Source organism: Pseudomonas fontis, from assembly GCF_028656955.1.
GTDB lineage: Bacteria > Pseudomonadota > Gammaproteobacteria > Pseudomonadales > Pseudomonadaceae > Aquipseudomonas > Aquipseudomonas fontis.
Genome location: NZ_JAMDGY010000006.1, coordinates 1 through 56,347, shown reverse-complemented (window position 1 = coordinate 56,347; position 56,347 = coordinate 1). Strand labels below are relative to the sequence as shown.

Sequence of the window (56,347 nt, the reverse complement as noted above, 5' to 3'; positions counted from 1 at the left end):
GTTCAAGAATGTCCTGATGGCAGAGCTCGAACATCAGGTCGCGAAGCTTTGCAGAATCCAAATCAGGACGTCGGGCGAGTAATTCGCCCAGGCGAATACCGGGAGACTGTTCGATAGTGCTCACGAGTAGCAGCGCCTGCGGGTCAAGAGTGATCCTGGTACCGTTGGCGATCAGGTAGTTTTGCGCAATCGAGAGGGTGCAGTTGGCCGAAAGCTGCAAGCCGACATGATCTGGCAACTGCTTGACGCTGGCATTGCCGAGAAGGTCGATGGCCAACGGCGTCTCTACGCGTTGGGCCGCGTCAAATGCATCCATGAAACGCTCGTAGTGAGCAGGGTCTGTGATCAGTTCCGCGAATTGGGTAACCAACTGCGAGAGAGTTTCCCGATCATGCTCGAACGTACGCATGGCTTTTCGCGCCGCGGCCAAGGTTGGCAGTTGCTGTTGCACTGACCACTGCAAATAATCCAAGGCATGAGCAGGGAATGTGCCGATGGAAAGATGAAAGGTTTCCTCCTCGAATGGCAAGGGGTTGTGCCACCAGCCCCTGGGCAAATAGAGCACATCGCCAGGTGCAAGGATAAAGTCCATGTAGGCCTCGGCAGGGCACGGATAGTCCTGCTCAAGATCTTTACTCTGCTGCATGTACAGCGGATCGTTGAAGCTCGGCTCGTAAACAATCCAGCGCTTGCGTCCAAGGAGCTGGATGGAAAATATATCCCGGGTGTCCCAATGTGTTTGGAAGGACGCCTGACGGCCAAATGCAGCGTAGGCACTGCTGACGGTTTGCCGTCCTGTAAACTGGGCGACTTGCCGCGCGAACGCATGGACCTTGGGTTCATTGACGATTTTATTGGCAATCAGGGTCGCGCCGTTTTTCATACGCTCATAGACCGCCGATTTGATCAGACGATGCCTGACCATCCCCACGTCGTAGTAGGCCTCGACATATTCGTGCTTGGGCACCAAGCCATTGTGGAGAATCTTGAAATCATCGGAGTCGACGCTACTGCGTTCGATGATTTGGTTGGCGTCAGCCCAAGAAAAGGCCTGCGAGACGTCAAAGGCATTCTTGATCAACAGTGGCTTCTTGCCCTGGTACTGGTCAATGAAATGTGCTTTTGAAATGTTGAAATCAATGACCACGCGACACCCACGAAAACACTAGGCCTGAGCAGCATTGCTCAAGACGAAGTTTGTTTGGAAAATAGAGGTTAACTAAAAAGTAACGGCCAAGCCCAAAGCAAAACTCAACCAGGCCCGTTGGCATAAATGAGTGCGGTGATAATGGCGGGAGCCCCTGCGATGAGGATGAGTTCTATCGTTTTCGGTATCGTCCGGCCCGACAGTACCAAGGTGCCCTTGATGGCCAGTGCACACAATAGCTGTATGCCCAAGTACAAAAAGAAATCCGCTGTATCCATGTTGCTCCTGCTTTACCCGTTGGGTGCCCAAGGCAATGTTTATGAAGCGCGTGCGCTCTATTTATTGACTGTCCTGTATCATCCCTGGCGGAACTATTATTACAAGTCTCGTAAAATTGTTGGCGCCAAGGCTGATCATAAATTAATTAACGATTGTAGTTTGTGCCCGCCGCATCCCAAGCGTTCAAGCCAAATCCGGCAATCATCCCAGCGTAAAAACTTGTACTTCCGCCCGCGATGACCCCGGCGGCGACGGCTGTTCCCCCTGACGGTCCGGAAACGAAGCCAGCAATGGCACCGCCGGTCACCGCGGCTGCAAAGCCACCCATTGACCCCCCGCCGACCGTGGCTTCGAAGCCTACATAACCTGCACCTGCGCTAACTGCGCCGGCGATGGCCCCTGGAATCCCAATACCACCAGCGACCACTTCCAGGTCTTTAATTGCTATGTCTTTCACTGCGTGCCTCGTCATCAGACTGTTGATAGGTGATGGCAGAACCTATTCACTACTTAGTGAGACCTGCAGCACCGGTATAGTGGGTCGGCTGTCACGTGGGCAGCCGAGCCCAGCGCCCGGGCAAGCCAGATCGCCAGAGGTAAGGAATAGTGCCGCGGCCTATTCTAAAGACCCGCTGCGCCGTAGACGACCCTACACATGTAGGGGAAGAACTTGGCCCGTTGATCGATGGTCTAGAGGGTATTGGTACTATGGTCCGAATGCTACAGCGCCCCTCCGTAATATTAAATGCTAACCGGAAACAAAGGGGCTTTCAGCGTTTTATTTGCTGAGCCATTAATTCCATGCGACTGCCTGCCTCACGTTTGCGCAGCAGTGAAGACACATGATCACGAACCGTGTAGTCGCTGATGTGCAGATCAAGTGCAATTTGTTTATTTGTTTTGCCAGCCAACAGCAACTGCAAAACATCCGACTCTCTTTTGGTCAGGCTCATGAGCGCTCAATTATTTTTCTTGATAGACGTTCTAAATGTTAGAGCAGACGTCACGTATCTAGCTTAGTCGCGTAGTTTTCCAGTGACGGAATAGAGTGGCTCCAACGCCCACTCATATAACCTTCTTCGGTCCTGAAGGACATCGGCTTCCAATAACATGCCCGCTTGCAGCGGCTGGGTCTTTCCATAGAGCGCTATGTTGGGGGAGTCGAGGGCCACGGAGACCTGGTAGAACAGCTCGGTCGCCGGCCCTTGTCCCTGCAACGCCGTAGCGATATGGGGTTGTAGCTCTTGCGTCGCGTAGGGGCTCTTTGCCACTGCAATGACACGACCGCGCGCCATGCCGAATTTCTGATAGGGATAGGCCGCATAGCGCATCAGTACGCGTTGCCCCGGCTCGATAAAACCTGCCTGGCGTGGCGTGGCGTAGAGGTGGGCAGACAATGTCGCCCCCTCGGCTATCAGACTTGCCAGCAATGAGCCTGCGCTCACCTGCTGACCGATCTGTGCTCTCAGCCCTGTCAGTGTCCCTGCATAAGGGGCAACGCTGACCAACTCACTGCGTACTGTGTTCTCGGCTTGCTCCTGCTTGACCAGGGCCGCCGCACTGTCGGCTTCGCTGATTTCACTACGGTGGCGCAGTTCGGCTTCTTGGCGTTGAGCCAATAGCCCGGTGCGTTCGCGTACGAGGCTTGCCCTTGCACGATGGTTGGTCTGCTGCTGGCCTTGCAGGATCAACCACTCACTTTCGGCTTGTTGCAATTGTGCAACAGAAATAAACCCTGCATTGACCAACTCTTGTTGGCGCGCCAGGTGGGCACGTGCCAACTCCTCGCGCCGTTCTAATAGACGAACCTCTTCTGTGAATTGCTCAAGTTCCCCGGCGATCGTTGCTATACGACTATCCAGCATCCGTAGTTGCCCAGACAGGCGTTCGTCCGCCAGCACCCTGTTACGTAGCATCAGGTTCAAGCGTTGGTCCAACTGCTCGGCTATCAAGGCTTGCGTTGCGCCAGCGTTGGACAGTCGCTCACCAGAAATGGCGAACAAGACATCGCCCTTATTGACCTGTTGGCCCTCAGCGACGTGCACGTGAGTCAGTATGCCCGCCCCTGGCGCAACCAGGCGCAGCATCCCCTGGTCGGGCGTCAACAAGCCCCTTACGGTGGCTTTACGTGTATAGGTACCGAAGTAGGCAAACGCGAGTATCAGAAGGACCAGTGCTCCCGCTACAAGAGCCGCCATGCTGTATCCCCATGGTTGGTGGATCAGGACGGTGCCGAAACGTTGCTCATGCGCTGTTGCAAGCGCTTCTTCGCGGAAAAGGGGGGAAGCGGGGGGCATCATGCAAACCTGCTGAAATTCTTATGGGCGCTTCTTGCGCGGCGCGCATGATAGGCGATTGCATTACGATTAAATATTCATTAAATGAACGTAAAGCGACGAATATATTGCTAATCGTTTCCTCTTCATTGAGCGCTGTTCTTCGTATCTTTTGTGGGAGTTACCAACGACTTGAGCGGTACTTAGCCACCTTTTACGTACGTCGCACCTCATCTGTGGATATCTTCCCCGCTTTTACAGGGGAATATTGGCATTTGGTTTCCCTGCGTCTACGCACTCGCTATATAGTTTTGTATATTTCGTAGTTCAATACCGCTGCACGACACGTTCCGGTACCCCGCCGAACAAGGAAAACCCGATGTACATCATGCCGTTCGACCCGCACTACCCGGTGCCGTGTCGTGATACGCCGCCAGCCCCGCCTGACGATTCGCTCAGGGGCATGATCCTGCAGGCCGCCGGTGATGCCTTTGCCAGCGAAGGCTACAGCGCCACCACGATCCAGAGCATCGCGGCGCGGGCCGGGCTGCCCAAGTCCAATGTGCTGTATCACTTCAAGTCGAAAGAGAGCATCTATGCCCAGGTGCTGGAAGGCATCGCGGTGCCCTATCTGGACGCCTGTACCCCCTTCCACGCCGATGAAGAGCCGCTGGATGCCATGGTGCGCAAGGTCAAGGCGATGATCCGCCTGTTCCAGCAACGGCCCTCGGCCTCGAAGGTGCTGATGGTCGAGCTGGCCAATGAAGCGCCGCGCTTGCCCACGGCCTATTTCGAGCGCTGGACCGCGCAAGCGCAGCAAAGCGTGGCCTGCCTGGGCAAATGGATGGAGCGCGGGCTACTGGCGCCGGTCGACCCGCACTACCTGCTGCTGACCCTGGGTGCCATCGCGCAATCGTGCATCAGCCTGGGCTGGCAGCTACCCGGCATCAGCAACAGTGCCGGGCCGCTGGATGTCGACTTTGACGCTGCGGCCACTACCGCAACGCGCTTGCTGCTGCGCGGGATCATCCCGGATGGGGCGTAACCTGTAACAAATGTGCAGACGGTTTTTGATATTTTTTTCACGTTCGAGCCGGTAGAGTCGCAAGCCTTCGTTGGGGAGTAGCCTGTTACCGAAGCTTTTTCGGTAGCGTTCGTATCAACATTCTCGGCAACCTGCCGTGGTACGAACACCTTCTGGTTGGTGAGACCGACGACCTATCCACGCCTAAGGTCGGGCGTGTGGACAGGTCGTTGTTCTCAGTGCCCGGCCCGGTGTCACCCATGAATCCGATTTCCCTCATCTTCCTTGCCCTGGCCATGTCCACGGACGCCTTCGCGGCGGCCATCGGCAAAGGCTCCAGCCTGCACAAACCGCGTTTCATCGAAGCCCTGCGCATGGGCCTGATCTTTGGTGTGATCGAAGCCATCACGCCCATCGTCGGCTGGGCCATCGGCCATGCCGCCAGCCGCTACGTCGAAACTTGGGACCACTGGATCGCCTTTGCCCTGTTGCTCGGGTTGGGCCTGCACATGGTCTACAACGGGGTGAAAGAAGACGTCGAGGTAGAGGAAAAGCCCGGCAAGCATTCCTTCCTGATGCTCGCCGTCACCGCGTTCGCCACCAGCATTGATGCCATGGCGGTGGGTATCGGCCTGGCGTTCGTCGATGTGAACATCCTCGTGGCTGCCGGGGCAATCGGCCTGGCCACCATGGTCATGGTGACCATCGGCGTGATGCTGGGCCGTGTGCTCGGTACCCTGGTGGGCAAACGGGCGGAGATCCTTGGCGGCATCGTGCTGATGCTGGTCGGCGCGACCATCCTCTATGAACACCTGTCGGTCTGAGCTCATCGGATGTGCTGGTGTGCCTGCACGTGTCGGGGCACGTGCTACCCGGCGACCATCCCAAGGATCAGCCGTAGGCGCTATTGATAGCCTCTCATCGTTTAGAGAGCTGTCCTACGTTGTATGTTTGGCCTGGATCAATTCGTTGCAGCGCAGATCGCATAGTGTTCGAAGTCCTGTTGGTACTTCATGGATGAAACACGATGCACAACCTCGATCGATCACTCGATATCCAACCGCTGCCACATGCGGACATGACCATCCTGCTCAACGGCCAACCGGTCGCTGCCGCTGCCGGGGAAACCGTGCTCAGCGTGTTGCAGGCCGTAGGCCAGCGGCAGATTGGCCGTAACGACCATGGGCAGGTCAGCGGCGCTTTCTGCGGCATGGGCGTGTGCCAATGCTGCCTGGTCGCCATCAATGGCCGGCACAAGCGCCGTGCCTGCCAGACCGTGGTCCAGCCGGACATGCAGGTCGATACCCTGGTCAACCGCGTTGTCGCGCAGGAGGCACCATGAGCCTGCGTCCGGTAATTGTCGGTGGCGGTTCGGCCGGCATGGCCGCCGCCTGTGAACTGGCCCGTTTTGGCGTCGACAGCCTGCTGATCGATGAAGCGTCCCGCCTCGGTGGCGTGGTGTTTCGCGGGCCGCTGCGCAGCGGGGTCGACCTGGGTTACCTCGGCGCGCGCTACAACGCAGCGCTGAACAAGCTGCACAAGGAATTCGAAGCCAATGCCGCGCGCATCGACGTGCGCCTCAACACTCGCGTGGTGGGCGGTGAAAGCGGCCAGCGTTTGGTCGTGCTGGATGGTGAAGAGCAATTGTCCGAAATCGACTACAGCCACCTGTTGCTGTCTGCCGGCTGCCACGAACGCAATGTACCGTTCCCCGGCTGGACCCTGCCCGGGGTGATCCTCCTCGGTGGGCTGCAATTGCAGATCAAGAGCGGCGTGGTCAAACCCCTGGGCACCACGGTGATCGCCGGCACTGGCCCATTGCTGCCGTTGATCGCCTGCCAGCTGCATGGCGCCGGGGTGAAAGTGGAGGGGGTGTATGAGGCTTGCGCCCTGGGCAAGATCGCCCGCGAAAGCCTCGCGCTGCTGAACAAGCCGCAGCTGTTCCTCGATGGCCTGAGCATGTTGGGCTACCTCAAGCTCAATGGCATCCCGATGCACTACGGCTGGGGCGTGGTCGGCGCCGTTGGCGAGGACGAAGTGAGCGAAGTACGCCTGGCCCCCTATGGCGATGACTGGCAGCCGGACATGACCCGCGTGCAACGGGTGAAGGCGCAAACCCTGGCCGTAGGCTACGGGTTTATTCCGCGCACCCAGCTCAGCCAGCAGATGGGCCTGAGCCATGGTTTCAGCGAAGACGGCTACCTGCGCGCCGAAAGCGATGTGTGGCAGCGCAGCAGCGAGGCGCACGTGCACCTGGCGGGCGACCTCTGCGGGATTCGCGGTGGCGAGGCGGCCATGCTCACCGGGCGCATTGCCGCCGTGTCGATGCTGATGCAGGCCGGGCTGATCAGCGATGCCGAAGCCCTCGGCCTGCGTGACCGCTACCTGAGCAAACTGGGGGCGATCAAGCGTTTTCGCGCCGGGGTTGACCGCTACACCTTGCGCGGCAACCAGCAGATAAACCTGCCAACCGAAGACACCCTGATCTGCCGCTGCGAGAACGTCAAACGCAGCGAAATCGACCGCGCGCTGGCGCAAGGCGTCGAAGACATGGCCGGCTTGAAGATGCGCACCCGGGTGAGCATGGGCGATTGCCAAGGGCGGATGTGTGTCGGCTACTGCAGCGACCGCCTGCGCCAGGCCACCGGCCGCAACGATGTCGGCTGGCTGCGCCCGCGCTTCCCGATCGACCCGATTCCTTTCTCCGCCTTTCAGTCACTTGGCACGGAAGCCTGAACCATGAGCAGAACCTATGATGTCGTGATTGCTGGCGGCGGCGTGATTGGCGCCTCCTGCGCCTATCAGCTGTCCAAACGTACTGGCTTGAAGATCGCCCTGATCGACGCCAAGCGCCCCGGCAATGCCACCCGCGCTTCGGCCGGTGGGCTGTGGGCCATTGGCGAATCCGTGGGGCTGGGCTGCGGAGTCATCTTCTTTCGCATGATGTCGGCCCAGCAGAAACGCGAAGCCAATGGCTCGGCGGTGGTCGTCGACTCGAGCACCCCGCATATCCTGCCGCAGTCATTCTTCGATTTTGCGCTGCAATCCAACGCACTTTATCCACAGCTGCACCAGGAGCTGATGGAGCGCCACGGGATGGACTTCAAGTTCGAGCGCACGGGCCTGAAGTACGTGATCTACGACGATGAAGACCGCCTGTATGCCGAGCACATCGTCGCGCAGATCCCGCACCTGGCCGACCAGGTGCGCTGGCTGGATCGCGATGCCCTGCGCCAGGCCGAACCTGCCGTCAGCCACCAGGCGCGGGGCGCGCTGGAGTTCCTCTGCGATCACCAGGTCAGTCCGTTCCGCCTGGCGGACGCCTACACCGAAGGCGCGCGGCAGAATGGCGTCGACCTGTACTTCAACACCAATGTCACCGGGGTGCTGCATCAGGGCGCGCGGGTCAGCGGGGTGAAGACTGCCGAGGAAGGCATCTTCCACTGCAATACCCTGATCAATGCTGCGGGCGCCTGGGCGGCCGACTTGAGCGAGCAGGCTAGCGGCCTGCGCATTCCGGTCACGCCGGTGAAGGGGCAGATTCTGCTCACCGAGCGTATGCCCAAGCTGCTGCAAGGCTGCTTGACCACCAGTGACTGCTACATGGCGCAGAAGGACAACGGCGAGATCCTGATCGGCAGCACCACCGAAGACAAAGGCTTCGACGTCACCACCACCTACCCGGAGATCAACGGGCTGGTAAAGGGTGCGATTCGCTGCATTCCGGCGCTGGCGCAGGCCAACCTCAAGCGCACCTGGGCCGGCTTGCGCCCAGGGTCGCCGGATGAATTGCCGATTCTCGGCCCGGTGGCCGGCGTTGAAGGCTACCTGAATGCCTGTGGACATTTCCGCACCGGCATTCTCACCTCGGCCATCACCGGCGTGCTGATCGACAAGGTGGTGCATCAAGAAGCCCTGCCGCTAGACCTCACGCCGTTCCTGGCGGACCGCTTCGTCGCGGCAAAACAGGCGGCCATCGCCTGATCGGCGCCAGGCCGGCCCTCAGCCCTGAGGGTCGGCCTGCATCTGGCGGATCAGCGCCAGGCACTGTTCCAGTTGCGCAGAGTTATCCCCAGCTCGGCGGCTGAGAATGATCGGCGATACCGCCGAGGTATCGACCAGAGGTGCATAGACGATGTCAGCGCGATGCTGGCTCTGCACGGCTGAAGGCACCAAAGTTATCCCCAGGCCCGCCGACACCAGGCCGAGTGCCGTCTGCAATTCGTTGGTCCACTGCGCCACGCGGATGCCCATGCCGTGGTTGGCGAACAGCGCGACGATATGGTCGGCATAGCTGGGCCGGGGGCTCGCGGGGTAGAGCACGAACGGTTCGGCAGCCAGCCGTTCGAGGGTCAGTGGCTGGCCGAGCAATGCATGCCCGCGGGGCAGGGCGGCGACCAGTGGGTCTTCGCGCAACACCTGCTGCTCGATGGCCGGATCGTTGATGCGGATGCGCCCAAAACCGATATCGATCCTCCCGGCCTTAAGTGCTTCAACTTGTTGCAGGGTGATCATTTCCTGCAAGCCCAGTTCCAGCTCCTCGTTGCGGCGCAGGCGGCGGATCAGCTCCGGCAGCAGGTCATACAGCGTTGATGGCGCAAAGCCGATGCGCAGCCACTGGCGTTCACTGTTGGCAATGCGCCGGGTACCTTCGGCGACCTGTTCGAGCTGGTCGAGCAGGGCGGCGGTCTGCTCGAAGAAGTAGCGGCCCGCTTCGGTCAGGCGCAGCGGCCGGGTGCGCTCCAGCAGTTCGACGCCGAGGCTGTCTTCGAGCTGGTGGATCTGCCGGCTCAACGGCGGCTGGGCCATGTGCAGTTGTTCGGCGGCGCGGGTGAAGTTCAGGGTCTGCGCCAGCACCCGGAAGTAGCGCAAGTGACGCAGTTCCATGATACCTCCAGGGTATGGTTGCCTACCCAAGCGATATTGGACTGGCGCGCTGGGCTGACGCAAGCTGGGCCCTGTGGATAACCATCGCCTGTGGATATCCACCCCTATAAGAATAATGAGAGGCCTGACCATGGGCAGCCAATTGCTGAGCGAGCGCAGCCGCGTGTTCGAGCGCGCCGACCCGTATGCCGTGTCTGACTACGTCAACCAGCATGTCGGCAGCCATTGCCTGCGCCTGCCGCGCACCGGCGACCTGGCCGCGAGCATCAATCACCGCAAGTTCGCCAGCCTCGACCTGTGCCGGCTGAGTTATGGCGGCAAGGCGCGGATCACCTCGCCGGCACTCGGCACGCTGTTCCATCTGCAGATCCTGCTCAAGGGCCATTGCCGTTCCAGCTACCGGGGCGCCGAGCATCACTATGTGCCCGGCGAGCTGATGCTGATTCACCCGGACGACCCGGTCGACCTGACCTATTCGGCCGACTGCGAGAAATTCATCCTCAAGCTGCCCGCCAGCCTGCTTGAACAGGCGTGTTTGGAACAGCGCTGGCAAGTGCCGGACGGCGGCATTCGCTTTCGCTCGGCGCGCCATGCCACGCGTCCGCTTGAAGGTTTTATCGGTCTGCTCGGGTTGATCTGCGAGGAAGCGGAATCCAGCCAGTCGCTGATGCAGGTGCAGGAGCATTACGGGCGCATCGTCGCCAGCAAGCTGCTGAGCCTGCTGGACAACAATATCCAGCGCTGCGAGCCGGCGGCCCAGGCCACTTCGTTCGAACAGCTGGCGGCCTATATCGACGCCAACCTAACCCAGGACATCGCCCTCGAACAGTTGATGGCGGTGGCGCGGGTCAGCGAGCGCAGCCTGTATTCGTTGTTCGAGCGCCATGCGGGGATGTCGCCCAAGGGCTATTTGCGCCAGCGCAAGCTGGAGCGTATCCATGGCGCCTTGCTCGACCCGGCGAGCAACGTGCGCAATGTCACCGAGATCGCCCTGGACTACGGCTTCCTGCACCTGGGCCGTTTTGCCGAGAGCTACCGGCAACGCTTTGGCGAGCTGCCGTCGGTGACCTTCAAGCGCCATCGGTCACTGCCTGCGCAATCTGGATAGCGATTCGCAGTAAACGGCTATTGCCTCTTTTGTGCTGCTCCTAACCTGAGGCCGTGAACCTCGGGTTTCGATAACAACAACAAAAGAGACGCGCACCATGCGAGCAATCGATATCAATGCCCTGGTCGACCAGGCGAAATTCAATCCGTTTCACTGGCGCGTGCTGTTCTGGTGTGCGCTGATCATCATCTTCGACGGCTATGACCTGGTCATCTACGGCGTGGTATTGCCGGCGCTGATGCAGGAGTGGGGCATGACCCCTCTGCAGGCCGGGGCCCTGGGCAGTTATGCGCTGTTTGGCATGATGTTCGGTGCACTGATCTTCGGGCCGTTGTCCGACCGTATCGGGCGCAAGAAGGCCATCACCCTCTGCGTGATCCTGTTCAGCGGCTTTACCGTGCTCAACGGTTTCGCCCGCAACCCCACGGAGTTCGGTATCTGCCGCTTTATCGCCGGGTTGGGGATCGGCGGGGTGATGCCCAACGTGGTGGCGCTGATGAACGAGTACGCGCCGAAGAAGATGCGCAGCACCCTGGTGGCGATCATGTTCAGCGGCTATTCGGTCGGCGGCATGCTCTCGGCCGGGCTGGGCATCGTCTTGTTGCCGGCGTTCGGCTGGCAGTCGGTGTTCTATGTGGCGGTGATTCCGCTGCTGATGTTGCCGCTGATCCTGCGTTACCTGCCGGAATCGCTGGGCTTCCTGGTGCGCCAGGGCCGGGTGGAGCAGGCGCAGGCGTTGTTGCAGCGGGTGGAGCCGAGTTATCAACCGCAGGCGGGTGACCGTCTGGACATCGCGGTCGGCAGCGGCCCTGGTGCGGCGGTGCCACAGCTGTTTCGCGATGGCCGGGCCCTGAGCACGTTGATGCTCTGGGTGGCGTTCTTCTGCTGCCTGTTGATGGTGTATGCGCTCAACTCCTGGTTGCCCAAGCTGATGAGCAACGCCGGCTACGGCCTGGGTTCGAGCCTGGCGTTCCTGCTGGTGCTGAACTTCGGGGCGATCTTCGGTGCGGTGGGCGGTGGCTGGATTGGCGACCGCTTCCGGCTGGACCGGGTGCTGGTGGTGTTCTTTGCCGTGGCGGCGCTGTCGATCAGCCTGCTCGGCTTCAAGAGCCCGACGGCGGTGCTGTACCTGCTGATCGCGATTGCCGGGGCGACCACCATTGGTACGCAGATTCTGGCCTATGCCTGCGTGGCGCAGTTCTACCCGATGGGGATCCGTTCGACCGGGCTGGGTTGGGCCTCGGGGATCGGGCGTAGCGGGGCGATTGTCGGGCCGTTGCTGGGCGGCGCGTTGCTGGGGATTCAGTTGCCGCTGGCGCTGAATTTCCTGGCGTTTGCGGTACCCGGTGCGGTGGCGGCGCTGGCGATGATGGTGTTTGCCAGTCGCGGGCGTAGTGCAGCGGCGTTGAGCCCAGAGACCGCGTAGCCCCATCGCTGGCAAGGCCAGCTCCCACAGGTTTCTCCAGTTGCTTGAGGCCCCCTGTGGGAGCCGGCCTTGCCGGCGATGAGGCCACCGCCATCTACCTTCAAAAACAACAATAAGAGCCACCTCCATGAACAACCTTCGCCTAGCCGGGTTGCTGACCCCGCTCGCCCTGAGTGCCACCGCCCACGCCGCCGAGCCTGATTTTTTCAAGGACGCCAGCGCCACCCTGCAAGCCCGCAACTACTATTTCAGCCGCGACTTCTCCGGCATCGTCGGTGCCAACAAACAGTCCAAGGCCGAAGAATGGGCCCAGGGTTTCATCTTCAACTTCAAGTCCGGCTACACCCCCGGCACGCTCGGCTTCGGAGTCGATACCCTCGCCGTGCTCGGCCTCAAGCTCGACAGCAGCCCCGACCGCACGGGCACCGGCCTGCTGCCGGTGCAGGACTACGGCCGCGCCGCCGACAACTACAGCCGGGCCGGCGCCACCTTCAAGATGCGTTACTCGAAAACCGAGCTGAAGGTCGGCGAGCTGCAAACCAACCTGCCGATCCTGCAATACAACGATTCCCGCCTGCTGCCCCCGACCTACCAGGGGGTGAGCGTGACCTCGGCAGAAATCGACGGGCTGATCGTGCAGGCCGGGCACCTGGGGTCCACCAGCCTGCGCAACGAGGCCGGTGATGAAAAAATGATCGCCATGCTCGGTCATCTGCCCCAGCGCCAGGCCGACAGCGATGGCTTTGATTTCGCGGGTGGCGACTACAGCTTCAATGCCAACCGCAGCACCGTGAGCCTCTGGTATGGCCGCCTGGAAGACATCTATCAACAGGGCTTTGTCGGCTTCAAGCACAGCCAGCCGGTGGGGGACTGGACCTTGCTGGCCAACCTCGGCTATTTCACCGCTCGCGAGCAGGGCGAACAGCGTATCGGCGAGGTGGACAACCGTGCGTTCTACTCGCTGCTCTCGGCCAAACGCAGCGGCCACACGTTTACCGTCGGGTACCAGGGGATCTATGGCGACGATGCCTTCCCCCGGGTGTTCCCGAACATCTCGCCGCTGGGCAACGAGGTGCCGACCTATGAGTTTTCCTACACTGACGAGCGCTCCTGGCAGGTGCGTTATGACTATGACTTTGTCGCCATGGGGGTGCCGGGGCTGACCGCTACCGTGCGCTACCTGAAGGGTGACAACGTCGACACCGGGCTGGGCTTTGAGGGCAAGGAGCACGAGCGTGACCTGGACCTGAGCTACGCGGTGCAGAGCGGGGTGCTCAAGGGCTTGGGCGTTCGCCTGCGCAATGCCATGGCGCGCTCGAACTATCGCTCGGACATCGATGAGAACCGGGTGATCCTCAGTTACACCTGGACCTTGTTGTAGGTACCCAACCCTGTGGGAGCCGGCCTTGCCGGCGATGTTTTGTTGGGGAGGCTGCTGGGCAGCCATCGCCGGCAAGGCCGGCTTCCACAGAGATATTCACAGGGGGTGATGACTGTCTCGTGATCATCGCCACTCATCCCCAGGCTGGGCCACTCGCCGAACAATCGCTTAGACTGGCCGCATAACTACAATGAGTACCCTGGTATGGAGAGTCCCCTGCTCAGTGAGCGCAGCCGGGTTTTCGAGCGTGCCGATCCTTATGCCGTGTCGACCTACGTCAACCAGCATGTGGGCGTGCACCACATCCGCCTGCCGCGTTTCGGCCACCCCGAGGCGTGCCTCGACCACCGCAAGTTCGCCAGCCTCGACCTCTGCCGCATCAGCTACGGCGGCGAAGTGCGGGTCACCTCGCAAGCGCTGGAAAGCGTGTTCCACCTGCAAATCCTCCTGCGCGGCCACTGCGTCTGGCGTCGCGGGCGCGATGAGCGCGTGCTCGGCCCCGGCGAACTGCTGCTGATCAACCCCGATGAGCCAGTCGATCTGGCCTATTCCGCCGACTGCGAAAAATTCATCCTCAAGCTGCCCACCCGCCTGCTCGACAGTGTCTGCGACGAGCAACGCTGGCAACGCCCCAGCGCCGGGGTGCGGTTTATCCACAGCCACTACCAACTGCTGGCGCTGGAAGGTTTCGCCGGGTTGCTGGCGATGGTCTGCCAGGAAGCCGAAAGCAGCGAACCGCTGCTGCGCGTGCAGGAACACTACAGCCAGATCGTCGCCAGCAAACTGCTCACCCTGATGCCCAACAATGTCAGCCGCGAAGCACTGGGCAGCCACGCGGTGTCGTTCGAGCGCCTGCTCGACTACATCGAACGCAACCTGCACCAGGATATCCACAGCGAGGCACTCGCCCGCCAGGCCAGCATGAGCCTGCGCTCACTCTACGGGCTGTTCGAGCGCCACGTCGGCACGACGCCGAAACTCTACATCCGCCAGAAGAAGCTCGAACGCATCCATGCCAGCCTCGCCGACCCGGCCAGCCCGGTGCGCAACATCACCGAACTGGCCCTGGACTACGGCTTCACCCACCTCGGGCGTTTCGCCGACACCTACAAGCAGCTGTTCGGCGAGCTGCCTTCGGACACCCTCAAACGTCGCCACTGACGCATTTGCAGAAAACGGATAGCAGTCTGCACAAAGCGGATATTGCCCCCCGTCCTACCTCCCTAACCTGACATGGCCTGAACAATAACAACGGAGGCCCCGGCCATGTCCCTGGGATTCGATTACCTTAATTCCCTGCTTGAAGAAGATCAGGAGAAGGGCGTCTATCGCTGCAAGCGCGAGATGTTCACCGACCCCCGTCTGTTCGATCTGGAGATGAAGCACATCTTCGAGGGCAACTGGCTGTACCTTGCCCACGAAAGCCAGATCCCGGAAAAGAACGACTTCCTGACCACGACCATGGGGCGCCAGCCGATCTTCATCGCGCGCAACAAGGACGGGGTGCTCAACGCCTTCCTCAACGCCTGCAGCCATCGCGGCGCGATGCTTTGCCGGCACAAGAGTGGCAACCGTTCCTCCTATACCTGCCCGTTCCACGGCTGGACCTTCAACAACTCGGGCAAGCTGCTCAAGGTCAAGGACCCGGTCGACGCCGGCTACCCGGCCAGCTTCAACTGCGAAGGCTCGCATGACCTGACCAAGGTGGCGCGTTTCGAGTCCTACCGTGGCTTTCTGTTCGGCAGCCTGAACCCGGACGTGGTGCCGCTGGTGGAACACCTGGGTGAGTCGGCGAAGATCATCGACATGATCGTCGACCAGTCCGCCGATGGCCTGGAAGTGCTGCGCGGTTCGTCCTCCTACATCTATGAAGGCAACTGGAAGCTGACCGCCGAAAACGGCGCCGACGGCTACCACGTCAGTGCCGTGCACTGGAACTACGCGGCCACCCAGAACCAGCGCAAGCAACGTGAAGCCGGCGAAGAAATGAAGACCATGAGCGCTGGCGGTTGGGCCAAGAGCGGCGGTGGTTTCTACTCCTTCGACAAGGGCCACCTGTTGCTCTGGACCCGCTGGGCCAACCCCGAGGATCGCCCGCTGTTCGAGCGCCGCGACGAGCTGGCCGCCGATTTCGGCCAGGCCCGCGCCAACTGGATGATCGAGAACTCGCGCAACCTGTGCCTGTACCCGAACGTCTACCTGATGGACCAGTTCAGCTCGCAGATCCGTATTGCCCGGCCGATCGCCGTGGACAAGACCGAGATCACCATCTATTGCATCGCACCCAAGGGTGAAAGCGACGAGGCCCGCGCCCAGCGCATTCGCCAGTACGAAGACTTCTTCAACGTCAGCGGCATGGCCACCCCTGATGACCTGGAAGAGTTCCGCTCCTGCCAGATGGGCTACCAGGGCAACCGTGGCTGGAACGACATGTCCCGTGGCGCCGCGCATTGGGTCGAAGGCGCCGATGCCGCCGCGCAGGAAATCGACCTGCACCCACAGCTCAGCGGGGTACGCACCGAGGACGAAGGCCTGTTCGTGCTGCAACACAAGTACTGGCAGGAAACCATGCTCAAGGCCGTCGCCGCCGATCAGCAATTGATCCCCGTGGAGGCCGTGCAATGAGCATTTCCTTTGAAGCGGTGCGCGACTTTCTTTATGCCGAAGCCCGCTACCTGGACGACAGCCAGTGGGACCTCTGGCTGGAATGCTACGCCAGCGACGCGACCTTCTGGATGCCGGCCTGGGACGACAACGACCAGCTCACCGAAGACCCGCAGCGGGAAATCTCGCTGATCTGGTACGGCAACCGTGGCGGCCTGGAAGACCGGGTGTTCCGCATCAAGACCGAACGCTCCAGCGCGACCATGCCCGACACCCGCACCTCGCACAACATCAGCAACCTGGAACTGCTCGAGCAGGGCGACGGGCTGTGCCGGCTGCGCTTCAACTGGCACACCCTGAGCTTTCGCTACAAGACCGTCGACAGCTACTTCGGCACCAGCTTCTACACCCTCGACGTGCGCGGCGAACGCCCGCTGATCAAGGCCAAGAAGGTGGTGCTGAAGAACGACTACGTCCGTCAGGTCATCGACATCTACCACATCTGATTTGCTGCCATCTGCGAGGTGCGCCATGCACAAGATCGCCTTCAATTTCGAAGACGGGGTTACCCGCTTCATCGACGCCACCGCTGACGAAACCGTGGCCGATGCCGCCTACCGCCAGGGCATCAACATCCCGCTGGACTGCCGCGACGGCGCCTGCGGCACCTGCAAGTGCTTCGCCGAAACCGGCCGCTACGACCTGGGCCAGGAATACATCGAAGACGCCCTGAGTGAAGAGGAAGCCGAGCAGGGCTTCGTGCTCACCTGCCAGATGCGCGCCCAGAGCGACTGCGTGGTGCGGGTGCCGGCGTCTTCGCAGCTATGCAAGACCGAGCAGGCCAGCTACCAGGCCAGCATCAGTGCGGTGCGCCAGCTCTCCGACAGCACCATCGCGCTGTCGATCAAGGGCGAGGCGCTCAGCCGCCTGGCGTTCCTGCCGGGGCAGTACGTCAATCTGGGTGTGCCGGGCAGTGCCCAGACCCGCGCCTATTCGTTCAGTTCGTTGCAGAAGGACGGCGAGGTCAGCTTCCTGATCCGCAACGTGCCGGGCGGCTTGATGAGCAGCTTCCTCACCGGGCTGGCCAAGGCCGGCGACGACATGACCCTGGCCGGGCCACTGGGCAGCTTCTACCTGCGCGAGATTCGCCGGCCACTGTTGCTGCTGGCCGGTGGCACGGGGCTGGCGCCGTTCACCGCGATGCTGGAGAAGATCGCCGAGGAGGGCAGTGCACATCCCCTGCACCTGATCTATGGCGTGACCAATGACTTCGACCTGGTCGAACTGGATCGCCTGGAAGACTTCGCTGCGCGCATTGCCAACTTCAGCTTCAGCGCCTGCGTGGCCAACCCGGACAGCCAGCACCCGCTCAAGGGCTATGTCACCCAGCACATCGAGCCACGCCATCTCAACGAAGGTGACGTCGACGTGTACCTGTGTGGTCCACCGCCGATGGTCGAGGCGGTCAGCCAGTACATCCGCGAACAGGGCATCACCCCGGCGAACTTCTATTATGAGAAGTTCGCCGCCGCTGCCTGAATCCGTTTACGGGGCCGTGCGCATCGTGCGGGTACGCGCGGTCCCTTTTTTATTCGAGGTTGTCATGAACCACAGATTCGACAACAAGGTTGCGCTGGTGACCGGCGCGGCGCAGGGCATCGGCCGGCGCGTGTGCGAGCGCCTGCTCGCTGAAGGTGCTCAGGTAGTGGCCGTGGACCGTTCTGAACTGGTCTACGAGCTGGAAGGGCAGAACGTGCTGGCGCTGACCGCCGACCTGGAACAACACGCCGATTGTGCGCAGGTGATGGCGGCGGCGGTCGCCCAGTTCGGGCGGCTCGACATCCTCATCAACAACGTCGGCGGGACCATCTGGGCCAAGCCGTTCGAGCATTACCAGGTCGAGCAGATCGAAGCCGAAGTGCGTCGCTCGCTGTTCCCGACCTTGTGGTGCTGCCATGCCGCGCTGCCCTACATGCTGGCGCAGGGCAGCGGCGCCATCGTCAACGTCTCGTCGATTGCCACCCGCAGCCTCAACCGTGTGCCCTATGGTGCGGCCAAGGGCGGGGTGAATGCGCTGACCGCCTGCCTGGCGTTTGAAACGGCCGGGCGCGGCGTGCGGGTGAATGCCACGGCGCCTGGTGGCACCGAGGCGCCGCCGCGGCGAGTGCCGCGCAACAGCGCCGAGCAGAGCGAAGACGAGAAAGCCTGGTACCAGCAGATCGTCGAGCAGACCTGCGACAGCAGCCTGATGAAACGCTACGGCACGCTCGACGAGCAGGTCGGCGCGATCCTGTTCCTGGCCTCCGACGAGGCTTCCTACATCACTGGCAGCGTGTTGCCGGTTGGCGGCGGCGACCTCGGTTGAGCGCGCCTGGAGAAACCCGATGAGTCATCCCCTGATCGAAAGCATTGCGACGCTGATCGTCGACCTGCCGACCATCCGCCCGCACAAGCTGGCGATGCACACCATGCAGCGCCAGACCCTGGTGGTGATCCGCCTGCGATGCTCGGACGGCATCGAAGGCCTGGGCGAGGCGACCACCATTGGTGGCCTGGCCTATGGCAACGAGAGCCCGGAGAGCATCAAGCAGAACATCGACAGCTACTTCACCCCGCTGCTGGTTGGCCAGGACGCCAGCAACATCAATGGCGCCATGCAGCGTTTGGACAAGGTGATCAAGGGCAACACCTTCGCCAAGTCCGGCATCGAAACTGCCTTGCTCGATGCCCAGGGCAAGCGCCAGGGCCTGGCGGTCAGCGAGCTGCTTGGCGGGCGCGTGCGCGACAGCCTGGAAGTGGCCTGGACCCTGGCCAGCGGCGACACCGCGCGGGACATCGAGGAAGCCGAGCAGATGCTCGACCTGCGCCGCCACCGCATTTTCAAATTGAAGATCGGCGCCAACGCCGTGGCCCACGACCTGCGCCATGTGATCGCGATCAAGCAGGCCCTGGGCGAGCGCGCCAGCGTGCGAGTCGACGTCAACCAGTACTGGGACGAGTCGCAAGCGATCCGCGCCTGCCAGGTGCTGGGCGACAACGGCATCGACCTGATCGAGCAACCCATCTCGCGCATCAACCGCGCCGGCCAGGTGCGCCTGAACCAGCGCAGCCCGGCACCGATCATGGCCGACGAATCGATCGAGAGCGTCGAGGATGCCTTCAGCCTTGCGGCGGACGGTGCAGCCAGCGTGTTCGCCTTGAAGATCGCCAAGAACGGCGGCCCGCGCGCCGTGCTGCGCACCGCGCAGATTGCCGAGGCGGCGGGCATCGCCCTGTACGGCGGGACCATGCTCGAAGGCTCGATCGGCACCCTGGCCTCGGCCCACGCCTTCCTCACCCTGAACCGCCTGACCTGGCACACCGAACTGTTCGGGCCGTTGCTGCTGACTGAAGAGATCGTCGTCGAGGCCCCGGTGTACCGCGATTTTGCCCTGCAGGTGCCGAACACCCCCGGCCTTGGCCTGACCCTGGACGAAGAGCGCCTGGCGTTCTTCCGCCGCCCGTAAACAAGGAGAGACGCCATGTTGTTCCACGTGAAAATGACCGTGAAGTTGCCCCTGGACATGGACCCGGCCCTGGCCACCCGGCTCAAGGCCGACGAGAAGGAACTGGCCCAGCGTCTGCAGCGCGAGGGCAGCTGGCGCCACTTGTGGCGCATCGCCGGGCACTACGCCAACTACAGCGTGTTCGACCTGCCGAGTGTCGAGGCGCTGCACGACACCCTGATGCAGCTGCCGCTGTTCCCCTACATGGACATCGAGGTCGCCGGCCTGTGCCGCCACCCTTCGTCGATCCACAGCGACGACCGTTGAACGCCACGCCTGATCGCACATAACAACAATTCGAGGACACCATCATGACCGTGAAGATCGCTCACACTGCCGAGGTTCAGGACTTCTTCAAGGAGGTCAGCGGCCTGCTCAACGACCAGGGCAACCCGCGCCTCAAGCAACTGGTCAAGCGCATCGTCAACGATGTGGCCAGGCTGATCGAAGACCTGCAGGTCAGCCCGGACGAGTTCTGGACCGCCGTGGACTACATGAACCGCCTGGGCGCGCGCCAGGAAGCCGGGTTGCTGGTGGCGGGGCTTGGCATCGAGCATTACCTGGACCTGCAACTGGATGCCCAGGATGCTGAAGTTGGCCTGGGTGGCGGCACGCCGCGCACCATCGAAGGCCCGCTGTATGTTGCCGGGGCGCCGCTGGCCGAAGGCGAGGTGCGCATGGACGATGGCCGGGATGCCGGGACGGTGATGTTCCTGCAAGGCCGCGTGCTGGATGCCGACGGCCAGCCGGTGGCGGGTGCGGTGGTGGACCTGTGGCATGCCAATACCCAAGGCACCTATTCGTATTTCGACAGCACCCAGTCGGAATTCAACCTGCGCCGGCGGATCATCACCGATGGCGAGGGCCGTTACCGTGCGCGCAGCATCGTGCCGTCGGGCTATGGCTGCCCGGCGGACGGGCCGACGCAGGAGTTGCTCGACCAGCTGGGGCGCCATGGCAACCGCCCGGCGCATATCCACTTCTTCATCTCGGCCACCGGCTACCGTCACCTGACCACGCAGATCAACCTGGCGGGCGATGAATACTTGTGGGACGATTTTGCCTATGCGACCCGTGATGGCCTGATCGGTGAGCTGCGCTTTGTCGAGGACGCGGCGGCGGCGGACAAGCGCGGTGTGCAGGGGCGCTTTGCCGAGATGGACTTCGACTTCCACTTGCAGCCTGCGCCGAAGCCTGCGTGCGAGCAGCGCAGTGGGCGGCCGCGGGCGTTGCAGGACGCTTGATCGCAGGTGAATTCATCGCCGGCAAGGCCGGCTCCACCAGGGTTGGTGCACTGCATGACCCTGTGGGAGCCGGCCTTGCCGGCGATGCTGTTGAAGACACGCCAAATCCAGGAGGTCCCATGAAAGGCTTCTCTCTCAGCGCCCTGGTCGCCGGCTGCATTGCCACGCTGATTTCCTACGCCGGCCCCTTGGTGATCATCTTCCAGGCCGCCCACAGTGGGCAGCTCTCGCAGGCTCAACTGTCCTCGTGGGTCTGGGCGATTTCCATCGGCAGCGGGGTGCTCGGCATCCTCCTCAGCCTGCGCTACAAGGTGCCGCTGGTGATCGCCTGGTCCGCGCCGGGTTCGGCATTGCTGGTGGCGCTGCTCCCCGGCATCGCCTTCGCCGAAGCCATCGGCGCCTACCTGATCGCCAACCTGGTGATCCTGCTGGTCGGCCTGTCCGGCGCCTTCGACCGCATCGTCGGCAAGTTGCCACCGGCCATCTCCGCGGCCATGCTCGCCGGCATCCTGTTCAGCTTCGGCACCGGCCTGTTCGTGCAACTCAAGGCGCAGCCCACGCTGGTGCTGGCGATGTTCGTCACCTACCTGCTGTTCAAGCGCCTGGCGCCGCGCTATGCGGTGCTGGCGGTGTTGATCTGCGGCGTCAGCCTGACCCTGGCCTCGGGCGAGCTGAACCGCGACGCCCTGGTCATCGGCCTCGCCACGCCGGTGTGGACCAGCCCGGTGTTCACCTGGCATGCGATCCTCAGTGTCAGCCTGCCGCTGGTCATGGTCGCGCTGACCGGGCAGTTCGTGCCGGGCATCGCGGTGCTGCGCCAGGATGGCTATGCCACCCCGGCCAGCCCGATCATCGCCAGCAACGCTTTTACCAGCCTGCTGCTGGCGCCGTTCGGTTGCCACGGTTTGAACCTCGCAGCGATCACCGCAGCGATCTGCACCGGGCGCGAAGCGCACGACGATCCAACGCGACGCTATTGGGCGGGGGTAAGTGGCGGGGTGCTGTACCTGGTGTTGGGGGTGTTCGGCGCGACCTTGGTGTCGCTGTTCACCGCGTTCCCGGCAGCCCTGATTGCCGCGTTGGCAGGGTTGGCCCTGTTCGGCGCGATTGGTGGCGCGTTGGCGGGCGCCATGAGTGTGCCGAGTGACCGCGAGGCAGCACTGATCACCTTTCTGGTGACGGCCTCGGGCATGTCCTTCCTGGGCTTGTCGGCAGCTTTCTGGGGGCTGATCTTCGGGCTGTTCGCCCATGGCCTGCTGCACCTGCGGCGACCAGCGCCACAGGTGGGCAGGGCAGGGGTGCAGGCTGACTGAGGGTCAGATCTGCATGGCCATGCCTTCGACGTTCATCGCCGCCTGGCGCAAGGCCTCGGAGCGGGTCGGGTGCGGGTGGCAGGTGAGCGCGATGTCTTCGGCCGAAGCGGAGAACTCCATGGCCACGCAGAACTCGCCGATCATCTCGCTGACGCTCGGGCCGACCAGGTGCACGCCAAGCACTTCATCGGTGGTGGCGTCGGCCAGGACCTTGGCGAAACCTTCGGTCTCGTGGTTGATCTTGGCCCGGCTGTTGGCGGTGAAGGGGAACTTGCCGACCTTGTAGGCGCGGCCTTCGGCCTTGAGCTGCTCTTCGGTCTTGCCGACGCTGGCCAGTTCCGGACGGGTGTAGATCACGCCCGGGATCAGGTTGTAGTTCACCTCGTGCGGGTGGCCCTTGATGCGCTCGATGCAGGCTACTGCTTCGTCCTCGGCCTTGTGCGCGAGCATCGGCCCGGAGGTAACGTCGCCAATCACCCAGATGCCGGGTACGCCGCTGGCGTGGTGCTGGTTGCTGAGCATGCCGCGCTTGTCGGTCTCCAACCCGACCGTCTCCAGGCCCAGGCCTTTGGTGTACGGGCGACGGCCGATGGCGACCAGTACATAGTCGGCTTCGATGGTTTCAGCGCCACCCCCGGCAGCAGGCTCCAGGGTCAGGCTGACGCTGTCGGCCGAAGGCGTGGCTTGCGTCACCTTGCTGCCGAGCTTGAAGGTCATGCCTTGCTTGGCCAGGCAACGTTGCAGGGTCTTGGCGGTTTCTTCGTCGGTGCCTGGGCAGATGCGGTCCAGGTATTCGATCACGGTGACCTGGCTGCCCAGGCGGCGCCACACCGAACCCAGCTCCAGGCCGATCACCCCGGCGCCAATCACCACCAGGTGCTTGGGCACGCCCGGCAGCGCCAGGGCGCCGGTGGAGTCGATGATGCGCTGGTTGTCGATGGTCACGCCCGGCAACGGGGTCGGCTCGGAGCCGGTGGCAATGACGATGTCCTTGGCGGCCAGCTCGGTCACGCTGCCGTCGTCGGCCGTTACCTTGACCTTGCCGACGCCGTCCAGTTGGCCCCAGCCCTTGATCCAGTCGACCTTGTTCTTGCGGAACAGAAACTCGATGCCCTTGGTCAGGCCGGTCACGCTCTCATCCTTTTGCTTCATCATCTGCGCAAGGTTGAGGGTCGGCGTGACCTCGATGCCGAGGTTGGCGAATTCGCTGCCGACGGCTGCTTCATACAGCTCGGAGGCATGCAGCAGGGCTTTGGAGGGCATGCAACCGACATTCAGGCAGGTACCGCCGAGGGTTGCGCGGCCTTCTACACAAGCGACGCTCATGCCCAGCTGGCCGGCGCGGATGGCGGCGTTATAGCCACCAGGGCCACCGCCGATGATGACTACATCATAGGTTTTCATTGTTTTACTCCCGGATGAAGAATCGACAATGGCGCCAAGGTTAGTCTGCTGGGCCATGAATTGTATACAATTTATAGCGTTGGCTTGTGGGCGGTACGCACCGCCGGTGCAGGCGTTATAACCTGCGACTATGGTCGCGATAAGCGGAAAGATCGCGCAGATGAACTACCCTTTTTTCGTGACGTCCGATGAAAAAGGGAGGCTTATTCATGCTTGCGCAACTTCCACCTGCTTTACAAAGCCTGCGCTTGCCGCTGCGGCTGAAGCTCTGGGATGGCCATGAGTTCGATCTTGGCCCAAAACCCCAGGTCACCATCGTGGTGAAGGATCCCCAACTGATCACTCAATTAACGCATCCAAGCCTAGACGAATTAGGCGCGGCGTTTGTCGAGGGCAAGCTGGAGCTGGAAGGCACCATCAGCGAGGTCATCCGTGTCTGCGACGAGTTGAGCGTGGCATTACTCAAGGACCACGAAGATGACCAGCCGGTGCGTCGCGAGCACGACAAGGCCACCGATGCGGCGGCGATTTCCTACCACTACGACCTGTCCAACGCGTTCTACCAGCTGTGGCTGGACCAGGACATGGCGTATTCCTGTGCCTACTTCAAGACCGAGCAAGACAGCCTGGAGCAGGCCCAGCAGAACAAGTTCGAGCACCTGTGCCGCAAGCTGCGCTTGCAGGAGGGCGACTACCTGCTGGATGTCGGCTGTGGCTGGGGTGGGCTGGCGCGCTTCGCCGCGCGGGAATTTGGCGCCAAGGTGTTCGGCATCACCCTGAGCAAGGAGCAGCTCAGGCTCGGTCGCCAGCGGGTCAAGGCCGAGGGCCTGGAAGGGCAGGTGGAGTTGCAGATTCTCGACTACCGCGACCTGCCGCAGGACGGCCGCTTCGACAAGGTGGTGAGTGTCGGCATGTTCGAACACGTCGGCCATGCGAACCTCGCGCTGTACTGCCAGCGCCTGTTCGGGGCGGTGCGTGAAGGTGGGCTGGTGATGAACCATGGCATCACCGCGCGGCACATCGATGGTCGCCCGGTCGGGCGTGGCGCGGGTAACTTCATCGAGCGCTACGTGTTCCCGCATGGCGAGCTGCCGCACCTGTCGATGATCACGGCAAGCATCAGCGAGGTGGGCCTGGAAGTGGTCGATGTCGAAAGCCTGCGCCTGCACTATGCGCGCACGCTGCAGATCTGGAGTGATCGCTTGGAAGGGCAGTTGGACAAGGCGGCGAAGATGGTGCCGGAGAAGGCCCTGCGCATCTGGCGGCTGTACCTGGCCGGCTGCTCCTACGCCTTCGCCAAGGGCTGGATCAACCTGCACCAGATCCTCGCGGTGAAACCCCTGGCCGATGGCAGCCACACCCTGCCGCTGACCCGCGAAGACCTGTACCGCTGAACACCGCCCTTAGAGGATCGGTGAAATCAGCCGGGCGATACGCATCCCCAGCAACTGCAAGCGATGGGTATCGCGGCTGTCTTCGGCAGTGATCTCCCGGGCCAGGTCGAAGTCATTGTTGAGCATGGCTTCGACCTGGTCAGCGAAGGCGCGGTCCACCGTCAGCAACATGATCTCGAAGTTGAGCCGGAACGAGCGGTTGTCCAGGTTGGCGCTGCCGATGGCGCTGACCTCGTTGTCCACCAGCACCACCTTCTGATGCAGGAAGCCCGGTTGATAGCGGAACATGCGTACGCCGGCGCGCACTGCCTCGAAGGCGAACAGGCTGGAGGCGGCATAGACGATGCGGTGGTCGGGACGCGAAGGAATGAGGATGCGCACATCGACGCCGCGCAGCACCGCCAGGCGCAGGGCGGCGAACACGGCTTCATCGGGGATGAAGTACGGGCTGGTAATCCACAGGCGCTCGCGCGCCGCATGAATCGCCTCGACGAAGAACAGCGAGCAGGTCTCCTGCGGATCGGCCGGACCGCTGGCCAGTGCCTGGCACAGCACGCCGTCCTCGGGGTAGGTGTCCGGCAGGATCAGTGGCGGCAGTTGCCGCGCCGCCCAGAACCAGTCTTCGGCGAAGGACTCTTGCAGGCACGCCAGCACCGGGCCGCTGACCTGGACATGAGTGTCACGCCAGGGCGAGAGATTGGGGTTGCCGCCCAGGTACTCGTCGCCGACGTTGTGCCCACCGAGGAAGCCCTGCATGCCGTCGACCACGACAATCTTGCGGTGGTTGCGAAAGTTCACCTGGAAGCGGTTGAACCAGCCGCGCCGGGTGGCGAAGGCGCGAATGTCGACGCCGCCGTCGCGCAGGGTCTGGCTGTAGCGTGAGGGCAGGGCATGGCTGCCGACGCTGTCATACAGCACATAGATGCGCACGCCTTCGGCAGCCTTTCTCAATAACAAGTTCTGAAGCTTACGGCCCAGTTCGTCATCGTGAATGATGAAGAACTGCACCAGCACCGTGTCGCGGGCGCGCTCGATGGCGGCAAAGATCGCATCGAACGTGGCCTTGCCATCGATCAGCAGGCGCACCTCGTTGTTGGCCAGGCAGGGCATCCGGCCGAGCTTGGGCATGGCGCGCAAGGCGGCGTAGGATTCGGAGTTGCGCGCCGCCAACGCTTCCTCGACCCAGGGGCGCCAGTTCAGGTCGGCCATCGCCACGTGCATTTCCTGGTTCGCCTGGCGGCGTGCCTGGATGTAGGCGTCGAAGGTCCGGCTGCCGAAAATCAGGTAGGGGATCAAGGTGAAGTAGGGAATGAACAGCAGTGACAGCGCCCAGGCAATCGCGCCTTGTGCGGTGCGCACAGTGAATACCGCATGCAAGGCAGCGCCTGCGCCGAGCAGGTGAGCCAGGCCGATCAGGTAACCGAAGAAGTACGGGCTGTGGTAATCCATACGCATCCTGCTGTCCAAAGGCACTCCCTGCTAACAGACCATGTTCACGCCTACACTTGCAACCGAAAGCACAAAATCGCGTCTAAGCCAGAGTCCGGCGTGGTGCCGGGGTATCGAGGAGCCATACATGAAGAATCGTCTGCCACTGCTGGCACTGGCCTTGGGTCTGTCGAGCCCGTGGGCGCACGCGCAAATGCTGCAACCAGGTTTGTGGGAACTGACCACCAGCAACATGCAGGTCGATGGCAATCAAATGCCGGACATGGGCTTCATGATCGAGCAACTGAAGAACCTGCCACCCGAGCAGCGGGCGATGATTGAAGGCGGGCTGGCCAAGAACGGCATTACCGTTGCGGGCAAGGGTGTGCGCTCGTGCCTGACGCCGGAGCAAGTGAAGAGCAACGACATCCCCTTGCAGGACCCCCAGTCGGGCTGCACGCAGAAGATTACCGAGCGCACGGGCAATGTCTGGAAATTCCAGTTCAGTTGCCCGAAAGCGCAAGGCAGCGGTCAGGCCACCTTTGTCAGTGACCGGGAGTTCCGCACCCAGGTCAACGGCACCTTCAATGCCTCTGGTGTGCAGCAGAAGGGCAGCATGGACACGCGCGCTGTTTGGTTGGGCAACGACTGCGGCACAGTGAAACCTCGAACCTGAGGCTCACCATTGCCATTGGCTGTGGGCGACTGCGTCATGGGCGTGCAGGCTTTCGGCGTGTTCCACGCGAAGGTTGAAGCCGGCGATCCAGGGCAGTCGTTTCAGGGCAAGGTTCAAACGGCGCGCAGCGTCTTCACAGAACATCAGGTTCTGGCCGTTGGCCAAGGCGAAGGCTTGTTCGTCTGCGCGTTTGACTGCCGTCTGCACGGCGGTACCCAGGGCAGACTCGGCGTGGTCGATCAACGCCCGCACCGGCAATTCATCCACGCCCGCGTGCAAGCGGGTCTGCAAGTACGCCGTACTGCGTTGGCTGTGCGGCGTGGCGAGGATCCCCTGGGCGCTGCCGAGCCAGCTCAGGACAGCTTCGTGGCTCAAGCTGCGATTGCCGAAATCAGTCAGAAATTGCTGTTGAATCAATTGCCTGGCGAGTGCGGCAGAGCATGGGCAGGTGGAGGAGTAGTCCACCTGCGCATTTAGTTCCACGTGGAACACTCCGTCAGTCAGCTCCGCGTTCAGCTCAATCGGATAGGCCTTCCAGCCCGCCAATGCGCTGACCAATGCGCTGCGTTTAAGCATCACATCGAATCGCAGTCGTAGAAATGCACTGGCCGACAAGCCCTGGTGACTGTCGAGGAAGCGTTCCAGTAGACGCCGAAGCAGCGCGGCCGACAGCGGCTCATGTTCGAACGCCTCAAGCGCCAGGTACAGGCGAGACATGTGTATGCCACGGGACTCGCCATCATCCAGGCTAACGCCTGCATCCACGGATGCCCGGATTACCTGTCCATCGAAGTGCAGCGGCGCGGCGATGCCACACATGCCAACCCAATCGAGCGGGAGGGCTTGCTGGCTGAGTTGTGCGGCGATATCGGGAAGTGTCAGGGCGCTCATCGGTAAACCATCGCTAGAGAAAAGTCATTGGCAGCCGCCCAGTCGATTGCAGCGCAGATCGAAGCGCTGGCCGCTGGAGCTGGAAACGCGGTTGAGGGTTGTCCAGCCAACACGGCGGCTGTAACCGACCCAGGTTTCGCCATCGCTGGCGACGCCGGTGTAGAAGGTCAGCGGGCCGTAGCGGCTGCTGGTCTGCGCCCAGAAGCGTTTGCCCTGCGCTTCAAAACCACGCAAATAAATCGTGCTGCCGCGGGTGTGTACGCCGTAGTAATTGCCGTCGCGGTCACTGCACGCCAGCAGATGCGCGCTGCGTGTGCAGTCAGCAGGTTGTGCACGAGGCATGGCGTGTGCCGCAGCAACGGGAAACAGCAGCAACATCAACAGCCAAGGCAGTGGCAATTTCATGAGGATTCTCACGCTCTGGTGCGCCTTCGATCGATAAGCGCAAAACCGGTTGGCTGAACAGTATTGTTATACTATAACATAAAACCACAGCATCGCCCGAATGCCGCCTGATGAGGAACTGTTCATGCCCAACCGTCTTCCCGTAACCGTGCTCTCCGGCTTTTTAGGGGCCGGCAAAAGCACCCTGCTCAATCACGTCCTGCGCAACCGCGACAACCTGAGGGTAGCGGTGATCGTCAACGACATGAGTGAAATCAACATTGATGCCAGCGAGGTGCAGCGCAATGTCAGCCTGAACCGTGCTGAAGAAAAGCTGGTGGAGATGAGCAACGGCTGCATCTGCTGCACCCTGCGTGAAGATCTGTTGGAGGAGGTTGGGCGACTGGCCCGCGAAGGCCGCTTCGATTACCTGCTGATCGAGTCCACCGGCATTTCCGAGCCACTGCCAGTGGCGGAAACCTTCACCTTCCGCGATGAACAAGGGCGTAGCCTGGCTGACCAGGCGCGCCTGGATACCATGGTCACTGTGGTCGATGGCCTGAACTTCCTGCGTGACTATCAGGCCGCGCACAGCCTTGCCGAGCATGGCGAAACGCTGGGTGAGGATGACGAACGTTCGATCAGCGACCTGCTGATCGAGCAGATCGAGTTCGCCGATGTGCTGTTGCTGAGCAAGATCGACCTGATTGCCAGTGACGAGCGTGAGGAGCTCATGGCCATCCTGCGCAGCCTCAACACCCACGCGCGAATCGTGCCGATGGTCATGGGCCAGGTGCCGCTCGAGCAGATCCTCAACACCGGTCTGTTCGACTTCGAGCGTGCTGCCCAGGCGCCGGGCTGGCTGCAGGAACTGCGCGGCGCGCATATCCCGGAAACCGAGGAATATGGCATCGCCGCCACGGCCTGGCAGGCGCGCCGGCCGCTGCATCCGCAACGCTTTTTCGACTTTATCCACAGCCCGTGGAGCAATGGCCGCCTGCTGCGTTCCAAGGGGTTCTTCTGGTTGGCGAGCAAGCCGGAGGAGGCGGGCAGTTGGTCCCAGGCTGGCGGCATGATGCGTCATGGCTTTGCCGGGCGCTGGTGGCGCTTTGTTCCACGTGAGCAATGGCCGCAGGACGCCGCGAGTACCTCCGCGATCCTCGGCAACTGGACGGCGGAATCTGGCGACTGCCGCCAGGAACTGGTGTTTATCGGCCAGCACATTGATTTCGCCCTGCTGGACGCGCAACTGAGCGCCTGCCTGCTGACCGACGCCGAAATGGAGCAAGGCATCGAGGGCTGGCAGTGTCTGCCGGACCCATTCGGCCCCTGGTTTGAAGAAGAGGCGGCTTGACGGCAGGGCCTGGGACTGGAGGATAGTGTCGTCTCCTCCAGGCGAAATGGCCCCCATGCTGCAACATATCCCCACGCATCTGATTGCCGGCCCGCTCGGTGCCGGCAAGACCAGCCTGATCCGCCAGTTGCTCGCCCAGCGCCCTGTGGGTGAGCGTTGGGCGGTGCTGATCAATGAGTTCGGCCAGATCGGCCTGGATGCCGCATTGCTCAGTACCGACGACCAGGGTGTCGCGATGGGCGAGGTGGCGGGTGGCTGCCTGTGTTGCGTGAACGGCGCGCCGTTTCAGGTCGGCCTTGGGCGTCTGTTGCGCAAGGCTCGGCCTGATCGGCTGTTTATCGAGCCCTCTGGCCTGGGGCATCCAGCGCAACTGCTGGCACAGTTGGCCCAGGCGCCGTGGCAGGGGGTGTTGTCGGTGCAGCCCGCAGTGCTGGTGCTGGATGCTCAGGCATTGGCTGCCGGCATCCCCCTGCCTGCGGCGCAAGCGCAAGCCTTGAGCCACGCGGGTTTGCTGGTGTTGAACAAGGCCGACCCTGTGGACAGCGAAAAACGCCTGTGGATAAGCAAACAATTCCCGGATGTGCCGCTGTTCTGGACGGAGCAGGGTTACCTGCCACTGGACCGGTTGCCCGGCAACGGGCAGGGGCCTGTGGAAAAGTCGATTGTGGATAAACTTGTGCTACCGAATAGCGCGGCGCCCAGCCTGGCCCTGTGGACAGATCCATCGCGCCCGCTGTGTGTGCATCAACAATTGGCTGACGCCTGGAGCATCGGCTGGCAATGGCATCCCGCCCAGCCACTGGACCGGGCACGCTTGCAGGCATTTCTTGAAGGCCTTGAGTGGCGGCGGGCAAAGATGGTTATCCACAGCGCGAAGGGGTGGTTTTCGGCGAATGCTGTCGAAGGGCAGGGGCTGGAATGGCGGTCTAGCGAATGGCGCAAGGATTCGCGCATCGAGCTGATTTTTGCACAGGCGCAGGAAGTGGCTGTGCTGGAAGCGGGCATGCTTGGCTGCAGGGTGTAGCCGCTGCCGTCAGGCTGCGCTGGAGCCCATGAGGGCTCCCAAAGGCGGCGCCTGCTCTGCAGGCGAGCGCAGCCTATCGGTAGCGGCGACAAGCTTGCCGGGCTGTGGATAACTCAGTTGCGCCAGCGGTTGTGCTGCTCGCGCCACTGGTTCATCTCGATCACGTTGTCCCCAGGCGGCGGTGGCTTGATCTCGAACGGGTAGGGCGCCAGCTCGATCTGCATGGTGTGTGGGCCGAACTGGGTAACTGTGCCGGGATGGCGTTGCTCACCGGTCACCGTGAACTCAAAGTTATACACACGGGCCAGACGCTTGCGGCCATTGGCATCGCGTACAAAGCCGATGCGCTTGAGCGCCACGTTGCCGTCCAGCAGCTCCAGGTCGAGCTTCGCGCAATGCTGCTTGACCCGCTCCAGGGCCTTTTCCCGCAGCCCGTGGTTATGCCACAGCCAGGCGCCCGCCGTGGCCAGCAGCATCAGCACCAGAATATTTTCGAGGGTTAACATCTACTAGTTGCTCCAACGAGATAGGCCCAGCTTAACTGCCGTTTCGGTCTGTCGTACAGATGCTATTTGGCGCCATACTGCGCGCCTGGTTTTTACATTCGTCCGCTTTGGAAGTCCTGCATGAAACGTACACCGCATCTGCTTGCTATCCAGTCCCATGTGGTTTTTGGCCACGCCGGCAACAGTGCCGCGGTGTTCCCCATGCAGCGGGTCGGGGTCAATGTCTGGCCGCTGAATACCGTTCAGTTCTCCAACCACACTCAGTATGGCCAGTGGACAGGGGAAGTGCTTGCGCCAGAGCAAATTCCGGCACTGGTCGACGGGATTGCGACGATCGGTGAGCTGGGCAATTGCGATGCGGTGTTGTCCGGCTACCTGGGCAGTGCGGCCCAGGGGCGGGCGATTCTCAGTGGTGTGGCACGCATCAAGGCAGTAAACCCCAAGGCGTTGTACCTGTGCGACCCGGTCATGGGGCACCCGGAAAAGGGCTGCATCGTGCCAGCCGAAGTCAGTGACTTCCTGTTGCAGGAAGCCGCTGCGGTCGCCGACGTGCTGTGCCCGAATCAACTGGAGCTGGACAGTTTCTCGGGCCGTCGCGCCGACTCGCTGGAAGACTGTGTCGGCATGGCCCGCGCCCTGCTGGAGCGCGGCCCGAAGGCGGTGCTGGTCAAGCACCTGGCCTACCCTGGGCGCAAACCCGAAGACTTCGAGATGCTGCTGGTGACGGCCGAAGGCAGCTGGCACCTGCGCCGGCCGCTGTTGGCCTTCCCGCGCCAGCCGGTGGGGGTGGGCGACCTGACTGCCGGGCTGTTCCTGGCCCGGCTGCTATTGGGAGACGACTGGGTTGCAGCGTTCGAGTTCACCGCCTCGGCGGTACACGAAGTGTTGCTGGAAACCCAGGCATGCAGCAGCTATGAGCTGGAGCTGGTGCGCGCCCAGGACCGCATCGTGCACCCCCGCGTACGCTTCGAGGCGCAGCGCCTGGCCGTTTAGATCGCGTCGGCCTTGAGCTCCTGGTAGCGCTTTTCCAGTTCCTGACGGATCTGCCGACGCTGCTTGCCTTGCAGGAAGCGGCGTTTTTCTTCGCTGCTTTCCGGCTGGCGCGGCGGTACGGCCACTGGCTTGCGATCGTCGTCGACGGCAACCATGGTGAAGAAGCAGCTGTTGCTGTGTCGCACCGAACGCTCGCGGATGTTCTCGGTGACAACCTTGATACCCACTTCCATCGAGGTATTGCCGGTGTAGTTGACCGATGCCAGGAAGGTCACCAGCTCGCCGACATGCACCGGCTCGCGGAACACCACCTGGTCCACCGACAGGGTCACCACATAACGGCCGGCATAGCGGCTGGCGCAGGCATACGCCACTTCATCCAAATACTTGAGCAGGGTGCCGCCATGTACGTTGCCAGAAAAGTTGGCCATGTCCGGGGTCATCAGGACGGTCATCGACAGCTGGGCGTTTCCAGGTTCCATAGTGTGCTCACGGTAAAATTGCGCTGAGGCGGGGTGGCGACTGGTATTCACGCTTCTTTCCCCCTGTGGGATTCCCATCCTAAGAAACGGGACGCTGACGGCGGCATTGCCGTCACGCCCTTCATGCCATTCCTGGCGTCGAAATGGTCGATCTGTTTCTACATATTGCACCGCCTTTTCGCCAGAGGTGACGGTGTTAACCTCGGGGCACCCATGCAATGTGGGCTGCCAATAGTGAAAGACTAATCACCTGCCGTTCAACCAGCACGATTTCTGCTGAGTGGCGGTTCGTTCTTTGTCGCGACACAAGGAGGTACACACCATGCATGCCATCAGTTTTATTCAGGACCTGGCGGTGATCATGCTCATTGCCGGTGTGGTGACCATCCTCTTTCATCGCTTCAAGCAGCCCGTGGTGCTGGGCTACATCCTTGCCGGCTTCATCATCGGCCCGCACACCCCGCCTTTCGGCCTGATCCACGACGAAGACACGATCAAGACCCTCGCTGAGCTGGGGGTGATCTTCCTGATGTTCTGCCTGGGCCTGGAGTTCAGCCTGCGCAAGCTGTTCAAGGTCGGGGCCACGGCGTTCATCGCGGCGTTCCTGGAAATCGTCCTGATGATCTGGATTGGTTTCGAGATCGGCCGCTGGTTCGAATGGAGCACCATGGACTCGCTGTTCCTCGGCGCGATCCTGGCGATCTCCTCGACCACCATCATCGTCAAGGCGCTCAATGACCTGAAAATGAAGAACGAGCGTTTCGCCCAGCTGATCTTCGGCGTGCTGATCGTCGAGGATATTCTCGGCATCGGCATCATTGCCTTGCTCTCGGGCATTGCCGTCAGCGGCTCGGTCAGCTCCGGCGAAGTGTTCTCCACCGTCGGCAAGCTGTCGCTGTTCATGATCGTTGCGCTGGTCATCGGCATCCTGCTGGTGCCACGGCTGCTGGCCTACGTGGCGAAATTCGAAAGCAACGAGATGCTGCTGATCACCGTGCTGGGCCTGTGCTTCGGCTTCTGCCTGCTAGTGGTCAAACTGGAATACAGCATGGTCCTGGGCGCCTTCCTGATCGGCGCGATCATGGCCGAGTCGCGCCAGTTGCTGAAGATCGAGCGGCTGATCGAGCCGGTGCGCGACTTGTTCAGTGCGATCTTCTTCGTCGCCATCGGCTTGATGATCGACCCGAGCGTGCTGCTCGAATATGCCTGGCCGATCGTGGTCATCACCATCGCCGTGGTGCTCGGCAAGATGATCTCCTGCGGCCTCGGCGCCTTTATCGCCGGCAATGACGGGCGTACCTCGCTGCGGGTCGGGATGGGCCTTTCACAGATTGGCGAGTTTTCCTTCATCATCGCGGCACTGGGCATGACCCTGCAGGTCACCAGTACCTTCCTTTACCCGGTGGCCGTGGCCGTTTCGGCGATCACCACGCTACTGACCCCCTACCTGATTCGTGCGGCCGACCCGCTGTCACTCAAGCTGGCCAAGGTCGTGCCCGGGCGCCTGGCGCGTGTGCTGTCGCTGTACGGAGAGTGGTTGCGCAGCATCCAGCCGCAAGGCGAGAGCGCCATGCTGGCCTCGATGATCCGGCGGATCCTGCTGCAAGTGGGGGTCAACCTGGCCTTGGTGGTGGCGATCTTCTTCAGCGGTGGCTATTTCGCCGCGCGCATCGGCACCTACCTGAGCGAATGGATCAGCGACGTCGCCCAGCAGAAGGCGCTGATCTGGGGCGCGGCGCTGTTGCTGTCGCTGCCCTTCCTGATTGCCGCGTATCGCAAGCTCAAGGCCCTGTCGATGCTGCTGGCGGAGATGGGGGTCAAGCCGGAGATGGCCGGGCGGCATACCCAGCGGCTGAGGCGGGTGATCGCCGAGGTGATCCCGCTGTTGTCGCTGCTGGTGATTTTCCTGCTGCTGTCGGCGTTGTCGGCGAGCATCCTGCCGACCAACGAGCTGCTGCTGGTGATCGCGGTGGTGGCGGCGGGTGTGGTGGCGTTGCTCTGGCGCTGGTTCGTGCGGGTGCACACGCGCATGCAGATCGCTTTGCTGGAGACGCTGGACAACCAGAAGGAGCATCACCACTGAGGGTGATGCGCTCCTGCACGAGCGGGTCGTATGTCCGAGGGGATGGAGCGGTAGCGACGTCGCCGTGCAGGAATGCACGGCGATTCTACGAACAATGATGGCTAGGAGCTATCATTTTGTCGTGCTGTGCCCGATCAGCTTTCCAGCCAGACGTCGCGGGCCCAGTGCCATACCGATTCCCAGCTTTCTTCGGTGACCAGTTCTTCTTCGGCGGACCACAGCACCACGGTGCCGTCTTCCTCGACGCAGTAGTAGTCGTCACCGTCCTGGCAGATCGGGATCAGGTCGCGTGGCACGCCGGCGTCCCAGGCGTTGGCAGCGACCTCCGGCAGGTAGGTGTGCGACTGCGGGTCGGTGATGGTGACCGGTTCAAGGGTGCCATAGACCACATCGCTGACCGTGAGCAGGAACTCCTTGAAGACGAACGGAATGTTGATGAACAACTCTTCTTCGACCTCGACCAGCTGATCTTCATCAGGCAGTTCGAGCGGCACGGGGACCGGTTCGTTGGCTTCACGGAGTTGCTCGATGACTTCTTCCACAGTTCTATCCTCTAACCTTTTCGACACGCTGCGCGTTATACCCTAGTAGGGCACTGCGCTAAAAGCAAAACCCCGGGACAGGCCCGGGGTTTTTTTGTGCAATGCCTCAAGATCAGCCGTTTTGGCGGATACCGGCGACCAGCCAAGGCTGGTTTTCGCCAGGAGCACGCTCCATGTTCCAGCTTTCGCTGAACACTTCGCCCTGGTCGAAGCGCGAGGTCTTCGAGACACCGGTGAAGGTCAGGGTGGCCATGGTCTTGTCGCTACGATCATCAACGCCTTCAAGCTGCACGTTCAGGTCGTCGATGTAGGTGGCCTGGAAGCCATCACCCAGTGCAGCGCGTTCCTGTTTCAGGAACTGCAGCATTTGCGGGGTAACGAACTCTTCGATCTTGTCCATTTCGTTGGCATCCCAGTGCTGCTGCAGCGACTGGAAGTGGCTACGGGCGGCAGCCAGGAAGCTTTGCTCGTTGAACCAGGCCGGTGCGTTGATCACTGGGCGGGCGCTGGCAGCAGGGGCTGCGGAGCCACCGAAGATCGACGGTTGGGCAGGCTGCTGGAAGGCTTCACGCTGCATCGGTGCACCACCGGCGGCGGCCATTTGTGGCTGCTGCTTGCGGCGACGGGCGGCGATGAAGCGGAAGATCAGGAAGGCGATAACCGCCATGATCAGCATGTCGAAGATCTGCATGCCCTGGAAGCCGTCGCCCATGAACATGGAGGCGAGCAGGCCACCGGCGGCGATACCGGCCAACGGGCCGAGCCACTTCGAGGCACCGCTGGCGGCAGGCGCACGGCCTGGAGCGGTTGGGGTGGCACCTGGGGTTGCAGGCGTAGCCTGGCGGGTCTGGTGAGTTGGCGCGGCACCCGAGCTCTTGCCACCGCCGAAGCGTTTGGCATTAGCGTCGATGCTCATCGTCAGGCCGATGCACAGCGCCAGGGCGATGCTAAGAAAACGTTGCATAGAAGGGAATTCCCATTTTGTGGATTGCACGCGCGCCATGGTGCACAGGTTGTAGGACACATGGCCAGCGACAAGATGTTTCCATCTTTTGCCTGGTTTGTGTGCAGGCGCGCGCTGTGGGAGCGGGCTCGGCCAGTAAAGGCAACGAGCGCTTTGCGCTCGATCGCGGGACCAGCCCGCTCCCACAGGTGGTTAAGAGGTGTGCTTACAGTGCCTCAAGCTTGGCGTAGCCGAGCATCAGCCATTTGCTGCCCTCGGCAAAGTTCACCTGCACCCGCGCCTGCGCCCCGGCACCCTCGAAGTTGAGGATCACGCCCTCGCCAAACACCGCATGGGAAACATGCTGGCCCAGGTTGAACGCCGTCTCGGGAATATTGGCACCGCCAAACAGGCTGCTGGAGTTCTGCTTCTGCCCCGAACCATACGGACGGCTCACGCTGTTGGACAGGCGCACTTCCTGTATCAGGCCGGCCGGAATTTCGCGCACGAAGCGCGACACCTTGTTGTAGGTCTCGCTGCCATATAAACGACGGGTCTCGGCGTAGGTCATCACCAGGTTCTGCATCGCCCGGGTAATGCCCACATAGGCCAGGCGACGTTCCTCGGCCAGACGGCCGGGTTCTTCCAGGCTCATCTTGTGCGGGAACAGGCCTTCTTCCATGCCCACCAGGAACACGTGGGGGAATTCCAGGCCCTTGGCGCTGTGCAGGGTCATCAGCTGGATGCTGTCTTCATGCTCGTCGGCCTGGGCGTCGCCGGCTTCCAGCGAGGCGTGGCCGAGGAACGCCGCGAGCGGCGAGAGCTCCTGGTCTTCTTCGCTGTTCTCGAAGTTGCGCGCAGCGCTGACCAGTTCCTCAAGGTTTTCTACCCGTGCCTGGCCCTTTTCACCCTTTTCTTCCTGGTGATAGATGATCAGCCCGGACTGCTCGATGACTGTCTGGGTCATCAGGTGCAGCGGCATGTCGAGCACCTTGGCGGCAAGGTTCTCGATCAACTCGATAAACGCGCTCAGCGCACCTGCCGCACGTCCCTTGAGGCCCTTGTTGGCGATCAACTGGCTCATTGACTCCCACATCGAGACCTGGGCGTGACGGGCGTGGTCGCGGATCGCTTCGACGGTTTTCTCGCCAATGCCGCGTGGCGGCACATTGATTACCCGCTCCAGCGCAGCGTCGTTGCCGCGGCCTTCCAGCAAACGCAGGTAGGCCATGGCGTTCTTGATCTCGGCGCGCTCGAAGAAGCGCTGGCCGCCATAGATGCGGTACGGGATACGCTCGCGCAGCAGGGCCTCTTCCAGCACTCGCGACTGGGCGTTGGAGCGATAGAGGATGGCGATGTCGCTGCGGGCCAGGCCGGTCTTGAGCGCGCTCTCGATGGTCTCGACCACGTAGCGGGCTTCATCGTGTTCGTTGAAGGCGGCGTACAGGCTCAGTGGCTCGCCTTCGCCGCCGTCGGTCCACAGCTCCTTGCCCAGGCGATCGCTGTTGTTGGCGATCAAGGCGTTGGCCGCCTTGAGGATGCCGGCGGTGGAGCGGTAGTTCTGCTCCAGGCGGATCATCTCGGCGTCCGGGAAGTCGGCGCTGTACTGGTGGATGTTCTCGATTTTCGCCCCGCGCCAGCCGTAGATCGACTGGTCGTCGTCGCCCACCACCATCAGGCTGTCACCGCCCTTGGCCAGCAGGCGCAACCAGGCGTACTGCACGGCGTTGGTGTCCTGGAACTCGTCCACCAGCACGTGGCGGAAGCGCCGCTGGTAGTGTTCGAGCAGGCCGGGGTGGTCGCGCCACAGATCCAGTGCGCGCAGCAGCAGTTCGGAGAAGTCGATCACGCCAGCGCGCTGGCAGGCTGCCTCGTAGGCTTCATAGATGCTGCGCATGGTGCCCAGGAACAGGTCGCCACTGGCCTGGATATGCTGCGGGCGCAGGCCTTCGTCCTTCTGCCCATTGATAAACCACTGCGCCTGGCGCACTGGCCAACGCTGTTCGTCCAGGCCCAGCTCGCGGATGACCCGCTTGACCAGGCGTTGCTGGTCGTCGCTGTCGAGGATCTGGAAATGCTGGCTGAGCCCGGCTTCCTGCCAGTGCGCCCGCAACAGGCGGTGCGCCAGGCCGTGGAAGGTGCCCACCCACATGCCGGCGGGGTTGATCCCCATCAACTGCTCGATCCGCTGGCGCATCTCGGCGGCAGCCTTGTTGGTGAAGGTCACCGACAGGATCGAATGGGGCGAGGCCTGCACCACCTGGATCAACCAGGCGATACGGTGCACCAGCACTCGGGTTTTACCGGAGCCAGCACCGGCCAGGACCAACTGACGGCCAACCGGGGCCGCTACGGCCTGACGTTGGGCGTCGTTGAGGGAGTTCAACAGGAGGGAGAGATCATCGCGCATCCGGCCATTTTAGGGGTGCGAAGGAGTCAGGGGCAAACCCGTAATCAAAAAACCTGCCGGCGACGACTGACCGGTCATCGGCCGCAAGCCTTGGCCCGCGTGCTTGAGCGCTTCACACGCAAAGCGCAGGGCGAAAATTCGATGCAGAATTATGATCCAGAGCAGTTTGGCAGATGCCTCTGCTTGTGTATGCTCCGTGCACGTTTAAGGCTCACCATTACAAGAACATTGCCTATGACACTCCTTTCCGGCCCTGTCAGCGCCCCTCTGGATGCGCGTCGGGGTATCCGCCGACAGTTCGCCACGCAACTGGCCGTCGAACGCACACGCCTGCTGTATCAGGGCTCATTGCTGCCCACCCTGTTCATGTTGCTGAACGGGCTGGTCTGCGCGTGGTTGTTATGGAGCCCGCAACGTTACCTGCTGGTCAGCGTCTGGGTGGTGTGGTTGATGGCGCTGGTCGCCCTGCGGGTGATCCAGGTGGCGGCGTTCGATGCCGCCATGCCCGACCGCCAGGCCCGGCCCACCTGGTGGCGAATGTTCCTGATCGGCTCGGCTTTCAGTGGCCTGACCCTGGCCAGTGCGGCGATCGCCCTGGTGCCGGTGGATGATTTCGTCCAGCAGGCCTGGGTGTTCGGCCTGTTGGGCGCCGCCACGCTTTCCGCCAGCGTGGCCTATGCCGTCAGCCTGCCGGCGTTTCTCAGTTTCACCTTGCCTTGCCTGGTACCACCCATCGCCTTCCTGTTCTGGAGTGGCGACGCCCAGCAACAGGGCTGGGGCTGGCTCGGGCTGATCCTGCTTGGCGCCTTGCTGGTGGTGGCCTGGCAGGTCAACCGGGTGATCGAGAATGGTCTGCTGCGGCGCTTCCAGAACCAGGCGCTGATCGAGCACCTGCAAGCCGCGCATACCCGTAGCGAACGGCTGAATCAGGCGCTGGCCGGAGAAGTGGAGCAGCGTCGGCTGATCGAGGGCCAGTTGCGTGAGGCGCAAGTGGGCCTGGAAGAACGGGTTGCCGAGCGCAGCCAGGAACTGGACCAGGCCAACCAGGCCCTGAGCAAGAGCGAAGAGCGCCTGGCGCTGGCACTTGAAGCCAGTGAACTGGGGCTCTGGGACTGGAACCTGCAAACCGACGAAATCCATCACACGCAACTGCATGAGCTGTTCGGGCTGGACCCGGAGCAGGTCCGGGCGATGCTCGCCGACCTCAAGCCGCGCCTGCACCCGGACGACCTGCCAGCGCTCAAGCGCACTCTGGTCGAGCATTTGAAGGGGCGTACCGAGGATTACCGCATCGAGTACCGCGTGCGCCACAACCTCGGCCACTGGTGCTGGATCGAAGACCGCGGGCGCGCAGTAGAGCGGGATGATGACGGCCGCGTGGTGCGCATGCTCGGTACCCGGCGGGACATCAGCGCCAGCAAGGCACAGGAAGAACAGCAGCGCCTGGCGGCGACGGTGTTCGAAGCGGCCAGCGAAGGCATTGCCATTCTTGATCCGGACTACAGCCTGCTGGCGGTCAACCAGGCGTTCTGCCAGATCACCGGCTACACCCGCGATGAACTGCTGGCGCACACGGTGCTGGAGCTACCTTGCAGCCGCGATGCCCGGCGGCACGCGGCGGCCATCGACCAAGCGCTGGACTTGCATGGCAGCTGGCAGGGCGAGCTGGTCGAGGCGCGCAAGGATGGCGAACTCTACCCGCAGTCGCTGCAGCTCAATGGCGTGCGCGATGCGCGGGGCAACATCAGCAATATTGTTGGCTTCTTCAGCGATCTGTCGCAAAGGCGCGAATCTGAAGAGCGCCTGCGCTACCTGGCGCACTACGACGAGCTGACCGGGCTGGCCAACCGCGCCTTGTTCCGCCTGCGCCTGTATGAAGCCGGCCAGCGCGTACGCACCAGCGGGCGCAGCCTGGCCTTGCTGCATATCGACCTGGACCGTTTCAAGCTGCTCAACGACAGCCTCGGCCACGAAATTGCCGACCAGTTGCTCAAGCAGATGGCCCAGCGCATTGCCAACGCGGTACCGGAGTCCGATACCGTGGCGCGCTTGTCCGGTGACGAATTCGTGGTGCTGTTCGATGGCTACAGCAACCTCTCGAGCCTGGTGCGGGTGACCACGCGCTTGCTGGAAAAGCTGCGCGTGCCGTTGCGCGTCGAGGGGCATGAGCTGGTGATCAGCGCTTCGGTGGGGATCAGCCTGCTGTCGGAAATCACCCTGGACCTGAATGCCCTGGTCAGCCAGGCCAACATGGCCATGCAGCACGCCAAGCACCTGGGCGGCGACAACTTCCAGTTCTATACCGAAAGCCTGCAAGCCAGCACCCTGGAACGCCTGCAACTGGAGAACCAGTTGCGCAAGGCCATCGAGGAGCGCCAGCTGGAGGTCCACTACCAGCCCAAACTGTGCCTGGCCACAGGCCGGCTGAATGCCGCAGAGGCGCTGGTCCGTTGGCGTCACCCGCAATGGGGCATGGTGCCGCCGGGGGATTTCATCGGCCTTGCCGAGGAGACCGGGCTGATCGCACCGATGGGCGAGTTCGTCCTGCGCCAGGCCTGCTGGCAGGCGCGCGAGTGGCAGCGCCAGGGGCTGGCGCCGATCCGTGTGTCGGTGAACCTGTCGGTCTATCAGTTGCGCCAGGGCAAGCTGGTCAGCCTGGTGCGTCAGGTGCTGGAGGAAAGCGGGCTGGAGCCGCACCTGCTGGAGCTGGAACTGACCGAGAGCCAGCTGCTGGACAGCGTCGAGCACATCATCGCGACGTTCCGCCAGTTGCATGACCTGGGTGTGAAGCTGGCCATCGATGACTTCGGCACCGGCTATTCCTCGCTGAGCTACCTCAAGCGCTTCCCGGTGAACTACGTGAAGATCGACCAGACCTTCATCCGCGGCCTGGAGGAGGGCAGCGAAGACGCGGCGATCACCCGGGCGATCATCGTCATGGCCCACAGCCTGGACCTGAAGGTAGTTGCCGAAGGGGTGGAAACCAGCGAGCAGCTGGCGTTCCTGCGTGAAAACGGCTGTGACGAAGTGCAGGGCTACCTGATCAGTCGGCCGGTGGAGGCGGGCAAGTTGGCCAGTTTGCTGGAGCAGGAGCCTTCCTGGTAACGGAAGGCTCCCTCAGCCTTAGTGCGTGACCAGGATGTTGTCGATGGTGCTTAGCAGTTGATCCTGGTAGTAGATTTCCACGCTCTCGATGCTGTCGCAGGCCTCGGACACCGAGAAACTGACCGCCTTGTCTACAACGGCCTGGAGGAACACGCCTTCCAGTTTTTCCACGGTAATGTCCAGGGCCAGGGTCGATGCAGTGCTGTGTTTGTCGCACTTGACCAGGCTGGGGACGAAACCTGAATGGCCAACCGTGAGGGTGCCATACACGCGGAATTTGCCGCCATCAGGGCCCGGCATGCGGTCGTTCTGGGCAATCCAGTTTTTTGCTTCAATGTGCATTTGTTGATCCTTGTCGTAGTTGACGCTGAAGGGTGTGGAGCCGCTTCAGTGTTGGCCGCGACAGGTCAGGATGGCATCGGGAAGCGGTTCAGCCGTGCCAACTGCGTCCTTGGTGAGCGAGCAGGCTGTGGGCCTGGTCCGGGCCGTTGGAGCCAGCGGGGTAGGGCCGTGGCGCCTGGAAGTGCTCCTGCCAGCCATTGATGATCGGATCGATCCAGGCCCAGGCCGCTTCCACTTCGTCACGGCGCATGAACAGTGTCGAGTCGCCTTCCAGCACATCCAGCAACAAGCGTTCGTAGGCATCCCAGCGGCGGGTCTGGCCAAACACCTGGGCCAGGTTCAGGTTCAGCTCGACCGGTTCCAGGTGCATGCCCTTGCCGGGCGTCTTGGTCATCATCTGCAGGCTGATACGCTCATCGGGCTGCAGCTGGATCAGCAACTGGTTGGCCCGGTCGCCCTCGAACAGGCGATGGGGCACCGGCTTGAACTGGATGACGATCTGTGACGACTTTTTCGCCAGGCGCTTGCCGGTGCGCAGGTAGAACGGCACACCGGCCCAACGCCAATTGTTGATATGCGCTTCAACGGCGACGAAGGTCTCGGTATCGCTGTCGTTGTCGACATCTTTCTCGAAATAGTAGGCCGGCACTTCCTGCCCGCCGATCTTCCCGGCGCTGTATTGGCCGCGCACTGTGCGGTCCTGCACGTCCTGGCCGGTGATGGGCTTGAGCGCCCGCAGGATCTTGACCTTCTCATCGCGTACCGCCTCGGCCTCGAACTGCGCCGGGGGCTCCATCGCCACCAGGCAGAGCAGTTGCAGCAGGTGGTTTTGCAGCATGTCGCGGGTGGCGCCGGCACGGTCGTAGTAGCTGCCACGGTTTTCCACGCCGAGGGTTTCACAGACGCTGATCTGCACGTGATCGATCTGGTTGCCGCGCCACACCGGCTCCAGCAGGGCGTTGGCAAAGCGCAGGGCCATCAGGTTCTGCACGGTCTCCTTGCCCAGGTAGTGGTCGATGCGAAACACCTGGGGTTCCGCGAACACCGCGCCAATTGCGCTGTTGATCGCGGTGGCGGACTCGAGCGACTGGCCGATGGGCTTTTCCAGCACGATGCGCGCTTCGCTGTCGACCAGGCCGGCCACCTGCAGGTGGGTGGCGATGGGCACGAACAGGTTGGGTGCGGTGGCCAGGTAGTAGACCCGTGTCAGCCCGCCCGGCTCGCCGAGAAAGCGTGCCAGGCGGCCGAAGTCGGCGCTTTGCGAGGCGTCCATGGGGAAGTAGTCCAGGCGCGTGGAGAAGCGCCCCCAGGTGTCGTCATCAAAGTCCGCACGGGCGATCTGCGCCCGGCAACGGCGTTCTGCCAGTTGCAGGAAGGCAAGGCGCGGCAAATTTCTGCGGGCCAGCGCCACGATGCGCACGGCGTTGTGCAGACGACCTTCGCGATACAGGTGGTAGAGCGCCGGGAGCAGTTTGTTGAGGGCCAGATCGCCGGTCCCGCCGAAGACCAGAATGTCGCAAGGGATAGTCAATACCACCACTCTCCTAGTTCGTTTAGCTGGGCGGGTCGCCGGTCATGTAGTATAACTACAAGAAAGCTACAACCCGGTCAGCCGATCATAACCGAGTCCTGCCCTTGAATCTGTTGCAACACATCGCCCAGTCGCGCCATCTGCTACGCAAGTCGGAACTGAAGGTTGCCGACCACGTACTGCTTGATCCAGCGGCCGTCATGCATAGCTCCATGGCCGACCTGGCGCACAGCGTCGGGATCAGCGAGCCGACCATCGTGCGTTTTTGCCGGGCGATCGGCTGTACCGGGTTCCAGGACCTCAAGCTCAAGCTGGCGCAGAGCCTGGCGGCCGGCGCGAGTTTCGGCCAGTTCGCCATCCATGAAGACGACTCGGTTGCCGACTACAGCCTGAAGATCTTCGACACCACCCTGCACACCCTGATGGAAGTGCGTGAGCACCTCGATGCCCAGGCCCTGCAACGCGCCGTCACGGCCATGGCCTCGGCGCAGCGTGTCGAGTTCTATGGTTTCGGTGCGTCCGGTGCAGTGGCGGCAGATGCCCAGCACAAGTTCTTCCGCCTGTTGCTGACGGCGGCGGCGTATTCCGACCCGCACATGCAGGCGATGTCGGCGGTCACCCTGAAGCCTGGCGATGTGGCCATCTGCATTTCCCAGTCGGGGCGCTCCAAGGACCTGCTGATCACCGCCAACCTGGTGCGTGAGAGCGGCGCTACCCTGATCACCCTGTGCCCGAGCCAGACCCCGCTGGCCGAGCTGTCGACGGTCAACCTGGCCATCGACGTGCATGAAGACACCGAGATCTACACCCCGCTGACCTCGCGTATCGCCCACCTGGTGGTGATCGACGTGCTGGCAATGGGCGTGGCCATGGCCCGTGGCCCGAGCCTGGTCAACCACCTCAAGAGCGTGAAGCGCAGCTTGCGCAGCCTGCGCCTGTCGCCCAAGTCGATCAAGGCGATGGATGACTGAAACCTTGGTGAGGCTCACCAAGGTTTCACCATTTTGTCACCCGCGCGCCGCCAAATCGTAATTCTCCATCGTCAGGCTGAAACTCCCGAACTCGATCAGGGAGACATGCAATGGCTCGTGAATTCGATGGCTCGTATCAACCCAACGCCAAATCCCGCAAACAGCATGAAAAAGATCAGCGCCGCATGGAATACCGCCGCGCGATCGAGTCCTACTCCGAGCAGCGCCGCCTGCTGCTGGAAATCGCCGACTACCCCGACCTGCAAGCCATCAGTGTGTGGCAGGTATCGGCGGCAGGGTCCCCGAAAAACGCTCCACAAGCGCGCTGATCTGCGTCCGTTCACTGCGGATGAACGCAAGGAACGCCAAGGCCACCGGCGATTGCCGCTTGGCCTTGGATTGCACCACGCACCAGCTGCGGTACAGCGGCAACTCCTCCACGGGTAGCTCGCGAAGCATGCCGGTTGCCAGCTCCAGGTTCAGCGCGTGGCGGGTCAGCAGGGCGATGCCAAGCCCGGCAATCACACACTCGCGCTGGGCATCGGCAGACGCCACCTCCAGCGTCTGGGTGAAGTGCACGCGCTTTTCCTTGAAGTACTCCTCGCAGGCCTTGCGCGTGCCTGAGCCTTGCTCGCGCACCAGCAGGGTATGCGGCTCCAGGTCTTGCAGGCGCAGGCTTTCCAGTTTGCACAGCGGGTGATCCGGCGGCGCCACGGCGACAATCGGGTTGTTCAGGAACGGCAGGAACTCAAGGCCCATGTCCTGCGGCACCATGGACATGATGATCAGGTCGTCGCGGTTGTCGGAGAGACGGCGGATGGCCTGGGCGCGGTTGACCACGGTGAGCGTCAGGTTGACCTCAGGGTGCTGCTTCTTGAACGCGGCAAACAGGTGCGGCACGAAGTATTTGGCGCTCGACTCCACCGCCAGCTTCAATTGCCCCTGCAACGAGCCCTGCATGTCCGAGAGCTGCATGTCGAGGCTTTCGAGGCGGCCGAAGATGTCCCGGCTGGCGCGTTGCAGCGCTTCGGCGGCTTCGGTGAGGTAGAGTTTCTTGCCGACGTACTCGAACAACGGCTGACCGACCAGTTCTTCGAGTTGGCGGATCTGTAGACTAACGGCGGGTTGCGTCAGCGCCATCTCTTGCGCCGCGCGGCTGTACGAACGTAAATCACACACTTCATTGAAGATCTGCAATTGACGCAATGTCATACGCATCAATGACTTACGCATTTTTTTCCGGGCTCTGGCAATACCTTGTAACCGCACTATAAGCTTTTGTTAATGGTGCCTCTAACAAATATTGATTTTTATTTATTCACGTACAGCGCTAGGGTGATTGTGCGACTGGCTAGCAACGTCTGGTCACGCGCCGACCGGCATCGCCGGATCGTCTGTTCCATCGGCTTTGGGAAGAGTCCAAGTGATAAAAAAAATCCTGATCGCCAACCGGGGTGAAATTGCAGTTCGGATCGTGCGTGCCTGCGCCGAGATGGGCATCCGTTCGGTGGCGATCTATTCCGACGCCGACCGCCATGCCTTGCACGTCAAGCGTGCCGATGAGGCCCACAGCATTGGTGCCGAACCGCTGGCCGGTTACCTGAACCCGCGCAAGCTGGTCAACCTGGCGGTGGAAACCGGTTGTGATGCGCTGCATCCCGGTTATGGGTTCCTGTCGGAAAACGCCGAGCTGGCGGACATCTGCGCCGAACGCGGGATCAAGTTCATTGGTCCTTCTGCCGAGGTCATTCGCCGCATGGGCGACAAGACCGAAGCCCGTCGCAGCATGATCAAGGCCGGTGTGCCGGTCACGCCGGGCACCGAAGGCAACGTTGCCGATATCCATGAGGCCCTGGTCGAGGGTGACCGCATCGGTTACCCGGTCATGCTCAAGGCCACCTCGGGGGGGGGCGGCCGTGGCATTCGTCGCTGCAACAGCCGTGAAGAACTGGAACAGGCCTTCCCGCGGGTGATTTCCGAAGCCACCAAGGCCTTTGGTTCAGCGGAAGTCTTCCTGGAAAAATGCATCGTCAATCCCAAGCATATCGAGGCGCAGATCCTCGGTGACAGCTTCGGCAACGTGGTGCACCTGTTCGAGCGCGACTGCTCGATCCAGCGCCGCAACCAGAAGCTCATCGAGATCGCCCCAAGCCCGCAACTGACCCCGGAACAGCGCGCCTATATTGGCGACCTGTCGGTGCGTGCAGCCAAGGCGGTCGGCTATGAAAACGCCGGCACCGTGGAGTTCCTGCTCGCCGATGGCGAGGTGTACTTCATGGAGATGAACACCCGGGTGCAGGTGGAACACACCATCACCGAAGAAATCACCGGCATCGACATCGTGCGTGAACAGATCCGCATTGCGTCGGGCCTGCCGCTGTCGGTCAAGCAGGAAGACATCCAGCACCGTGGCTTTGCCCTGCAGTTCCGGATCAACGCCGAAGACCCGAAAAACAACTTCCTGCCCAGCTTCGGCAAGATCACTCGCTACTACGCCCCCGGCGGCCCGGGCGTGCGTACCGACACGGCGATCTACACCGGCTACACCATTCCGCCGTTCTACGACTCCATGTGCCTGAAGCTGGTGGTCTGGGCGTTGACCTGGGAAGAAGCCATGGACCGTGGCCTGCGGGCCCTGGACGACATGCGTCTGCAAGGCGTGAAGACCACCGCCGCGTACTACCAGGAAATCCTGCGCAACCCGGAATTCCGCAGTGGTCAGTTCAACACCAGCTTCGTCGAAAGCCACCCGGAACTGACCAACTACTCGATCAAGCGCAAACCCGAAGAGCTGGCCCTGGCCATCGCCGCCGCCATTGCCGCCCACGCAGGCCTGTGAGGAACCCATAATGTCCAAGAAAATTTTCGTAACCGACACAATCCTGCGCGACGCCCACCAGTCCCTGCTGGCCACCCGCATGCGCACCGACGACATGCTGCCGATCTGCGACAAGCTCGACAAGGTCGGCTACTGGTCGCTGGAAGTCTGGGGCGGGGCGACCTTCGATGCCTGCGTGCGCTTCCTCAAGGAAGACCCGTGGGAGCGCCTGCGCAAGCTGCGCGCCGCCTTGCCCAATACCCGCCTGCAGATGCTCCTGCGTGGCCAGAACCTGCTGGGCTACCGCCATTACAGCGACGATGTGGTCAAGGCCTTCGTCGCCAAGGCGGCGGTCAACGGCATCGACGTGTTCCGCATCTTTGATGCAATGAACGACGTGCGCAACCTGCGCGTGGCCATCGAAGCAGTGAAGGCTGCCGGCAAGCACGCCCAGGGCACCATCGCCTATACCACCAGCCCGGTGCACACCATCGAGGCCTTCGTGGCCCAGGCCAAGCAGATGGAAGCCATGGGTTGCGACTCGGTCGCGATCAAGGACATGGCCGGCCTGCTGACCCCGTTCGCCACTGGTCAACTGGTCAAGGCGCTGAAGGCCGAGCAGTCGCTGCCGGTGTTCATCCACTCCCATGACACGGCCGGCCTGGCCGCCATGTGCCAGCTCAAGGCCATCGAAAATGGCGCCGACCATATCGACACGGCCATCTCCAGCTTCGCCTGGGGCACCAGCCACCCGGGCACCGAGTCGATGGTCGCGGCGCTCAAGGGCAGCGAATTCGACACCGGCCTGAACCTGGAGCTGTTGCAGGAAATCGGCCTGTACTTCTACGCCGTGCGCAAGAAGTACCACCAGTTCGAAAGCGAATTCACCGCCGTCGACACCCGCGTGCAAGTGAACCAGGTGCCGGGCGGGATGATTTCCAACCTGGCCAACCAGCTCAAGGAGCAGGGTGCGCTGAACCGCATGAACGAAGTGCTGGCGGAGATCCCGCGGGTGCGTGAAGACCTCGGCTTCCCGCCGCTGGTCACGCCGACCTCGCAGATCGTCGGCACCCAGGCGTTCTTCAACGTGCTGGCCGGCGAGCGCTACAAGACCATCACCAACGAAGTGAAGCTGTACCTGCAAGGTGGCTACGGCAAGGCCCCGGGTGTGGTCAACGAGCAGCTGCGTCGCCAGGCCATCGGCAGCGAAGAGGTGATCGATGTGCGCCCGGCCGACTTGCTCAAGCCGGAAATGACCAAGCTGCGTGCCGATATCGGCAACCTGGCCAAGTCGGAAGAAGACGTGCTGACCTTTGCCATGTTCCCGGACATCGGGCGCAAGTTCCTCGAGGAGCGTGAAGCCGGCACCCTGACCCCGGAAGTACTGCTGCCGATTCCGGAAGCGGGCGCGGTGGCGTCGGCTGGTGGTGAGGGTGTGCCGACCGAGTTCGTCATCGACGTGCACGGCGAAACCTACCGCGTCGACATCACCGGCGTTGGGGTGAAGGCCGAAGGCAAGCGTCACTTCTACCTGTCTATCGATGGCATGCCGGAAGAGGTGGTATTCGAGCCGCTGAACGAGTTTGTTGGCGGTGGCAGCAGCAAGCGCAAGCAGGCCAGCGAGCCGGGCCATGTCAGCACCACCATGCCGGGCAACATCGTTGATGTGCTGGTCAAGGAAGGCGATGTGGTCAAGGCCGGCCAGCCGGTGCTGATTACCGAGGCGATGAAGATGGAGACCGAAGTGCAGGCAGCGATTGCCGGCAAGGTCACCGCGATTCACGTGGCCAAGGGCGACCGGGTCAACCCGGGTGAGATCCTGATCGAGATCGAGGGCTGAACACAGCCCTCATCTACAAGCGGTTAACCTCTGGGGGCGTATGCCCCCTTTTTTTATGGCCGCATACTGGTGCTACGAAGGGTGTTTTCTAAACTCTGTGGGAGCCGGCCTTGCCGGCGATGAGGCCCTCACTGTCAGCAAAAAATCCTGTGATTGCTGCTCAATCAATCGCTGGCAAGGCCAGCTCCCACAGTGGATTGTGGGGTTCAATCTGCCCGGCAAGCCTCAAGCGTACGCACCTGCCCCTCAGCCGCCTGATTGTCCGCCGCCAGCCAGCGCTCAAACCCCGCCGCAATCGCCGGCCATTCGTCATCCATGATCGAATACCAGGCCGTGTCGCGGTTGTGGTCCTTGATCACCATGTGTTGGCGGAACACCCCCTCGAAGCTGAAGCCAAACCGTTCTGCCGCGCGCTTGGAGCGTGCATTGGCATTGTTGCACTTCCATTCCAGGCGCCGATTGCCCAGGGCGAACGCCAGCTTGCCCAGCAGGTACACCGCTTCGCTGCCCTTGGGGGTGCGCTGCATGGCGCCGCCGAAGGCGATATGGCCGATCTCGATCCGGCCATGGGCCGGCGCGATCGACATCAGGCTGAGGATGCCCTGGGTCTGGCCGCTGGCAAGGTCGATCACGCTGTAGAACAACGGGTCAGTGCTGGCCGCGTTGCTGTCGAGCCAATGGTCGAAGTCTTCGCGCTCGACGAAGGGGCCGTAGGGCAGGTAGTCCCACAGTGCCAGGTCTGCGCTGGGGCCTTGGTAGATCTCCCAGAGATCCTCGCGATCACGGCGTGGGTCGAGTTTTTCCAGGCGAATGAATCGCCCCACCAACGGTGTCGCCTGGGGGGCTTTGGCCGGGTGCCAGTTCAGTGGGCTGCTCATGGTCGGCTCCTGGATTCAAATCAACGGTTTGCGGAACTGGATGAAACCTGGCCGCTCGGCTACTTGCTCATACAGCGTGATGGCCGTGGCATTGGTCTCGTGGGTCAACCAGTGCACCTTGGCGCAGCCAGCGGCCTTGGCCACAGCGTAGACGTGCTCGATCAACTGCCGGCCAATCCCTAGCCCGCGCTGGTTGCCGTCGACATACAGGTCTTGCAGGTAGCAGGAGTTTTCCACCGACCAGTTGGAGCGGTGGTAGATCCAGTGAACCATCCCCACTGACTTGCCATCGACCCAGGCCAGCGCCGCGTTGGTCGGCTCGTTGGCGTCGAGCATGCGCTGCCAGGCAACGGCGCTGACCTCATCGGCAATGCGGGTTTCGTAGAAGCGTTGATACGCCTGCCACAGGGGCAGCCAGGCGCTGTGGTCGTCGGCGGTTACCGGGCGGATCGTAACGGTCGGCATGGCAGGTTCCTTCAAGGTTGGCGCATCAAGGCGGCCAATTGGTTGTCCAGCGGATCGGGGCTGTTCGCCAGGCCCGCACGCACGCCTTCGACATCGACGGCCGAACGGTTCTGGCTGAGTTTGCGTGAGCCTTGCAGGCGCTCGATGGGTAGGCTGAAGCCGACGATGGCGCGGAGCATGCTGGCAATATAGTCGGCGGGCGCATCGCCCACCGACCAGGGCGTGGCGCGGCCGGCTTCATGGCGATCGCTCAGGCGGCTGACGATATCCAGCAGGCGTTCGGCATCGTGAAACACCTCGGCGCGGCCATAGGCGTGCACGGCCACGTAGTTCCAGGTGGGGACGGTCCTCGGTTCTTCCAGCTTGCTCGGGTAGAAGCCTGGGCTGACATAGGCATCGGCACCGGCGAACACCAGCATGGCCTCGGCGCCTTCGGCCAGTGCCTGCCACTGCTTGTTGGCCCGCGCCAGGTGGCCCAGCAATGTGCCTTTGGCACCTTGCTGCGGGTCCAGCAGTACCGGCAGGTGAGTAGCTTGCAGGCCCTGCTCGTTGTGGGTCACCAGGATGGCCAGGCGGGTTTGAGTGATCTGTTCGTGCAGGCGCTGAAGGTCGTCTTCGCGGTTGGCGGCGGCGATGTGCATGGTGGTGTGGTCCTTGTCCAATGGGCCCATCCTAGGGCAGGCTATTGGCTCATGTTAAGAGCCATTTCCGGCTTATTTAATAGGTCCAATACCGTGAGCGAGCGTCCTTTCACCTTGTCATTCGACCCTACCGGGATAGTTCTGGACCGACGCCAGGGCTTGAGCCGCCAGCTCTATCAGGCGCTGCGCGTACGGGTGCTGGACGGGCGGCTGAGCAGCGGCACGCGCCTGCCGGCCAGCCGTGACATGGCCGCCGCGCTGGCACTGTCGCGCAACAGCGTGGTGCGCGCCTACGACCAGTTGTACGCCGAAGGCTTCATCGAAAGTCGGGTGGGCGATGGGACTTATGTAAGCCAGCTACCAAAATTATCCACAAAACTGTCCACAGGGTTATCCCTGGGTTTTTCCACAGGGTTATCCACAAAATCAGTGGAAAATACTGAGGATTCATCCAGTAAAGTTATCCACAATGGCCCGCTGGGCAGGCTGGAAAAGCACCATTTGCCTGCACCCAGAACGGGCGCCCCACGGGCTTTCAGGGTCGGTTTGCCGGCTTTCGATCTGTTCCCTTTTGACGTCTGGGCCAAGCTGCAAGCGGGTTTCTGGCGCAACCCGGACCCAGCCGCGCTCGGTTATGGCGACCCGGCCGGTGAGTTGCCGCTACGTGAACTGATCGCCACTTACCTGCGCCGTTCGCGCGGGCTTGCCTGTACCGCTGAACAAATTGTGATCACCAGTGGTGCACAGCAGGCAATTAGCCTTTGTGCACAGCTGCTACTGGAGCCGGGTGACCTGGTGGCGGTGGAAAATCCTGGGTACCGCGCCGCCGGTAATGCCTTTGCCCTGACCGGTGCGACGGTGCAGGGCGTTGCGGTGGATCACGACGGGCTGGATTGCGCCGCCTTGAACGGCTTGGCGAACTGCCGGCTGAGTTATGTCACGCCCTCGCACCAGTACCCGACCGGGGTCACCATGAGCCTGGCACGGCGCCTTGAACTGCTGGCCTGGGCCGAGCGCAATGGCAGCTGGATCATCGAGGACGACTACGACGGCGAGTACCGTTACAGCGGCGCACCGCTGGCGCCTCTGGCCGCGCTCGACCGCAGTGGGCGGGTGTTGTACGTCGGCACGTTCGGCAAGATCGCCTTCCCGGCGCTGCGCCTGGGCTATCTGGTGTTGCCACGGCAACTGGTGCAACCGTTTTCCCAGTGTCGGGCGCTGGCAGTGCGCCATTCGGAGGTGGGGACCCAGGCGGTCATGGCGCAGTTCATGGCCAAGGGGCATTTCCAGCGGCATATCCGGCGCATGCGGCGCGCCGCCCTGAGCCGACGCAATGCCGTGCAGGCGGGCTGGCCGCAGGACATTGCGGGGCTGGGCAGCCTGCCGGAAGTGGCGGCGGGGCTGCACCTGAAGGTCGATGTGGATAACCATGCGCGTGAGCAGGAACTGATCGCCCGTGCGACAGCCGTGGGCGTAGAGCTCAATGCCCTGAGCGACTACTGGCTGCCGGACTCGGATACCCCTGTGGATAACCGTGCCGGCCTGGTGCTCGGCTTCGCCGCCGTGGCCGAAGCCGAGATTGCCGATGCGCTGGCACGCCTGGGGCGGGCCTGGCGCGAGTAGCTCTTATTTGCCGGACTTGATCGTGGTCCAGGCGCGGGTGCGAGCGCGCTCGGCATCACGCGGCAGTGGCTTGAGGGTGTAGAGCTTGGCCATCGCCTCTTCGGTCGGGTACAGGTTGGGGTTGTTGCGGATCGCCGGGGTCACCAGCTCGGTGGCGTCCTTGTTCGGGTTCGGGTAGCCGACAAAGTCGCTGATCGGCGCGATCACCTTCGGTTGCAGCAGGTAGTTGATGAAGGTGTGGGCGTCTTCAGGGTTGGCCGCGCCTTTGGGGATGGCCAGCATGTCGAACCAGATCGGTGCGCCTTCCTTGGGCAGGCGCATGTCCACCACCACGCCGTTCTTCGCCTCGGCAGCGCGGTTGGCTGCCTGGGAGAAGCTGCCGGAGTAGCCCACGGCGACGCAAATATCGCCATTGGCGATGTCGGCCATGTACTTGGAGGAGTGGAAGTAGGTGATGCTTGGGCGGATCTTCATCATCAGCGCTTGGGCTTTCGCGTAGTCAGCCGGCTTGTCGCTGTTGGGCGGCAGCCCCAGGTATTGCAGGGCAATCGGCAGGATCTCCGACGGCGAATCGAGCAGGGCCACGCCGCACTGCTTGAGCTTGCTGATGTTCTCTTCCTTGAAGATCAGGTCCCAACTGTCCACCGGGGCGTTGTCGCCAAGCACTGCCTTGACCTTCTGCGGGTTGAAGCCGATCAGCACGGTGCCATACATGTACGGCACGGCGAACTTGTTGCCCGGGTCGTTCGCCTCGATCAGCTTCATCAGCTTGGGGTCCAGGTGCTGCCAGTTCGGCAGTTTGCTGCGGTCCAGCGGCTGGAATACCCCGGCCTCGATCTGCTTGGCGAGGAACACGTTCGAAGGCACCACCACGTCGTAGCCGGAGTTGCCGGTGAGCAGCTTGGCTTCCAGTGCTTCGTTGGTGTCGAAGATGTCGTAGATCAGCTTGACCTGGGAGTCCTTCTGGAAGTCGGTGAGGGTTTGCGGGGTGATGTAGTCGAACCAGTTGTACACACGCAGCGTGCGCTGTTCGGCAGCCTGGAGGCTAGCGGCGGCGAGCAGGCTGGTACACAGCAGCGGGGCGAGCAGACGCTTGAGTCGGGTCATGCTTGAGCTTCCTGTTGGGTGCGTTCGAAACCTTCGAGTACGTTCACGGCGTTGATGCCGATTTCTTCCACCGCATAGCCGCCTTCCATGACGAACAGGGTCGGCGTGCCCAGGCGGGCGATGCGTTCGCCCATCAGCAGGTAGTCCGGGCTGTCGAGCTTGAATTGCGAGATCGGGTCGTCCTTGAAGGTGTCCACGCCCAGCGACACCACCAGCACGTCGGGGGCGTAGGCGGCGATACGCTGGCAGGCGTCGTCCAGGGCCGCGCTCCAGGTGGCCCAGTCGCTGCCGGCCGCGAGCGGGTAGTTGATGTTGCAGCCCAGGCCTGCGCCTTCACCTTTTTCGTCGGCATAGCCGAGGAAGAACGGGAACTCGGCCTGCGGGTCGCCATGGATCGAGGCGAAGAACACATCGCTGCGCGCGTAGAAGATTTCCTGGGTGCCGTTGCCGTGGTGGTAGTCGACGTCGAGGATGGCGACCTTCTTGTGGCCCTGGTCGAGGAAGGCCTGGGCAGCAATCGCGGCGTTGTTCAGGTAGCAATAGCCTCCCATGACATCGCTGGCCGCGTGGTGCCCCGGCGGGCGGCACAGGGCAAAGGCGCTGTGGGCGCCGGCCTGCACGGCGGCCTGGGCGGTCAGGGCGACCTGCGCGGCGCTGTAGGCGGCCTGCCAGGTGCCGGCGGTGATCGGTGCACCGGCGTCGAAGCTGTAATAGCCCAGCTCGCCGTGCAGGCCGGTCGGTTTCACGCTGCGCAGGGTGCGTGCTGGCCAGGTGAAGGGCAGCAGGTCGCCGTCATGGCCAAGTTCGGCCCAGCGCGCCCAGGCCCCTTCGAAGAAGTTCAGGTAGTCGGCGCTGTGCACGCGCAGCAGGGGCGCACGGCCAAAATCGGTCGGGCCGCTGATCGGGCCCAGTTCACGGGTTTTTACCCGATCCAGAACGTGGTCGGCGCGCGAAGGCATTTCGAAGCAGGGCATCAGCTGCCCGTCGATCAGCTCGCAGCGGCCGTGGTGCAGGCGGTGGTCATCGGAATAGATCGTCAGCATTGTTGTTCTCCGGAAGGTTCACTGGCGTCTGTCCATTGTTGGCGGCACGCACGGCAAGCAGAACGGCGGAAACGGCCAAAAGGGGATCGATGTGGCCAGCCTGCGTGTCCGCATTTCGCCCCTTGGCGGTGCAACTAAGCCTATCAGGCGCGGAAATGGCTGGGGGCGACCCCACTCCAGCGCATGAACGCGTGGCGGAAGCTGGCGGTTTCACTGAAACCCAGCAGCTCGGCAATCCGGTAGATCGGTAACTGGTCTTCGCCCAGCAGTTGCTTGGCGCGTTCAAAGCGTAGCTCGTCGAGCAGCTGTTGATAACTGCTGCCCATGGCCTGCAAATGGCGGCGCAGGGTGCGTGAGGAGCAGTTCATCTGCCGGGCCAGGCCATCCAGGCCGGGGGCGGCGTCGAGCTGTTCGAGCAGCAGTTGGCGAATGCGCCCCAGCCAGGCCTGGCGGCCGGTGAACTCCAGGTTCTGTTTGCGGCAGCGCTCGCTCATTGCCCGGTGGGTGACCTGGTCGGCCAGGGGCAGCGGGTGGTCGAGCCAGCGGCGGTCGAAGGCGAAGGCGTTGTCGGCGGCTTCGAAGCGCAGCGGGCAGGGGAAGCTGGCGCTGTAGAGCGCGTGGTAATCCGGGGTTGGGTGGGCGAAGCGGGCGGCCAGCAGGGCCAGTGGCTGGCCGAGCAGGTCATCGCAGATGACTTTGAGCGAGGTCAGGCAGAACTCGGCATTGAAGGCTGCAAGCTCCGGCTCCTGGTGGTATTCGCTGGCGCTGAACCAGACCCGCTCCCCGTCGTCGATCAGGCGCAGGTGGAAAAGTGTTCCCAGTAGCGCGGGGTATTGCATGGCCAGGCGCAAAGCGTCACCTAAGGTGGCACTGGAGAGCAGGGCGTAACCGAGCATGCCGTAGGAGGAAACGTGCATGCGCTGGCCCAGTTCCAGGCCGACTTCACGGCGCCGTGCGACGGCGTTGGCGCACACCAGCATTTCCTGGTGGGTGGTGATGCGCGAGTCGGCGCGGCCCAGGTCGGCTGGGCAGATGCCGCTGCCGTCGAGCAGCTCCTCGGCGGCCTGGCCGTGGGCCTGGAAGGCCTGCAGAACCAGGGAAACCGCGTTGAGGGTGGTGAGGTGGGAATGCAGCATGCTCGACGTCCGGCTGTTGGGCTGGGGAGAGGGTGAGCAATTTGTGTGCCCGTGAGGTCGCGGTGATGCAACTGAGCATCCGTAGATACCGTCTTGCCC

The 56,347-nt window shown here is 62.4% G+C and carries 53 protein-coding genes and 1 riboswitch (1 of these 54 cut by a window edge); of the genes, 29 read left to right on the top strand and 24 right to left on the bottom strand.

What is annotated here, in order from left to right; translation table 11 throughout:
* From M5G11_RS01170 to M5G11_RS01150, 5 genes are all read right to left on the bottom strand, one after another.
* Positions 1-1,147, bottom strand: the 5' portion of a protein-coding gene (locus tag M5G11_RS01170; protein ID WP_273912428.1) for a JmjC domain-containing protein. It extends 14 nt beyond the left edge of the window; the window shows 1,147 of its 1,161 coding nt (coding positions 1-1,147); its start codon is at positions 1,145-1,147; its stop codon lies beyond the left edge, outside the window.
* 104 nt (positions 1,148-1,251) lie between these two features.
* Positions 1,252-1,425, bottom strand: coding sequence for a hypothetical protein (locus tag M5G11_RS01165; RefSeq protein WP_273912427.1), 174 nt, complete (start codon positions 1,423-1,425; stop codon positions 1,252-1,254).
* A gap of 146 nt (positions 1,426-1,571) precedes the next feature.
* Positions 1,572-1,883: a hypothetical protein gene (locus tag M5G11_RS01160; RefSeq protein ID WP_273912426.1), complete on the bottom strand. Its 312-nt coding sequence runs from the start codon at positions 1,881-1,883 to the stop codon at positions 1,572-1,574.
* Positions 1,884-2,196: 313 nt separating this feature from the next.
* Positions 2,197-2,379 carry a LuxR C-terminal-related transcriptional regulator gene (locus M5G11_RS01155; RefSeq protein WP_273912425.1) on the bottom strand — a complete coding sequence of 61 codons (183 nt, stop codon included), beginning with the start codon at positions 2,377-2,379 and terminating at the stop codon, positions 2,197-2,199.
* A 63-nt stretch (positions 2,380-2,442) separates the two neighbouring features.
* Positions 2,443-3,726 carry an HlyD family secretion protein gene (locus tag M5G11_RS01150; protein ID WP_273912424.1) on the bottom strand — a complete coding sequence of 428 codons (1,284 nt, stop codon included), beginning with the start codon at positions 3,724-3,726 and terminating at the stop codon, positions 2,443-2,445.
* 355 nt (positions 3,727-4,081) lie between these two features.
* Here M5G11_RS01150 and M5G11_RS01145 point away from each other — a divergent pair, with 355 nt between their 5' ends.
* From M5G11_RS01145 to hcnC, 5 genes are all read left to right on the top strand, one after another.
* Positions 4,082-4,747 carry a TetR/AcrR family transcriptional regulator gene (locus M5G11_RS01145; RefSeq protein WP_273912423.1) on the top strand — a complete coding sequence of 222 codons (666 nt, stop codon included), beginning with the start codon at positions 4,082-4,084 and terminating at the stop codon, positions 4,745-4,747.
* 60 nt (positions 4,748-4,807) lie between these two features.
* A riboswitch (yybP-ykoY riboswitch) is annotated at positions 4,808-4,979 on the top strand.
* Between the two features lie 7 nt (positions 4,980-4,986).
* On the top strand, positions 4,987-5,550 hold the full coding sequence (gene mntP, locus M5G11_RS01140) for a manganese efflux pump MntP (RefSeq protein ID WP_273912422.1): 564 nt from the start codon (positions 4,987-4,989) through the stop codon (positions 5,548-5,550).
* A 203-nt stretch (positions 5,551-5,753) separates the two neighbouring features.
* Positions 5,754-6,068, top strand: coding sequence for a cyanide-forming glycine dehydrogenase subunit HcnA (gene hcnA, locus M5G11_RS01135; RefSeq protein WP_273912421.1), 315 nt, complete (start codon positions 5,754-5,756; stop codon positions 6,066-6,068).
* Entirely contained in the window at positions 6,065-7,462 is a 1,398-nt protein-coding gene (hcnB, locus tag M5G11_RS01130; RefSeq protein ID WP_273912420.1) for a cyanide-forming glycine dehydrogenase subunit HcnB, read from the top strand. Before hcnA ends, hcnB begins: the two co-directional genes overlap by 4 nt.
* Positions 7,463-7,465: 3 nt before the next feature.
* Complete coding sequence (hcnC, locus tag M5G11_RS01125; RefSeq protein WP_273912419.1) at positions 7,466-8,710, top strand: cyanide-forming glycine dehydrogenase subunit HcnC; 1,245 nt, start codon at positions 7,466-7,468, stop codon at positions 8,708-8,710.
* A gap of 18 nt (positions 8,711-8,728) precedes the next feature.
* On the opposite strand, the gene M5G11_RS01120 is transcribed toward hcnC, so the two are convergent.
* Positions 8,729-9,613: a LysR family transcriptional regulator gene (locus M5G11_RS01120; protein WP_273912418.1), complete on the bottom strand. Its 885-nt coding sequence runs from the start codon at positions 9,611-9,613 to the stop codon at positions 8,729-8,731.
* Between the two features lie 130 nt (positions 9,614-9,743).
* Between M5G11_RS01120 and M5G11_RS01115 the strand changes: the two genes are divergently transcribed.
* The 12 genes from M5G11_RS01115 (at position 9,744) to M5G11_RS01060 (ending at position 22,234) form a co-directional block, all read left to right on the top strand.
* On the top strand, positions 9,744-10,721 hold the full coding sequence (locus M5G11_RS01115) for an AraC family transcriptional regulator (RefSeq protein WP_273912417.1): 978 nt from the start codon (positions 9,744-9,746) through the stop codon (positions 10,719-10,721).
* Between the two features lie 97 nt (positions 10,722-10,818).
* The gene (locus M5G11_RS01110; protein WP_273912416.1) at positions 10,819-12,147 is read left to right on the top strand and encodes an MFS transporter; all 1,329 of its coding nucleotides are present in this window, start codon (positions 10,819-10,821) and stop codon (positions 12,145-12,147) included.
* A 127-nt stretch (positions 12,148-12,274) separates the two neighbouring features.
* Positions 12,275-13,528 carry an OprD family porin gene (locus M5G11_RS01105; RefSeq protein WP_273912415.1) on the top strand — a complete coding sequence of 418 codons (1,254 nt, stop codon included), beginning with the start codon at positions 12,275-12,277 and terminating at the stop codon, positions 13,526-13,528.
* Between the two features lie 204 nt (positions 13,529-13,732).
* The gene (locus tag M5G11_RS01100) at positions 13,733-14,689 is read left to right on the top strand and encodes an AraC family transcriptional regulator (protein ID WP_273912414.1); all 957 of its coding nucleotides are present in this window, start codon (positions 13,733-13,735) and stop codon (positions 14,687-14,689) included.
* A gap of 105 nt (positions 14,690-14,794) precedes the next feature.
* Positions 14,795-16,153, top strand: a complete 1,359-nt coding sequence (gene benA, locus M5G11_RS01095) for a benzoate 1,2-dioxygenase large subunit (RefSeq protein WP_273912413.1) — start codon at positions 14,795-14,797, stop codon at positions 16,151-16,153.
* A complete protein-coding gene (gene benB / locus M5G11_RS01090; RefSeq protein WP_273912412.1) occupies positions 16,150-16,638 on the top strand; it encodes a benzoate 1,2-dioxygenase small subunit in 489 nt (162 codons plus the stop codon). Before benA ends, benB begins: the two co-directional genes overlap by 4 nt.
* A gap of 25 nt (positions 16,639-16,663) precedes the next feature.
* Positions 16,664-17,671 (top strand): benzoate 1,2-dioxygenase electron transfer component BenC, encoded by a 1,008-nt coding sequence (gene benC, locus M5G11_RS01085; RefSeq protein ID WP_273912411.1) that lies wholly within the window; start codon positions 16,664-16,666, stop codon positions 17,669-17,671.
* 64 nt (positions 17,672-17,735) lie between these two features.
* On the top strand, positions 17,736-18,497 hold the full coding sequence (locus M5G11_RS01080) for a 1,6-dihydroxycyclohexa-2,4-diene-1-carboxylate dehydrogenase (RefSeq protein ID WP_273912410.1): 762 nt from the start codon (positions 17,736-17,738) through the stop codon (positions 18,495-18,497).
* A gap of 19 nt (positions 18,498-18,516) precedes the next feature.
* A complete protein-coding gene (locus M5G11_RS01075; protein ID WP_273912409.1) occupies positions 18,517-19,638 on the top strand; it encodes a muconate cycloisomerase family protein in 1,122 nt (373 codons plus the stop codon).
* 15 nt (positions 19,639-19,653) lie between these two features.
* Positions 19,654-19,944: a muconolactone Delta-isomerase gene (catC, locus tag M5G11_RS01070; protein WP_273912408.1), complete on the top strand. Its 291-nt coding sequence runs from the start codon at positions 19,654-19,656 to the stop codon at positions 19,942-19,944.
* A 44-nt stretch (positions 19,945-19,988) separates the two neighbouring features.
* Positions 19,989-20,921 carry a catechol 1,2-dioxygenase gene (gene catA, locus M5G11_RS01065; RefSeq protein WP_273912407.1) on the top strand — a complete coding sequence of 311 codons (933 nt, stop codon included), beginning with the start codon at positions 19,989-19,991 and terminating at the stop codon, positions 20,919-20,921.
* Between the two features lie 119 nt (positions 20,922-21,040).
* A complete protein-coding gene (locus M5G11_RS01060) occupies positions 21,041-22,234 on the top strand; it encodes a benzoate/H(+) symporter BenE family transporter (protein WP_273912406.1) in 1,194 nt (397 codons plus the stop codon).
* Positions 22,235-22,237: 3 nt separating this feature from the next.
* Here the strand turns inward: M5G11_RS01060 and lpdA are convergent, their stop codons facing one another.
* A complete protein-coding gene (gene lpdA, locus M5G11_RS01055) occupies positions 22,238-23,638 on the bottom strand; it encodes a dihydrolipoyl dehydrogenase (RefSeq protein ID WP_273912405.1) in 1,401 nt (466 codons plus the stop codon).
* A gap of 209 nt (positions 23,639-23,847) precedes the next feature.
* Between lpdA and cfaB the strand changes: the two genes are divergently transcribed.
* Complete coding sequence (gene cfaB, locus M5G11_RS01050) at positions 23,848-25,032, top strand: C17 cyclopropane fatty acid synthase CfaB (RefSeq protein ID WP_273912404.1); 1,185 nt, start codon at positions 23,848-23,850, stop codon at positions 25,030-25,032.
* Between the two features lie 9 nt (positions 25,033-25,041).
* On the opposite strand, the gene cls is transcribed toward cfaB, so the two are convergent.
* Positions 25,042-26,481, bottom strand: a complete 1,440-nt coding sequence (gene cls, locus M5G11_RS01045) for a cardiolipin synthase (RefSeq protein WP_273912402.1) — start codon at positions 26,479-26,481, stop codon at positions 25,042-25,044.
* Positions 26,482-26,608: 127 nt separating this feature from the next.
* Here cls and M5G11_RS01040 point away from each other — a divergent pair, with 127 nt between their 5' ends.
* On the top strand, positions 26,609-27,136 hold the full coding sequence (locus M5G11_RS01040; protein ID WP_273912401.1) for a DUF3617 domain-containing protein: 528 nt from the start codon (positions 26,609-26,611) through the stop codon (positions 27,134-27,136).
* 3 nt (positions 27,137-27,139) lie between these two features.
* On the opposite strand, the gene folE2 is transcribed toward M5G11_RS01040, so the two are convergent.
* Both folE2 and M5G11_RS01030 read right to left on the bottom strand, forming a co-directional pair.
* Complete coding sequence (gene folE2 / locus M5G11_RS01035) at positions 27,140-28,027, bottom strand: GTP cyclohydrolase FolE2 (protein WP_273912399.1); 888 nt, start codon at positions 28,025-28,027, stop codon at positions 27,140-27,142.
* A gap of 24 nt (positions 28,028-28,051) precedes the next feature.
* Complete coding sequence (locus M5G11_RS01030; protein WP_273912398.1) at positions 28,052-28,432, bottom strand: glutamine synthetase; 381 nt, start codon at positions 28,430-28,432, stop codon at positions 28,052-28,054.
* Positions 28,433-28,556: 124 nt separating this feature from the next.
* Between M5G11_RS01030 and zigA the strand changes: the two genes are divergently transcribed.
* Together zigA and M5G11_RS01020 are read left to right on the top strand one after the other, a co-directional pair.
* Entirely contained in the window at positions 28,557-29,765 is a 1,209-nt protein-coding gene (zigA, locus tag M5G11_RS01025) for a zinc metallochaperone GTPase ZigA (RefSeq protein WP_273912397.1), read from the top strand.
* A gap of 55 nt (positions 29,766-29,820) precedes the next feature.
* The gene (locus M5G11_RS01020) at positions 29,821-30,789 is read left to right on the top strand and encodes a CobW family GTP-binding protein (protein WP_273912396.1); all 969 of its coding nucleotides are present in this window, start codon (positions 29,821-29,823) and stop codon (positions 30,787-30,789) included.
* A gap of 113 nt (positions 30,790-30,902) precedes the next feature.
* On the opposite strand, the gene M5G11_RS01015 is transcribed toward M5G11_RS01020, so the two are convergent.
* Positions 30,903-31,295 carry a DUF3301 domain-containing protein gene (locus M5G11_RS01015; protein WP_273912395.1) on the bottom strand — a complete coding sequence of 131 codons (393 nt, stop codon included), beginning with the start codon at positions 31,293-31,295 and terminating at the stop codon, positions 30,903-30,905.
* A 120-nt stretch (positions 31,296-31,415) separates the two neighbouring features.
* Between M5G11_RS01015 and pdxY the strand changes: the two genes are divergently transcribed.
* On the top strand, positions 31,416-32,288 hold the full coding sequence (gene pdxY, locus M5G11_RS01010; RefSeq protein ID WP_273912394.1) for a pyridoxal kinase PdxY: 873 nt from the start codon (positions 31,416-31,418) through the stop codon (positions 32,286-32,288).
* Here pdxY and M5G11_RS01005 read toward each other — a convergent pair.
* A complete protein-coding gene (locus M5G11_RS01005) occupies positions 32,285-32,770 on the bottom strand; it encodes an acyl-CoA thioesterase (RefSeq protein ID WP_273912393.1) in 486 nt (161 codons plus the stop codon). The genes pdxY and M5G11_RS01005 overlap by 4 nt on opposite strands.
* Before the next feature lie 322 nt (positions 32,771-33,092).
* On the opposite strand from M5G11_RS01005, the gene M5G11_RS01000 reads away from it, so the two are divergent.
* A complete protein-coding gene (locus M5G11_RS01000; protein WP_273912392.1) occupies positions 33,093-34,853 on the top strand; it encodes a cation:proton antiporter in 1,761 nt (586 codons plus the stop codon).
* A 134-nt stretch (positions 34,854-34,987) separates the two neighbouring features.
* Here M5G11_RS01000 and M5G11_RS00995 read toward each other — a convergent pair whose 3' ends face one another.
* The 3 genes from M5G11_RS00995 to uvrD all read right to left on the bottom strand — a co-directional run bounded on the left by M5G11_RS00995 (position 34,988) and on the right by uvrD (position 38,748).
* Positions 34,988-35,395, bottom strand: coding sequence for an SMI1/KNR4 family protein (locus M5G11_RS00995; RefSeq protein WP_273912391.1), 408 nt, complete (start codon positions 35,393-35,395; stop codon positions 34,988-34,990).
* Positions 35,396-35,507: 112 nt separating this feature from the next.
* Complete coding sequence (locus M5G11_RS00990) at positions 35,508-36,359, bottom strand: Tim44 domain-containing protein (RefSeq protein WP_273912390.1); 852 nt, start codon at positions 36,357-36,359, stop codon at positions 35,508-35,510.
* Positions 36,360-36,564: 205 nt separating this feature from the next.
* Positions 36,565-38,748 (bottom strand): DNA helicase II, encoded by a 2,184-nt coding sequence (gene uvrD, locus M5G11_RS00985; RefSeq protein WP_273912389.1) that lies wholly within the window; start codon positions 38,746-38,748, stop codon positions 36,565-36,567.
* A 234-nt stretch (positions 38,749-38,982) separates the two neighbouring features.
* Here uvrD and M5G11_RS00980 point away from each other — a divergent pair, with 234 nt between their 5' ends.
* Positions 38,983-41,853, top strand: coding sequence for a putative bifunctional diguanylate cyclase/phosphodiesterase (locus tag M5G11_RS00980; protein ID WP_273912388.1), 2,871 nt, complete (start codon positions 38,983-38,985; stop codon positions 41,851-41,853).
* An 18-nt stretch (positions 41,854-41,871) separates the two neighbouring features.
* On the opposite strand, the gene M5G11_RS00975 is transcribed toward M5G11_RS00980, so the two are convergent.
* Together M5G11_RS00975 and zwf are read right to left on the bottom strand one after the other, a co-directional pair.
* Positions 41,872-42,195 carry a hypothetical protein gene (locus M5G11_RS00975; protein ID WP_273912387.1) on the bottom strand — a complete coding sequence of 108 codons (324 nt, stop codon included), beginning with the start codon at positions 42,193-42,195 and terminating at the stop codon, positions 41,872-41,874.
* 88 nt (positions 42,196-42,283) lie between these two features.
* Positions 42,284-43,726 carry a glucose-6-phosphate dehydrogenase gene (gene zwf / locus M5G11_RS00970; protein WP_273912386.1) on the bottom strand — a complete coding sequence of 481 codons (1,443 nt, stop codon included), beginning with the start codon at positions 43,724-43,726 and terminating at the stop codon, positions 42,284-42,286.
* Between the two features lie 104 nt (positions 43,727-43,830).
* Between zwf and hexR the strand changes: the two genes are divergently transcribed.
* Both hexR and M5G11_RS00960 read left to right on the top strand, forming a co-directional pair.
* On the top strand, positions 43,831-44,697 hold the full coding sequence (hexR, locus tag M5G11_RS00965; protein ID WP_273912385.1) for a transcriptional regulator HexR: 867 nt from the start codon (positions 43,831-43,833) through the stop codon (positions 44,695-44,697).
* 110 nt (positions 44,698-44,807) lie between these two features.
* Positions 44,808-45,026, top strand: a complete 219-nt coding sequence (locus tag M5G11_RS00960) for a PA3496 family putative envelope integrity protein (RefSeq protein ID WP_273912384.1) — start codon at positions 44,808-44,810, stop codon at positions 45,024-45,026.
* Here the strand turns inward: M5G11_RS00960 and M5G11_RS00955 are convergent.
* A complete protein-coding gene (locus M5G11_RS00955; RefSeq protein WP_273912383.1) occupies positions 44,968-45,930 on the bottom strand; it encodes a LysR family transcriptional regulator in 963 nt (320 codons plus the stop codon). The genes M5G11_RS00960 and M5G11_RS00955 overlap by 59 nt on opposite strands.
* 190 nt (positions 45,931-46,120) lie before the next feature.
* Between M5G11_RS00955 and M5G11_RS00950 the strand changes: the two genes are divergently transcribed.
* Positions 46,121-47,536: an acetyl-CoA carboxylase biotin carboxylase subunit gene (locus M5G11_RS00950; protein ID WP_273912382.1), complete on the top strand. Its 1,416-nt coding sequence runs from the start codon at positions 46,121-46,123 to the stop codon at positions 47,534-47,536.
* Positions 47,537-47,546: 10 nt separating this feature from the next.
* Positions 47,547-49,355, top strand: coding sequence for a sodium-extruding oxaloacetate decarboxylase subunit alpha (gene oadA / locus M5G11_RS00945; RefSeq protein WP_273912381.1), 1,809 nt, complete (start codon positions 47,547-47,549; stop codon positions 49,353-49,355).
* 206 nt (positions 49,356-49,561) lie between these two features.
* Here oadA and M5G11_RS00940 read toward each other — a convergent pair whose 3' ends face one another.
* Genes M5G11_RS00940 through M5G11_RS00930 form a run of 3 tightly spaced genes read right to left on the bottom strand, consistent with a single transcriptional unit; the run spans position 49,562 to position 51,339 of the window.
* Entirely contained in the window at positions 49,562-50,233 is a 672-nt protein-coding gene (locus tag M5G11_RS00940) for a GNAT family N-acetyltransferase (RefSeq protein ID WP_273912380.1), read from the bottom strand.
* A 15-nt stretch (positions 50,234-50,248) separates the two neighbouring features.
* A complete protein-coding gene (locus M5G11_RS00935) occupies positions 50,249-50,698 on the bottom strand; it encodes a GNAT family N-acetyltransferase (protein ID WP_273912379.1) in 450 nt (149 codons plus the stop codon).
* A gap of 11 nt (positions 50,699-50,709) precedes the next feature.
* Positions 50,710-51,339, bottom strand: coding sequence for an FMN-binding negative transcriptional regulator (locus tag M5G11_RS00930; RefSeq protein WP_273912431.1), 630 nt, complete (start codon positions 51,337-51,339; stop codon positions 50,710-50,712).
* 93 nt (positions 51,340-51,432) lie between these two features.
* Here M5G11_RS00930 and pdxR point away from each other — a divergent pair, with 93 nt between their 5' ends.
* On the top strand, positions 51,433-52,962 hold the full coding sequence (gene pdxR / locus M5G11_RS00925) for a MocR-like pyridoxine biosynthesis transcription factor PdxR (RefSeq protein ID WP_273912378.1): 1,530 nt from the start codon (positions 51,433-51,435) through the stop codon (positions 52,960-52,962).
* Between the two features lie 3 nt (positions 52,963-52,965).
* Here pdxR and M5G11_RS00920 read toward each other — a convergent pair whose 3' ends face one another.
* The 3 genes from M5G11_RS00920 to M5G11_RS00910 form a co-directional block, all read right to left on the bottom strand.
* Entirely contained in the window at positions 52,966-54,069 is a 1,104-nt protein-coding gene (locus tag M5G11_RS00920) for a polyamine ABC transporter substrate-binding protein (protein WP_273912377.1), read from the bottom strand.
* Positions 54,066-55,112: a histone deacetylase family protein gene (locus tag M5G11_RS00915; protein WP_273912376.1), complete on the bottom strand. Its 1,047-nt coding sequence runs from the start codon at positions 55,110-55,112 to the stop codon at positions 54,066-54,068. Before M5G11_RS00915 ends, M5G11_RS00920 begins: the two co-directional genes overlap by 4 nt.
* Before the next feature lie 143 nt (positions 55,113-55,255).
* Positions 55,256-56,248 carry an AraC family transcriptional regulator gene (locus tag M5G11_RS00910; protein ID WP_273912374.1) on the bottom strand — a complete coding sequence of 331 codons (993 nt, stop codon included), beginning with the start codon at positions 56,246-56,248 and terminating at the stop codon, positions 55,256-55,258.
* Positions 56,249-56,347 lie beyond the last annotated feature (99 nt).

Coding starts and splice junctions, on each gene's coding strand:
- M5G11_RS01165 (WP_273912427.1), bottom strand. CDS start 1,425: ATGGATACAGCGGATTTCTTTTTGTACTTGGGCATACAGCTATTGTGT.
- M5G11_RS01155 (WP_273912425.1), bottom strand. CDS start 2,379: ATGAGCCTGACCAAAAGAGAGTCGGATGTTTTGCAGTTGCTGTTGGCT.
- M5G11_RS01150 (WP_273912424.1), bottom strand. CDS start 3,726: ATGATGCCCCCCGCTTCCCCCCTTTTCCGCGAAGAAGCGCTTGCAACA.
- M5G11_RS01145 (WP_273912423.1), top strand. CDS start 4,082: ATGTACATCATGCCGTTCGACCCGCACTACCCGGTGCCGTGTCGTGAT.
- mntP (WP_273912422.1), top strand. CDS start 4,987: ATGAATCCGATTTCCCTCATCTTCCTTGCCCTGGCCATGTCCACGGAC.
- hcnA (WP_273912421.1), top strand. CDS start 5,754: ATGCACAACCTCGATCGATCACTCGATATCCAACCGCTGCCACATGCG.
- hcnB (WP_273912420.1), top strand. CDS start 6,065: ATGAGCCTGCGTCCGGTAATTGTCGGTGGCGGTTCGGCCGGCATGGCC.
- hcnC (WP_273912419.1), top strand. CDS start 7,466: ATGAGCAGAACCTATGATGTCGTGATTGCTGGCGGCGGCGTGATTGGC.
- M5G11_RS01120 (WP_273912418.1), bottom strand. CDS start 9,613: ATGGAACTGCGTCACTTGCGCTACTTCCGGGTGCTGGCGCAGACCCTG.
- M5G11_RS01115 (WP_273912417.1), top strand. CDS start 9,744: ATGGGCAGCCAATTGCTGAGCGAGCGCAGCCGCGTGTTCGAGCGCGCC.
- M5G11_RS01110 (WP_273912416.1), top strand. CDS start 10,819: ATGCGAGCAATCGATATCAATGCCCTGGTCGACCAGGCGAAATTCAAT.
- M5G11_RS01105 (WP_273912415.1), top strand. CDS start 12,275: ATGAACAACCTTCGCCTAGCCGGGTTGCTGACCCCGCTCGCCCTGAGT.
- M5G11_RS01100 (WP_273912414.1), top strand. CDS start 13,733: ATGGAGAGTCCCCTGCTCAGTGAGCGCAGCCGGGTTTTCGAGCGTGCC.
- benA (WP_273912413.1), top strand. CDS start 14,795: ATGTCCCTGGGATTCGATTACCTTAATTCCCTGCTTGAAGAAGATCAG.
- benB (WP_273912412.1), top strand. CDS start 16,150: ATGAGCATTTCCTTTGAAGCGGTGCGCGACTTTCTTTATGCCGAAGCC.
- benC (WP_273912411.1), top strand. CDS start 16,664: ATGCACAAGATCGCCTTCAATTTCGAAGACGGGGTTACCCGCTTCATC.
- M5G11_RS01080 (WP_273912410.1), top strand. CDS start 17,736: ATGAACCACAGATTCGACAACAAGGTTGCGCTGGTGACCGGCGCGGCG.
- M5G11_RS01075 (WP_273912409.1), top strand. CDS start 18,517: ATGAGTCATCCCCTGATCGAAAGCATTGCGACGCTGATCGTCGACCTG.
- catC (WP_273912408.1), top strand. CDS start 19,654: ATGTTGTTCCACGTGAAAATGACCGTGAAGTTGCCCCTGGACATGGAC.
- catA (WP_273912407.1), top strand. CDS start 19,989: ATGACCGTGAAGATCGCTCACACTGCCGAGGTTCAGGACTTCTTCAAG.
- M5G11_RS01060 (WP_273912406.1), top strand. CDS start 21,041: ATGAAAGGCTTCTCTCTCAGCGCCCTGGTCGCCGGCTGCATTGCCACG.
- lpdA (WP_273912405.1), bottom strand. CDS start 23,638: ATGAAAACCTATGATGTAGTCATCATCGGCGGTGGCCCTGGTGGCTAT.
- cfaB (WP_273912404.1), top strand. CDS start 23,848: ATGCTTGCGCAACTTCCACCTGCTTTACAAAGCCTGCGCTTGCCGCTG.
- cls (WP_273912402.1), bottom strand. CDS start 26,481: ATGGATTACCACAGCCCGTACTTCTTCGGTTACCTGATCGGCCTGGCT.
- M5G11_RS01040 (WP_273912401.1), top strand. CDS start 26,609: ATGAAGAATCGTCTGCCACTGCTGGCACTGGCCTTGGGTCTGTCGAGC.
- folE2 (WP_273912399.1), bottom strand. CDS start 28,027: ATGAGCGCCCTGACACTTCCCGATATCGCCGCACAACTCAGCCAGCAA.
- M5G11_RS01030 (WP_273912398.1), bottom strand. CDS start 28,432: ATGAAATTGCCACTGCCTTGGCTGTTGATGTTGCTGCTGTTTCCCGTT.
- zigA (WP_273912397.1), top strand. CDS start 28,557: ATGCCCAACCGTCTTCCCGTAACCGTGCTCTCCGGCTTTTTAGGGGCC.
- M5G11_RS01020 (WP_273912396.1), top strand. CDS start 29,821: ATGCTGCAACATATCCCCACGCATCTGATTGCCGGCCCGCTCGGTGCC.
- M5G11_RS01015 (WP_273912395.1), bottom strand. CDS start 31,295: ATGTTAACCCTCGAAAATATTCTGGTGCTGATGCTGCTGGCCACGGCG.
- pdxY (WP_273912394.1), top strand. CDS start 31,416: ATGAAACGTACACCGCATCTGCTTGCTATCCAGTCCCATGTGGTTTTT.
- M5G11_RS01005 (WP_273912393.1), bottom strand. CDS start 32,770: ATGGAACCTGGAAACGCCCAGCTGTCGATGACCGTCCTGATGACCCCG.
- M5G11_RS01000 (WP_273912392.1), top strand. CDS start 33,093: ATGCATGCCATCAGTTTTATTCAGGACCTGGCGGTGATCATGCTCATT.
- M5G11_RS00990 (WP_273912390.1), bottom strand. CDS start 36,359: ATGCAACGTTTTCTTAGCATCGCCCTGGCGCTGTGCATCGGCCTGACG.
- uvrD (WP_273912389.1), bottom strand. CDS start 38,748: ATGCGCGATGATCTCTCCCTCCTGTTGAACTCCCTCAACGACGCCCAA.
- M5G11_RS00980 (WP_273912388.1), top strand. CDS start 38,983: ATGACACTCCTTTCCGGCCCTGTCAGCGCCCCTCTGGATGCGCGTCGG.
- M5G11_RS00975 (WP_273912387.1), bottom strand. CDS start 42,195: ATGCACATTGAAGCAAAAAACTGGATTGCCCAGAACGACCGCATGCCG.
- M5G11_RS00960 (WP_273912384.1), top strand. CDS start 44,808: ATGGCTCGTGAATTCGATGGCTCGTATCAACCCAACGCCAAATCCCGC.
- M5G11_RS00955 (WP_273912383.1), bottom strand. CDS start 45,930: ATGCGTAAGTCATTGATGCGTATGACATTGCGTCAATTGCAGATCTTC.
- oadA (WP_273912381.1), top strand. CDS start 47,547: ATGTCCAAGAAAATTTTCGTAACCGACACAATCCTGCGCGACGCCCAC.
- M5G11_RS00940 (WP_273912380.1), bottom strand. CDS start 50,233: ATGAGCAGCCCACTGAACTGGCACCCGGCCAAAGCCCCCCAGGCGACA.
- M5G11_RS00935 (WP_273912379.1), bottom strand. CDS start 50,698: ATGCCGACCGTTACGATCCGCCCGGTAACCGCCGACGACCACAGCGCC.
- M5G11_RS00930 (WP_273912431.1), bottom strand. CDS start 51,339: ATGCACATCGCCGCCGCCAACCGCGAAGACGACCTTCAGCGCCTGCAC.
- M5G11_RS00920 (WP_273912377.1), bottom strand. CDS start 54,069: ATGACCCGACTCAAGCGTCTGCTCGCCCCGCTGCTGTGTACCAGCCTG.
- M5G11_RS00915 (WP_273912376.1), bottom strand. CDS start 55,112: ATGCTGACGATCTATTCCGATGACCACCGCCTGCACCACGGCCGCTGC.
- M5G11_RS00910 (WP_273912374.1), bottom strand. CDS start 56,248: ATGCTGCATTCCCACCTCACCACCCTCAACGCGGTTTCCCTGGTTCTG.